Annotated in this window: 51 protein-coding genes (2 of these 51 cut by a window edge); 35 read left to right on the top strand and 16 right to left on the bottom strand. The window is 63.8% G+C overall.

The features are described from left to right. A protein-coding gene (gene aroC, locus RRF64_RS06085) for a chorismate synthase (RefSeq protein ID WP_323844932.1) crosses the window boundary here: on the top strand, positions 1-496 show its 3' end. It extends 596 nt beyond the left edge of the window; 496 of the gene's 1,092 nt are visible here — the last part of the coding sequence; the start codon falls outside the window, past its left edge; the stop codon is at positions 494-496. 58 nt (positions 497-554) lie between these two features. Here aroC and RRF64_RS06080 read toward each other — a convergent pair whose 3' ends face one another. After that, entirely contained in the window at positions 555-1,292 is a 738-nt protein-coding gene (locus tag RRF64_RS06080; protein WP_323844931.1) for a TIGR04219 family outer membrane beta-barrel protein, read from the bottom strand. A gap of 95 nt (positions 1,293-1,387) precedes the next feature. Continuing rightward, positions 1,388-2,281 (bottom strand): LysR family transcriptional regulator, encoded by an 894-nt coding sequence (locus RRF64_RS06075; RefSeq protein WP_323844930.1) that lies wholly within the window; start codon positions 2,279-2,281, stop codon positions 1,388-1,390. Between the two features lie 323 nt (positions 2,282-2,604). Between RRF64_RS06075 and leuC the strand changes: the two genes are divergently transcribed. The 24 genes from leuC (at position 2,605) to RRF64_RS05955 (ending at position 34,301) form a co-directional block, all read left to right on the top strand. Beyond that, positions 2,605-4,044, top strand: coding sequence for a 3-isopropylmalate dehydratase large subunit (gene leuC / locus RRF64_RS06070; protein WP_323844929.1), 1,440 nt, complete (start codon positions 2,605-2,607; stop codon positions 4,042-4,044). After that, entirely contained in the window at positions 4,045-4,692 is a 648-nt protein-coding gene (gene leuD / locus RRF64_RS06065; protein WP_323844928.1) for a 3-isopropylmalate dehydratase small subunit, read from the top strand. A gap of 93 nt (positions 4,693-4,785) precedes the next feature. After that, positions 4,786-5,859: a 3-isopropylmalate dehydrogenase gene (gene leuB, locus RRF64_RS06060; protein ID WP_323844927.1), complete on the top strand. Its 1,074-nt coding sequence runs from the start codon at positions 4,786-4,788 to the stop codon at positions 5,857-5,859. A gap of 79 nt (positions 5,860-5,938) precedes the next feature. Next, entirely contained in the window at positions 5,939-7,054 is a 1,116-nt protein-coding gene (gene asd, locus RRF64_RS06055) for an aspartate-semialdehyde dehydrogenase (RefSeq protein ID WP_323844926.1), read from the top strand. Positions 7,055-7,273: 219 nt separating this feature from the next. Further along, a complete protein-coding gene (locus RRF64_RS06050; protein ID WP_323844925.1) occupies positions 7,274-8,269 on the top strand; it encodes an Asd/ArgC dimerization domain-containing protein in 996 nt (331 codons plus the stop codon). A gap of 213 nt (positions 8,270-8,482) precedes the next feature. Beyond that, complete coding sequence (locus tag RRF64_RS06045) at positions 8,483-11,530, top strand: FimV/HubP family polar landmark protein (RefSeq protein ID WP_323844924.1); 3,048 nt, start codon at positions 8,483-8,485, stop codon at positions 11,528-11,530. Between the two features lie 194 nt (positions 11,531-11,724). Next, positions 11,725-12,603: a tRNA pseudouridine(38-40) synthase TruA gene (gene truA, locus RRF64_RS06040; protein ID WP_323844923.1), complete on the top strand. Its 879-nt coding sequence runs from the start codon at positions 11,725-11,727 to the stop codon at positions 12,601-12,603. A gap of 204 nt (positions 12,604-12,807) precedes the next feature. Further along, positions 12,808-13,419: a phosphoribosylanthranilate isomerase gene (locus RRF64_RS06035; protein WP_323844922.1), complete on the top strand. Its 612-nt coding sequence runs from the start codon at positions 12,808-12,810 to the stop codon at positions 13,417-13,419. A gap of 43 nt (positions 13,420-13,462) precedes the next feature. Next, positions 13,463-14,704, top strand: a complete 1,242-nt coding sequence (trpB, locus tag RRF64_RS06030; RefSeq protein ID WP_323844921.1) for a tryptophan synthase subunit beta — start codon at positions 13,463-13,465, stop codon at positions 14,702-14,704. Between the two features lie 90 nt (positions 14,705-14,794). Further along, the gene (gene trpA, locus RRF64_RS06025; RefSeq protein ID WP_323844920.1) at positions 14,795-15,616 is read left to right on the top strand and encodes a tryptophan synthase subunit alpha; all 822 of its coding nucleotides are present in this window, start codon (positions 14,795-14,797) and stop codon (positions 15,614-15,616) included. 226 nt (positions 15,617-15,842) lie between these two features. After that, complete coding sequence (accD, locus tag RRF64_RS06020; RefSeq protein WP_323844919.1) at positions 15,843-16,697, top strand: acetyl-CoA carboxylase, carboxyltransferase subunit beta; 855 nt, start codon at positions 15,843-15,845, stop codon at positions 16,695-16,697. A 114-nt stretch (positions 16,698-16,811) separates the two neighbouring features. Continuing rightward, positions 16,812-18,083, top strand: coding sequence for a bifunctional tetrahydrofolate synthase/dihydrofolate synthase (gene folC, locus RRF64_RS06015; RefSeq protein WP_323844918.1), 1,272 nt, complete (start codon positions 16,812-16,814; stop codon positions 18,081-18,083). Then, positions 18,064-18,702 (top strand): SPOR domain-containing protein, encoded by a 639-nt coding sequence (locus RRF64_RS06010; protein WP_323844917.1) that lies wholly within the window; start codon positions 18,064-18,066, stop codon positions 18,700-18,702. Before folC ends, RRF64_RS06010 begins: the two co-directional genes overlap by 20 nt. A 146-nt stretch (positions 18,703-18,848) precedes the next feature. Further along, complete coding sequence (locus RRF64_RS06005) at positions 18,849-19,343, top strand: CvpA family protein (RefSeq protein WP_323844916.1); 495 nt, start codon at positions 18,849-18,851, stop codon at positions 19,341-19,343. Positions 19,344-19,386: 43 nt separating this feature from the next. Beyond that, entirely contained in the window at positions 19,387-20,874 is a 1,488-nt protein-coding gene (gene purF, locus RRF64_RS06000) for an amidophosphoribosyltransferase (RefSeq protein WP_323844915.1), read from the top strand. Positions 20,875-20,979: 105 nt separating this feature from the next. Beyond that, a complete protein-coding gene (locus tag RRF64_RS05995; RefSeq protein ID WP_323844914.1) occupies positions 20,980-22,161 on the top strand; it encodes an O-succinylhomoserine sulfhydrylase in 1,182 nt (393 codons plus the stop codon). A gap of 287 nt (positions 22,162-22,448) precedes the next feature. After that, positions 22,449-23,360, top strand: coding sequence for an AAA family ATPase (locus tag RRF64_RS05990; RefSeq protein ID WP_422732609.1), 912 nt, complete (start codon positions 22,449-22,451; stop codon positions 23,358-23,360). A 3-nt stretch (positions 23,361-23,363) separates the two neighbouring features. Beyond that, the gene (locus RRF64_RS05985; protein WP_323844913.1) at positions 23,364-24,383 is read left to right on the top strand and encodes a DUF58 domain-containing protein; all 1,020 of its coding nucleotides are present in this window, start codon (positions 23,364-23,366) and stop codon (positions 24,381-24,383) included. Then, complete coding sequence (locus RRF64_RS05980) at positions 24,380-26,431, top strand: transglutaminase TgpA family protein (protein WP_323844912.1); 2,052 nt, start codon at positions 24,380-24,382, stop codon at positions 26,429-26,431. The genes RRF64_RS05985 and RRF64_RS05980 overlap by 4 nt, the downstream gene beginning before the upstream one ends. 16 nt (positions 26,432-26,447) lie before the next feature. After that, on the top strand, positions 26,448-27,677 hold the full coding sequence (locus tag RRF64_RS05975; protein WP_323844911.1) for an MFS transporter: 1,230 nt from the start codon (positions 26,448-26,450) through the stop codon (positions 27,675-27,677). A gap of 348 nt (positions 27,678-28,025) precedes the next feature. Continuing rightward, complete coding sequence (locus tag RRF64_RS05970; protein WP_323844910.1) at positions 28,026-29,234, top strand: MFS transporter; 1,209 nt, start codon at positions 28,026-28,028, stop codon at positions 29,232-29,234. A gap of 346 nt (positions 29,235-29,580) precedes the next feature. After that, entirely contained in the window at positions 29,581-31,341 is a 1,761-nt protein-coding gene (locus RRF64_RS05965) for a sensor domain-containing diguanylate cyclase (RefSeq protein ID WP_323844908.1), read from the top strand. Positions 31,342-31,456: 115 nt separating this feature from the next. Then, positions 31,457-33,298, top strand: coding sequence for a diguanylate cyclase (locus RRF64_RS05960; protein ID WP_323844907.1), 1,842 nt, complete (start codon positions 31,457-31,459; stop codon positions 33,296-33,298). 34 nt (positions 33,299-33,332) lie between these two features. After that, positions 33,333-34,301, top strand: coding sequence for an HPP family protein (locus tag RRF64_RS05955; protein WP_323844906.1), 969 nt, complete (start codon positions 33,333-33,335; stop codon positions 34,299-34,301). Between the two features lie 57 nt (positions 34,302-34,358). On the opposite strand, the gene RRF64_RS05950 is transcribed toward RRF64_RS05955, so the two are convergent. The 3 genes from RRF64_RS05950 to RRF64_RS05940 form a co-directional block, all read right to left on the bottom strand. Further along, the gene (locus RRF64_RS05950) at positions 34,359-36,128 is read right to left on the bottom strand and encodes an alpha-amylase family glycosyl hydrolase (RefSeq protein ID WP_323844905.1); all 1,770 of its coding nucleotides are present in this window, start codon (positions 36,126-36,128) and stop codon (positions 34,359-34,361) included. Positions 36,129-36,133: 5 nt separating this feature from the next. Beyond that, positions 36,134-37,357: a glycosyltransferase family protein gene (locus RRF64_RS05945; protein WP_323844904.1), complete on the bottom strand. Its 1,224-nt coding sequence runs from the start codon at positions 37,355-37,357 to the stop codon at positions 36,134-36,136. Between the two features lie 146 nt (positions 37,358-37,503). Beyond that, positions 37,504-38,340, bottom strand: coding sequence for an HAD-IIB family hydrolase (locus RRF64_RS05940; RefSeq protein ID WP_323844903.1), 837 nt, complete (start codon positions 38,338-38,340; stop codon positions 37,504-37,506). A 294-nt stretch (positions 38,341-38,634) separates the two neighbouring features. Here RRF64_RS05940 and RRF64_RS05935 point away from each other — a divergent pair, with 294 nt between their 5' ends. After that, entirely contained in the window at positions 38,635-38,928 is a 294-nt protein-coding gene (locus RRF64_RS05935) for a DUF3175 domain-containing protein (protein ID WP_323844902.1), read from the top strand. 29 nt (positions 38,929-38,957) lie between these two features. Here the strand turns inward: RRF64_RS05935 and sppA are convergent, their stop codons facing one another. The 4 genes from sppA to arsC form a co-directional block, all read right to left on the bottom strand. Beyond that, positions 38,958-40,835 carry a signal peptide peptidase SppA gene (gene sppA, locus RRF64_RS05930; RefSeq protein ID WP_323844901.1) on the bottom strand — a complete coding sequence of 626 codons (1,878 nt, stop codon included), beginning with the start codon at positions 40,833-40,835 and terminating at the stop codon, positions 38,958-38,960. 84 nt (positions 40,836-40,919) lie between these two features. After that, the gene (locus RRF64_RS05925; RefSeq protein WP_323844900.1) at positions 40,920-41,267 is read right to left on the bottom strand and encodes a DUF2069 domain-containing protein; all 348 of its coding nucleotides are present in this window, start codon (positions 41,265-41,267) and stop codon (positions 40,920-40,922) included. Then, positions 41,264-41,884: an NAD(P)H:quinone oxidoreductase gene (gene wrbA, locus RRF64_RS05920; protein WP_323844899.1), complete on the bottom strand. Its 621-nt coding sequence runs from the start codon at positions 41,882-41,884 to the stop codon at positions 41,264-41,266. Before wrbA ends, RRF64_RS05925 begins: the two co-directional genes overlap by 4 nt. Next, positions 41,884-42,228 carry an arsenate reductase (glutaredoxin) gene (arsC, locus tag RRF64_RS05915; protein WP_323844898.1) on the bottom strand — a complete coding sequence of 115 codons (345 nt, stop codon included), beginning with the start codon at positions 42,226-42,228 and terminating at the stop codon, positions 41,884-41,886. The genes wrbA and arsC overlap by 1 nt, the downstream gene beginning before the upstream one ends. A 334-nt stretch (positions 42,229-42,562) precedes the next feature. Between arsC and RRF64_RS05910 the strand changes: the two genes are divergently transcribed. The 7 genes from RRF64_RS05910 to RRF64_RS05880 all read left to right on the top strand — a co-directional run bounded on the left by RRF64_RS05910 (position 42,563) and on the right by RRF64_RS05880 (position 49,080). Then, positions 42,563-43,963, top strand: coding sequence for a YihY family inner membrane protein (locus tag RRF64_RS05910; RefSeq protein ID WP_323844897.1), 1,401 nt, complete (start codon positions 42,563-42,565; stop codon positions 43,961-43,963). Continuing rightward, positions 43,911-44,354 (top strand): TlpA family protein disulfide reductase, encoded by a 444-nt coding sequence (locus RRF64_RS05905; protein WP_323844896.1) that lies wholly within the window; start codon positions 43,911-43,913, stop codon positions 44,352-44,354. The genes RRF64_RS05910 and RRF64_RS05905 overlap by 53 nt, the downstream gene beginning before the upstream one ends. 90 nt (positions 44,355-44,444) lie before the next feature. Next, positions 44,445-45,809: an L-cystine transporter gene (locus RRF64_RS05900; protein WP_323844895.1), complete on the top strand. Its 1,365-nt coding sequence runs from the start codon at positions 44,445-44,447 to the stop codon at positions 45,807-45,809. Between the two features lie 191 nt (positions 45,810-46,000). Then, a complete protein-coding gene (locus RRF64_RS05895) occupies positions 46,001-46,573 on the top strand; it encodes a glycine zipper 2TM domain-containing protein (RefSeq protein ID WP_323844894.1) in 573 nt (190 codons plus the stop codon). 66 nt (positions 46,574-46,639) lie between these two features. Beyond that, the gene (locus RRF64_RS05890; protein ID WP_323844892.1) at positions 46,640-46,963 is read left to right on the top strand and encodes a PepSY domain-containing protein; all 324 of its coding nucleotides are present in this window, start codon (positions 46,640-46,642) and stop codon (positions 46,961-46,963) included. A gap of 80 nt (positions 46,964-47,043) precedes the next feature. Then, positions 47,044-47,718 (top strand): response regulator transcription factor, encoded by a 675-nt coding sequence (locus RRF64_RS05885; RefSeq protein ID WP_323844890.1) that lies wholly within the window; start codon positions 47,044-47,046, stop codon positions 47,716-47,718. Positions 47,719-47,730: 12 nt separating this feature from the next. Then, a complete protein-coding gene (locus RRF64_RS05880; RefSeq protein WP_323844889.1) occupies positions 47,731-49,080 on the top strand; it encodes an ATP-binding protein in 1,350 nt (449 codons plus the stop codon). A 104-nt stretch (positions 49,081-49,184) separates the two neighbouring features. Here RRF64_RS05880 and RRF64_RS05875 read toward each other — a convergent pair whose 3' ends face one another. Further along, positions 49,185-50,102, bottom strand: coding sequence for a DMT family transporter (locus RRF64_RS05875; RefSeq protein WP_323844888.1), 918 nt, complete (start codon positions 50,100-50,102; stop codon positions 49,185-49,187). A 172-nt stretch (positions 50,103-50,274) separates the two neighbouring features. On the opposite strand from RRF64_RS05875, the gene RRF64_RS05870 reads away from it, so the two are divergent. After that, positions 50,275-51,156, top strand: coding sequence for an AraC family transcriptional regulator (locus tag RRF64_RS05870; RefSeq protein WP_323844887.1), 882 nt, complete (start codon positions 50,275-50,277; stop codon positions 51,154-51,156). A gap of 65 nt (positions 51,157-51,221) precedes the next feature. Here the strand turns inward: RRF64_RS05870 and RRF64_RS05865 are convergent, their stop codons facing one another. The 6 genes from RRF64_RS05865 to RRF64_RS05840 all read right to left on the bottom strand — a co-directional run bounded on the left by RRF64_RS05865 (position 51,222) and on the right by RRF64_RS05840 (position 56,952). Beyond that, entirely contained in the window at positions 51,222-53,060 is a 1,839-nt protein-coding gene (locus RRF64_RS05865; protein ID WP_323844886.1) for an acyl-CoA dehydrogenase, read from the bottom strand. A 230-nt stretch (positions 53,061-53,290) separates the two neighbouring features. Continuing rightward, positions 53,291-54,382 carry an MJ1255/VC2487 family glycosyltransferase gene (locus RRF64_RS05860; RefSeq protein WP_323844885.1) on the bottom strand — a complete coding sequence of 364 codons (1,092 nt, stop codon included), beginning with the start codon at positions 54,380-54,382 and terminating at the stop codon, positions 53,291-53,293. Next, positions 54,379-54,891 carry a phosphatase PAP2 family protein gene (locus RRF64_RS05855; RefSeq protein WP_323844884.1) on the bottom strand — a complete coding sequence of 171 codons (513 nt, stop codon included), beginning with the start codon at positions 54,889-54,891 and terminating at the stop codon, positions 54,379-54,381. The genes RRF64_RS05860 and RRF64_RS05855 overlap by 4 nt, the downstream gene beginning before the upstream one ends. A 366-nt stretch (positions 54,892-55,257) precedes the next feature. Beyond that, positions 55,258-56,307, bottom strand: coding sequence for a saccharopine dehydrogenase family protein (locus RRF64_RS05850; RefSeq protein ID WP_323844883.1), 1,050 nt, complete (start codon positions 56,305-56,307; stop codon positions 55,258-55,260). 86 nt (positions 56,308-56,393) lie between these two features. Further along, positions 56,394-56,606 (bottom strand): DUF1653 domain-containing protein, encoded by a 213-nt coding sequence (locus RRF64_RS05845; RefSeq protein ID WP_323844882.1) that lies wholly within the window; start codon positions 56,604-56,606, stop codon positions 56,394-56,396. Between the two features lie 25 nt (positions 56,607-56,631). Further along, positions 56,632-56,952 carry a DUF3301 domain-containing protein gene (locus tag RRF64_RS05840; RefSeq protein WP_323844881.1) on the bottom strand — a complete coding sequence of 107 codons (321 nt, stop codon included), beginning with the start codon at positions 56,950-56,952 and terminating at the stop codon, positions 56,632-56,634. Between the two features lie 54 nt (positions 56,953-57,006). Here RRF64_RS05840 and RRF64_RS05835 point away from each other — a divergent pair, with 54 nt between their 5' ends. After that, positions 57,007-57,671: the 5' portion of an SDR family oxidoreductase gene (locus RRF64_RS05835; RefSeq protein ID WP_323844880.1), read on the top strand. Its footprint extends 31 nt past the window's final position; 665 of the gene's 696 nt are visible here — the first part of the coding sequence; its start codon is at positions 57,007-57,009; its stop codon lies off the right edge, out of view.

Genomic DNA, 57,671 nt, shown 5'->3' with positions numbered 1-57,671 from the left:
GGGCAACTCCATCGGCGCGCGCATCTCGGTGCACGCCAGCAATGTGCCGGCGGGCCTCGGCGAGCCGATCTTTGATCGCCTGGACGCGGATCTCGCCCACGCGCTGATGAGCATCAACGCCGTCAAGGGGGTGGAGATCGGGGCCGGCTTCGCCAGTGTCGAGCAGAAAGGCACCGAGCACCGCGACGAGATCACGCCGGAAGGATTTCTGTCCAACAATGCCGGCGGTGTGCTGGGCGGCATTTCCAGCGGCCAGGAGATTATCGCCCATATCGCCCTGAAACCCACTTCCAGCCTGCGTATTCCCGGGCGCAGCATCGATGTGCACGGGAATCCGATCGAAGTGATTACCACCGGGCGCCACGATCCCTGTGTCGGAATCCGCGCGACGCCCATCGCGGAGGCGATGATGGCGCTGGTGCTGATCGATCACGCGCTGCGCCAGCGCGGGCAGAACGGGGATGTCAGTCCCGGCGTCGTGACGGCAGGCAAGTAAACGGTGCAAAAAGAAAGGGCGGCAAATGCCGCCCTTTTTTAATTTCTGCCGATCCCGATTACAGGTGCAGATTCAGACCCAGGTAGGGGCCCTTGATTTCGATATCGGTCTGCAGGTCGTCCAGCTCTTGCACTTCCAGGCTCCATACCCGATAGCCGGCTTCGACGGCGAAGTCCAGGGCCGGGGCGAAGTCCCAGCGCACTTTCGCGGTCAGGTCGGTGTGGGTGTCGCCCTTGTAGCCGGTGCCATTGCCCTGGGCGATTATTGACCAGCCGGTAAACGGCAGGTCAAAACGGGCCATGCCGTAAGCCATCGGCAGATAGCCGTTCAGCTCGATGGTCTCGGACTGGATGGCGCTCGCCACGGACAATTCACCTTTGTACTGGCGCGCGGTCAGGCCGATGTCCAGGTTCACCCAGTTGTCGAGCACTTCGTAATAAAGGGTGGCATCGGTGTGGCTCAGGTCCAGATCCGCGCTTACATCGCTGCCGACCAGGAAAGTTTCGTCACCGAACTGGACGAACTCGCCGAGCTGGGCTGCACCGTCGGTCTGGATGGTGCTGTGGGACACCATGATATTCGGCACCAGCGGGATCGGGTGCTCCAGGGCCGCCTGCAGGAAAGTGATGTTGTCTTCCGCCAGGGAAAACTCATCCATATTGAAGTTGTCGGCACCGATGCCGCCGGTGTAAGTCGGCTGCCAGATGCCGGCGCTGGCGTCAAAGCCGAGAATGGTGTCTGCGCTGGCGGCGCCGCTGGCGAGGGCGGCACACAGGGCGAGTGCTGTTCTTTTCATGGGGTCTCTCCATTTTAATTCTGTGGCGGAGTTTACCTTTTTTTTTCTGACGTACTGATGTCAGCCGCACATTTCCCTGAAATGTGTGATTGTGATCAGGTTTTTTCTGGTGAATTTTTATCCGCCGCGGCAATCAGCAGCTGTTGCAATGCGCTGGCGGCGTTGCTGAGCGTTCTGGCGCGGTGATTGATGACACCCAGGTTGCGCACGATGTGCAGTTTTTCCACCGGCAGTATGGCGAGGCTGTCGTCGACCAGTGTGCGCGGCAGCACGCTCCAGCCGAGCCCGACGCCCGCCATCATCTTGATGGTTTCGAGAAAGTTGGTGGCCAGCTTGGCGGTGAGCTTCAGCCCCCGGGCATCGAACTCGCGCTTGATCAGGCGGCCGGTGTAGGTGTTCAAATCCGGCAGTATGGCCGGATAGCGCGCGAGGTCGTCGAGATCCAGCGTCGGCATCTGCGCCAGCGGGTGGTCGGGTGCGGCGACCACCACGCAGGGGTCGGGCCAGATCACGCGGGCATCCAGGCTCGGGTATTCCTTCAGCGCCAGGGTGACCACTGCCAGTTCGTACTCTCCGGCCATCAGTGCCTCGTAGGCCTGTTCCGAGTCGACAAAATCGATATCCAGTGCCACGTCGGGGTAGCGGGTACTGAACTCTTTCAGTACCGGCGGCAAGTGGTGCAGACCCACGTGGTGGCTGGTGGCGATGCGCAGGCTGCCGGTCACTTCGCCGCCCAGTGAGCGCAGTTCGCGCTCGGCATCGCTGACCTCGTTGAGGATATGTCGCGCCCGCGGCAGCAGAACCCGGCCGGCGTCGGTCAGCTGCAGGCGCCGGCCGATGCGGTCGAACAGCGGTGTGCCCAGCTGCTGTTCCAGCGCCGCCAGGCGCTTACTGACCGCCGGCTGGGTCAGGTGCAGATGCTCGGCTGCCTCGGATACCGAGCCCTGCTCTGCGGTGGCGAGGAAGGCCTTGAGCCATTGGAGTTCCACTGTTCTCTGCTCCGTAGTGGGTTGGGTGGCGGCGCCGCTGCCGGGAGCCACTTGTTCAACAGCCTCATCGGCAAATGTTTCTCAAGCGGCTCCCGGCATCGACGTCTTCTCTTTTAGGTCCGGTATTCTTTCGGGCTCGAGCCGTAGGGTGCGCCGTGCGCACCATTGGTCGCGCCATATGCTGCGAGTCCCGATACTTTCAAATTCCTATTTGGAATGTTTCTTATAATAAATATAATTTGATGTTATTCAATGCCCGGCATTAGACTTGCCCTCAATTTCCGCATTCCGCATTCATCATTCCGCATTTAGAGGACACGGCCATGGCCGGGCAGACGCTCTACGACAAACTCTGGCAGGACCACCTGGTAAAGAGCCGCGAAGACGGCACAGCACTCATCTATATCGACCGCCACCTGATCCACGAGGTGACTTCCCCGCAGGCGTTTGAAGGTCTGCGACTGGCCGGTCGCAAACCCTGGCGCAAGGACTCACTGGTCGCAACGCCGGACCATAACGTTCCGTCCGAGGCCGCCGAGCGCGCCGCCGGCGTCGCAGGCATCCGCGACGAGGTGTCGCGGATCCAGGTGCAGACCCTGGACGAGAACTGTCGCGATTTCGATGTGGTGCAGTTCGGTATCAACGAGCCGGGGCAGGGCATCGTGCATGTGATCGGCCCGGAGACGGGTGCGACCCTGCCGGGCATGACCGTGGTCTGCGGTGACTCCCACACCTCCACCCACGGCGCCCTGGGTGCCCTGGCGCACGGCATCGGCACCTCCGAGGTCGAGCACGTGATGGCGACCCAGTGCCTGATCCAGAAGAAGATGAAGAACATGCTGGTGCGCGTGGACGGCGAGCTGGGTCCGGGCGTGACGGCGAAGGACGTGGTGCTGGCGATTATCGGCAAGATCGGCACCGCCGGCGGCACCGGCTTCGCGATCGAGTTCGGCGGCGAAGTGATGCGCAGCATGTCGATGGAAGGTCGCATGACCGTGTGCAACATGGCCATCGAGGCGGGCGCGCGCGCCGGCATGGTGGCGGTGGACCAGATCACCCTGGATTACGTGAAGGACAAGCCCTATGCGCCGAAAGGCGAGCACTGGGACAGGGCCGTAGCGGCCTGGAGCCAGCTGCACTCCGACGACGATGCCGTGTTCGATGCGGTGGTGGAGTTGCGCGGCGAGGAGATAGAGCCGCAGGTGAGCTGGGGCACTTCCCCGGAAATGGTGGTACCGGTGAGCGCGCTGGTGCCGGATCCGGCCGCGGAGACCGATGCGACCAAGCGCGCCGGTATCGCCCGGGCGCTGGAATATATGGGCCTGCAGGCCGGCCAGAAGATTACCGATATCAAGCTGGACCGGGTGTTTATCGGCTCCTGCACCAATTCCCGTATCGAGGACCTGCGCGCGGCCGCGGCGGTGGCCAAGGGCCAGAAGAAGGCCGACAGCGTCAAGCAGGTACTGATCGTGCCGGGCTCGCAGGCGGTGAAGGCGCAGGCGGAAAAAGAGGGGCTGCACCATATCTTTATCGACGCCGGCTTCGAGTGGCGCGAGCCGTCCTGCTCCATGTGTCTGGCGATGAATGCGGACAAGCTGGGCGCCGGCGAGCACTGCGCCTCCACGTCCAACCGCAACTTCGAGGGGCGCCAGGGCTACGGCGGCCGCACCCATCTGGTGAGCCCGAGCATGGCGGCGGCGGCGGCGATTGCCGGCCGTTTTGTCGATGTGCGTGAATTCGAATCTCAATTGGAGACTGCGTAAATGAAGGCTTTTACCGTGCATAAAGGTCTGGCCGCGCCGATGGATCGCGCCAATGTGGATACCGACCTGATTATTCCGAAGCAGTTTCTGAAATCCATCAAGCGCACCGGTTTCGGTCCCAACCTGTTCGACGAGCTGCGCTACCTCGACGAGGGCCAGCCGGGTCAGGACTGTTCCCGGCGTCCGCTGAACCCGGAGTTTGCACTGAATTACCCGCGCTACCAGGGTGCTTCGGTGCTGCTGGCGCGCGAGAACTTCGGCTGTGGTTCCAGCCGCGAACACGCGCCCTGGGCGCTGGATGATTACGGCTTTCGCGCGGTAATCGCGCCGAGTTTTGCCGATATCTTCTTCAACAACTGCTTCAAGAACGGCCTGCTGCCGATCGTGCTGGAAGAGGCGGTAGTGAACGAGCTGTTCGACGAGATGTACGCGCAGGAAGGCTACGAGCTGACCATTGATCTGGACAAGCAGCAGATTGTGAAGCCGGACGGCGACACCATCGCCTTCGAGGTGGATGAGTTCCGCAAGCACTGCCTGCTGAACGGCCTCGACGATATCGGCCTGACCCTGGAGGACGCGGACGATATCCGCGTTTACGAAGCCAAGCGCCGCCAGCAGGCCCCCTGGCTGTTCGACGCGGTTAAGTAATCTGCTGACGTAGGGTGCGCCGTGCGCACCTTCGGCCTTGAATGGTGCGCACGGCGCACCCTGCGAAGTGATAAATAATTTAAGGGAAGATTTGTGAGCAAAAAAATCATGATCCTGCCGGGCGACGGTATCGGCCCGGAAATCGTCGAGCAGGCGGTGGCGGTACTGGAAGCCGTGGACAAGAAATTCAATCTGGGCCTCTCCTTCGAGCAGGGCCTGATCGGTGGTGCGTCCATCGACGCCCACGGCGAGCCGCTCACCGACGCGACGCTGGAAGCGGCGGGCAAGTGCGATGCGGTGCTGCTCGGCGCTGTCGGCGGTCCCAAGTGGGACACGCTTCCGCGGGAAATCCGCCCGGAAAAGGGCCTGCTGAAGATCCGCAGCAAACTCGGTCTCTACGCCAACCTGCGCCCGGCGATCCTGTACCCGCAGCTGGCCGAGGCGTCCTCGCTGAAGCCGGAGGTGGTTGCCGGCCTGGATATCCTGATCGTGCGCGAGCTCACCGGCGGTATCTATTTCGGCGAGCCGCGCGGCATCCGCACGCTGGAAAACGGCGAGAAGCAGGGCTTCAACACCTACGTCTACAGCGAGTCGGAAATCGAGCGCATCGCGCGCACGGCCTTCGAGGCGGCGCAGAAGCGCGGTGGCAAGCTGTGCTCGGTGGACAAGGCCAATGTGCTGGAAGTGACCGTGCTGTGGCGCGAGGTGCTGGACCGCCTGGCACCGGAATACCCGGACGTGCAGCTGTCGCATATGTACGTGGACAACGCGGCCATGCAGCTGGTGCGCGCACCCAAGCAGTTCGATGTCATGGTCACCGGCAATATGTTCGGCGATATTCTCTCCGATGCCGCGGCCATGCTGACCGGCTCCATCGGCATGCTGCCGTCTGCCTCGCTGAACGAAACCGGCTTCGGTCTCTATGAGCCGTGCCACGGTTCGGCGCCGGACATCGCCGGCCAGGGTATCGCCAACCCGCTGGCGACCATTCTGTCTGCCGCGATGATGCTGCGCTACTCTCTGGATATGGGGGACGCCGCCGATGCGATCGAGGCAGCTGTGAGCGAGGTTCTGGATCGGGGACTGCGCACCGCGGACATCTATACCGAAGGCTGTAAAAAGGTATCCACCGCGGAAATGGGCGCAGCAGTGGTGGCCGCTTTCTAGTGATTTAAATCCGTACTCGAACTCGTCATTCCGGCGCAGGCCGGAATCCATACACCACGGAATTTAAAGGTCATTTGCAATGAACAAAGTAGGTTTTATCGGCTGGCGCGGCATGGTCGGCTCGGTATTGATGGAGCGCATGTTGGCGGAGAACGACTTCGCCCATATCGCCGAGCCGGTTTTCTTTTCTACATCCAACGCCGGTGGCAAGGCGCCGGATATCGGTCGTAAAGTGGCCCCTCTCGGCGACGCCTACGACATGGATGCGTTGGCTCAGCTGGATGCAATCGTCAGCTGCCAGGGCGGTGACTACACGAAAGAAGTGTTTCCCAAGCTGCGCGAGCGTGGCTGGCAGGGCTACTGGATCGACGCCGCCTCCAGCCTGCGCATGCAGGACGATGCCATCATCGTGCTGGATCCGGTCAACCGCGATGTGATTGACAGAGGCATTGCCGCCGGCACCAAGAACTTTATCGGCGGCAACTGCACTGTGAGCCTGATGCTGATGGCGCTCGGCGGGCTGTTCAAGGCCGGCCTGGTGGATTGGGTTTCCGTAATGAGCTATCAGGCCGCCAGCGGCGCCGGTGCGAAAAACATGCGCGAGCTGATTTCCCAGATGGGCGCCATCCGCGACGGCGTTGCCGGCGAACTGGCGGATCCGGCCAGTGCGATTCTGGATATCGACCGCAAGGTGGTCGCCGATATGCGCTCCGCGGATTTCCCCAGCGCAGAATTCGGTGCACCGCTGGCGGGCAGCCTGCTGCCGTGGATCGACACCCAACTGGAAACCGGCCAGAGCCGCGAGGAGTGGAAGGCGCAGGTGGAGGCCAACAAGATCCTGGCTACCGATATCACCGTGCCGGTGGATGGCACCTGCGTGCGGATCGGCGCCATGCGCTGTCACAGCCAGGCGTTCACCGTGAAGCTGAAGAAGAACCTGCCGCTGGCGGACATCGAGCAGCTGATCGGCACCGCCAACGACTGGGTTCGCGTAGTGCCCAATGAGCGCGAGGCCACCCTGCGGCAGCTGACACCGACGGCGGTGACCGGCAAGCTGGATATCCCGGTCGGGCGCCTGCGCAAACTGAGCATCGGGCCGGAGTACCTGAATGCGTTCACGGTAGGCGACCAGCTGCTCTGGGGCGCGGCGGAACCGCTGCGCCGGGTGTTGCTGATCCTGCTGGGTAAGCTGTAAGCGCCGCACCGGTTGGCACCCGTTTCGCCAGCCTGTGATGCTTTTCGCAACAAAAGCCGCTGCGGGGCCCCGCAGCGGCTTTTTTGTGCAGTACATCCCTGTACGTCCCCCTTCGGGCCAGCTAAAGCTGGCCAAAAGCGCTCCCGGCGCTTTTTTGATATCTCACCGCGGGTATAATCGCCCCTCGTTTTTTCCCGCCCCAACCTGAAGTGAACTGCCATGTCCGAACCTGCCCGCGAACTGGTTATTATCGGTGTCGATAGCGCCGCCTTTGCCCCGCTGCTGGAAATCCTCGAGGAGCGCGAAACCATCGCTGCCGGTCAGCTGCGCCTGCTGGAGATCGAGGACAGCGAGGTGGAGCCGCAGGTGTTCGGCAATCGCAATATCCCGGTGCGGGAACTGGAAAAATTCGCCTTCACCCCGGATCAGGTCGTCGTGGTGCTGAAGAGTGGCGCGGCGGCGGAGGCGGCCATCGGCGCAGCCGAGGCCGCCGGCGCCTGGGTGCTGGATGCAGGAGGCAATACCCGCGGCGATGAGACTGTCACGGTCGTACACCCTCTGTTGAACAGTGCGGATATCGCCACGGCGGAACGCCGTGTGCTGGCGCTGCCGAGTGCCGGCGCGGCGATGGTGGCCGAGGCGCTGGCACCGCTGGCCGAGAGCCTGCAGGCGGTGGAAGTGCAGCTGAATCAGCCGGTATCGGCGCTGGGCAAGGCGGCGATAGATTCCATGGCCGCACAGACGGCGCGCATGTTCAGCGGTCAGGACGCGGAAGTCGACCCGGCCATCGGCCACCGCCTCGCCTTCAATCAGCTGAGTGCCAGCGAGGCGTTGCTGGCCAGCGGCCACACCATGAGCGAGCTGGCACTGGTGCACGACCTGCGCCGCCTGCTCGGCGAGGGGGTCGCGATGGACGTCTGTATCAACACCGTTTCGGTATTCCACGGCCAGCTGGCCAATCTGCGTGTCGCACTGAACGAAGACGCGGACCTGGAAAAGGTGCGCGCGCTGCTCGGCAACGGCGCCCGTCTGCAGCTGGCCGAACAGCCGTCGGCGGAAGATGCGGTGGGCAGTGATGTGACACTGATCGGCCGCCTGCGGCAGAGCCTGCTAAGTCGTCATCAGGTTAATTTTTGCGCAGTGTCGGACAATTTGCGCAAAGATCTGGCAATGAACTGTGTACAGATTGTGCACTTGTTGCTAAAAAACCACTGATATTTAATACTTAGCCGCCATAGTGAAGGTGTATTCTTAACTTCCGTTCAGCCTGGGGGTGGCGATAATTTCGCCAGAGTTGAAAAAGCTGCCATTGCGGTAGTCGCTCGGCTGAACGTTTACTGTACAGTGATGGGGGTTTCGTCCGTGCGTTTTGCGGCAAGACGCGCTCGGCGGAAAGCCCGATGATTCTAACAATAAAGGGAATCGGATATGCGTGTGCGAAAGCTGGCACTTGCGGTTGGTCTGGTCAGCGCACTGGGTGGCAACGCGGCTCTGGCGCTCGGGCTGGGTGAGATCAAACTGAACTCCACGCTCAATCAGCCTCTCAATGCAGAAATCGATCTGCTGCAAACTCGCGGCCTCGGCGACAACGAGATCAAGATACGTCTCGCGAGCCCAGAGGATTTTGAGCGGGCCGGCGTCGAAAGGTCCTATCTGCTCAGCGAGTTGCGCTTCGATGTGGACTACTCCGGCGGCCAGCCGGTGATCCGCGTATCCAGCCGCGAACCGATTCGCGAACCCTTCCTGAATTTCCTGGTGGAAACCCGCTGGCCCAGTGGCCGTCTGCTGCGGGAATACACCCTGCTGATGGATCTGCCCGCCTTCTCGACCAGCACGGCACAGCAGCCGGTGCGCGCCGCCGAGCGCGAGCGCCAGCAGGTGCGTCGGGATGCTCCGGTGCAGAGGCCGGTCCAGCGGCCGGCAGTCCGCCCGGCGGAGCCGGCACCGGTTTCCGAACCGCAACAGCCCGAAGTGCGTGAGCAGCCCTCTGCGCAGCGACAATCCGCGCCAGAACCCGTGGAACCGCAAGCCGCGGATACGCAGATGCCGGCGGGCGAGGGCAGCCGTGTTTACGGCCCCGTTTCCGCCAATCAGACCCTGTGGGAAATCGCGCTGGAAAACCGCGCCAGCCGCGAATTCTCCGTGCAGCAGACCATGCTGGCCATTCAGCGCCTCAATCCGGAGGCGTTTATCAATAACAACATCAATCTGCTGAAGCGGGGGGCCGTATTGCGCCTGCCCAATGCCGATGATGTGCGCGCAGTCACCCAGACCCAGGCCATTTCCGAAGTGGCCACGCAGAACGAATCCTGGCGCGAGCGTGTCGGCGGCGACGCGGCCACCGGTGCGCCGCTGGATGCCCGTGCGGTTACCGAAGATTCCACTGTCGGCGAGACCGTCGAGGGTCGCGTGAGCCTGGCGGCGCCGGGCGACAACGAAGCCGTGCTGTCCGGGTCCGGCAGCGGCGCCGAAGACAGCGAGGCGCTGGCCGGCGATCTGACTGTTGCCGAGGAGGAACTGGACAAGTCGCGCCTGGAAAACGAAGAGCTGCAGGAACGTATCTCCGAGCTGGACGAGCAGATCGATACCATGGAGCGCCTGGTAGAGGTCTCCAATGAAGAGATGGCTGCCGTGCAAGCGGCGGCGGAACAGACCGAGCCGTCGGTGAACCCGACCGAAGCGGCGGAAGCCGCGTCGGAAACTGCGGACGAGCCCGCCGATGCCGGCGCTACCGAGCCGGCTGCGGCGGCAGAAAGCGAAGCGGCACAGGACGAGAGCCGCAACCGCGTCGTGGCAGTGCAGACCAAGTCCGAGCCGACCCTCGTGGAGCGGCTGATGGAAAACATGCAGCTGATCGGCGTGGGTGCGGGCGTGCTGCTGGTAGGTCTGTTCGGATTCTTCACCTGGCGCCGCCGCAAGGAAGAAGAGGAGGCCATGCTGCAGGTCGAGCGCGAGATGCTCGCCGAACGCGAGCTGGCGGAAGCGCCGGAGCTCGGTGAGCAGGGCGAAGACCTGGCCGCGCTGGACGCCATGCCGGGCGATGACAGCTTCGACCTGGGTGAGCTGGACGATGTAGGCACCGACGACCCGGTGTCCGAAGCGGAGATTCACCTTTCCCTCGGCCAGTACAACGAGGCGGAAAGCAAGCTGTTGCAGGGCCTGGCGGCGGACGGCCAGAACGTCGACGCGCGCCTGATGCTGCTGGAGGTGTACGCGCACCAGCAGAATCTCGCCAAGTTCGATGAGCATTACCGCCTGTTGCTCAGTATCAGCGACGGCCCCGCCGCTGACCGCGCCGCGCGCCTGCGCGAGAGCATTGCCGGTGCCGGATCCTTCGAGGCGCCGGCGATGGATTTCTCCAGCGAGTCGCTGGAAGCCGCGCAGCTCGACGATATCAGCGCGTCGTTTGAGGACGATTTTGCTGGCGGCAATTTCGACAGCGACAGTTCCGAAAGCGCCAGTTTCGAGGGTGACAGTTTCGGCGGTGACAGTTTCGAGAGCGACACTGGTTTCGGCGCTACTACAGGCGCCGACTTCGGCGATGAGCTGGAGAGTGACACCTCTCTGCTGGACGACCTGACCATGGACCTGTCCGGCGACAGCGGCAGTGCCGGCGCGAAATCCGAAGAGGACGAGTTTTCGCTGGATCTGGATCTCGATACCGACTTTGGCGGTGAGGCAACCGCAGAACAGCCGGGTAGCGGGGAGGAATTCAGTCTCGACGACCTGGATCTGGGCGATCTGGAGCTGGGTTCGGAAAGCGGCTTCGACGACGGCGAAGGTGCGCGGGAACTGGGCCCGATAGAATACGAAACTCCGGTGCCCGAGCGCGCCGGGCTCGACAGTGCAGATTCCGGCGGTGCCACTGCCGAGCTGGACGGTCTGGACAGTCTGGATAGTTCTGAGGATCTCGGCGGTCTCGACTTCGACCTGGACCTGTCGCCGATGGAGGACGATGGTGAGCTGCAGTTCGAGGCGCAAGAGACTGTGGTGGGCGCTGGCACCGACGCCCCGGCAGTTGCGGCCGAATCTGCCGAGCTGTCGCTGGATGAGATTGCCGACGACGATCTGGATGCGATCGGCGATGAGCTGGATGGCGGCCTGGACCTCGATTCCATCGATCTCGACGATATCGCCGGTGATTTGTCTGTCGGGGAAGCATTGTCGCTGGATGGTGACATCACCGCTGCCGGTGAGCCCGAGCGCCAAGTGGTTGAGGCGGCGCAGCCGTCGTCCGCAGCGGACGACAGTGAGGCGGACTTCGGCGACCTGAGCTTCAATCTGGAGAGTGATCTGGATTCCGAGCTGAACCTGCTGGACGGCAGCGACGAAATCAGCACCAAGCTGGAACTGGCGCAGGCCTACCTGGACATGGGTGACCGGGACGGCGCCAGGGATATTCTCAACGAGGTGGTGCAAGAGGGCACCGGCGAGCACAAGGCGCGCGCCGTGGAAATGCTGGAGCGCATCGCGTAAAAGCCCGCTCCGCGCCCGAAAAAACCTCGCACTGGCTGCGGGGTTTTTTTATGTCGGGGCCCGGGGCCGCGGAGCCATCAAGCCAGAGCGCCGACGGCTCCAGCTCCGCCAGGCGGCGCAGCCGCCCCCGGGAACGCCGAGCTCCAGCTCGGCATCGCGGGCCGCAGGCCCGCCACTGATGCTAAATAATTGCCATGCAACGCGAATATATCTACAAACCCAACGGCGAAGTTCCCCCCGGCGAGCAGCTGCCCGAGGGCCTGCGCCGTATCGCACTGGGTATCGAGTACTGCGGTGCGCGCCTGCACGGTTTCCAGAAACAGAAGTCGGCCGCACAGACGGTGCAGGCCTATCTGGAGCAGGCCCTGTCCAGTATCGCTGCCGAACCGCTGTCGCTGGTGTGCGCCGGTCGCACCGACGCCGGCGTGCACGCCACCAATCAGGTGATCCACTTCGATACCGGCGCCGTGCGGCCGCTGCGCGCCTGGGTGCAGGGCGTCAATACCCAGTTGCCCGACGAAGTGCGCGTGCGCTGGGCGCGGGAGGTGCCGGCGCAGTTCCACGCGCGCTTTTCCGCGCGCGCGCGCAGCTACCGCTACCTGATCCACAGCGCGCCCACCCGTTCGGCGCAGGCCGCCGCAGAGGTGACCTGGACCCAGCACCCGCTGGCGCTGGAGGCCATGCGCGAGGGTGCCCGGCACCTGCTCGGCCGCCACGACTTCACCAGCTTCCGCGCCACTCAGTGCCAGGCCAAGAGCCCGGTGCGGGAAATCACCCGGCTGGAAATCGCCCGGGTCGGGCAGCTGATTGTGCTGGAGGTGAGTGCCAATGCCTTCCTGCACCACATGGTGCGCAATATCACCGGCGTACTGATGGCCGTGGGCCGCGGTGAGCGACCGCCGCAGTGGGTCCGGCAGGTGCTGGAAAGCCGCGATCGCAGCGCCGGCGGTGTCACGGCGCCGCCCTACGGGCTCTATCTGGTGGATGTGCAGTACCCGGAGGAGTTTCAATTGCCGCAGCCGGAGCCGGGCCCGTTACTGGTGCCGCTGCCGCTGGGCGGCCTCGCCGGCTGACCAAATCGCTTTGTAGGAGCGGCGGGGCGGCCATCCGCCCATGGTCGCGATGAGTGCGGCGAAACTTCCACAGATCGATCGCGGCCAACGGCCGCTCCTGCGAGGGCTTTCGCCCGCAGCGCATTTCGCGCCCAGCGCCGATCTGCTAGTATCGCGGACTCCCTCATTTTTGAACCGCCGGTCGGGCTGTAAACAGAAAGCGCGATGCAAGTAAAAATCTGCGGCATCACCACTATCGAAGACGCAACAGCCGCGGTCGCCGCCGGTGCCGATGCGCTGGGTCTGGTGTTCTACGCGGCCAGTCCGCGCTTTGTCGATGCAGCGCGCGCAGCCGCCATCGCCGCGGCAGTGCCGCCCTTCGTCACCCTGACCGGTCTGTTTGTCAACGCCGCCGCGGAAGCAGTGCGGGAGATACTCGCGCGAGTGCCCCTGAACCTGCTGCAGTTTCACGGCGACGAGGATGCCGACTACTGCGAGCAGTTCCGGCGCCCCTATATCAGGGCGCTGCGGATGAAAGACGGCCTGGATGTGCTCGGGGCCATGGCAGGGCACCCGCGCGCGCGGGGTTTTCTGCTGGACGCATACCGCCCCGGTGTGCCCGGCGGTACCGGCGAGACCTTCGACTGGCAGCGGGTGCCGCAGCACAGCGGCCGCTCGATCGTGCTGGCCGGAGGCCTGACGCCGGACAATGTGGCCCGGGCGATTGCCGCCGCGCGTCCTCAGGCGGTCGATGTCAGCGGCGGTGTCGAACTGTCGCCGGGCAAGAAGGATCCGCAAAAGATTGTCGACTTTATTCGCGCGGCGAAAGGCCCATAAAAGGTGCCGGTAAATCTGTTTCTGTAATCGATGGAGTGTGCAAGTGAGTGATCAGAGTGCGCGAGACGGTGCGCAAGAGAGCGCGATAGATTTTTCCGCCTACCCGGATGCCAGCGGACACTTCGGCCCCTACGGCGGCCGCTTTGTGTCGGAGACGCTGATCAGCGCGCTGGACGAGTTGCAGGCGATGTATGCGCGCCTGAAAGACGATCCCGAGTTCCTCGCCGCCTTCGATTACGACCTGGCGCACTACGTGGGCCGCCCTTCGCCGCTGTACCTGGCCGAGCGGCTGACCGCGCAGGCCGGCGGCGCACGCATCTGGCTGAAGCGCGAGGACCTGAACCACACGGGCGCGCACAAGGTGAACAACACCGTCGGACAGGCGCTGCTGGCGAAGCACAGCGGCAAGAGCCGCGTGATCGCCGAGACCGGCGCCGGCCAGCACGGTGTCGCCACCGCCACTGTCGCCGCGCGCCTGGGGCTGAAGTGCGCCGTGTACATGGGGGCCGAAGACGTCAAGCGCCAGTCGCCGAACGTCTACCGCATGAAGCTGCTCGGCGCCGAGGTGATCCCGGTGGAGTCCGGCTCCAAGACCTTAAAAGACGCGATGAACGAAGCCATGCGCGACTGGGTCACCAACGTCGACGACACCTTCTACATCATCGGCACCGTCGCCGGGCCGCATCCCTATCCGCAGCTGGTGCGCGACTTCAATTCGGTGATCGGCCGCGAGGCCAAGCGCCAGAGCCTCGAGGAGTTCGGCCAGTTGCCGGACGCACTGGTGGCCTGTGTCGGCGGCGGCTCCAACGCGATCGGCCTGTTTCACCCGTTCCTGAACGACAGTGGCGTCAAGATGTACGGCGTCGAGGCCGGCGGTGAGGGTCTGGCGACTGGCCGGCACGCGGCGCCGCTGAACGACGGCGTGCCGGGCATACTGCACGGCAACCGCACCTACCTGATGGAGGACGAGGACGGCCAGATCATCGAGACCCATTCCGTCTCCGCCGGCCTCGACTACCCGGGCGTCGGCCCGGAACACGCCTGGCTGAAGGATATCGGCCGCGTCGAATACGTCACTGCGGACGACGAGGAGGCACTGAACGCCTTCCGCACCCTGACCCGCAGCGAGGGCATAATTCCGGCACTGGAGTCCAGCCACGCGGTGGCCTTTGCCCTTAAGCTGGCTGCCACCATGAAGCCTGAGCAGAACATCGTCGTGAACCTGTCCGGACGCGGCGACAAGGATATTTTCACCGTGGCCGCCATCGACGGCATCAAGGTTTAGACCTGTGGGAGCCTGCCCTGCAGGCGATCAACCTCGGCCGGGTATTCGCCTGCAGGGCAGGCTCCCACAATGGATTTAGGGATTGAGCGAGTGACACTTAATCAAGAACAACAAAACAGAATCGACCGCCGCTTCGCCAGACTGCGCGGCGAGGGCCGCAAGGCCCTGGTGACCTATATCGTTGCCGGCGATGGCGGCCTGGAAAACACCGTGCCGCTGATGCACCAGCTGGTGGCCAGCGGGGCCGACCTGATCGAACTGGGTGTGCCTTTTTCCGATCCGATGGCCGAGGGGCCAGTCATCCAGAAGGGCCACGAGCGGGCACTGGCCAACCGGGCCTCACTGCGCAAGTGCCTGGCGCTGGTACAGGAATTCCGCCAGCGGGATGCGGAAACGCCGGTGATCCTGATGGGCTACGCCAATCCGATCGAGAAGATGGGGGCGGAGCAGTTTGCCGACGCCGCGCGCGAAGCCGGCGTCGACGGCGCGCTGACTGTGGACCTGCCGGCGGAGGAGGCCGGGCCGCTGAACCAGCTGCTCGCGGAGCGCGATCTGCGCAATATCTTCCTGCTGACGCCCACCACCAGCGAGGAGCGCATTGCCGCGATCACGCGCCTGGCCAGCGGCTTTGTCTATTATGTGTCCCTGAAAGGGGTCACCGGCGCTGGCCACCTGGACCTGGCGTCGGTGCGTGACAATCTGGCGCGCATCCGCCGTTATACCGATCTGCCGCTGTGCGTCGGCTTCGGCATCAAGGACGGCACCTCCGCCCGCGCGGTCAGCGAGCACGGCGACGGCGCCGTGGTGGGCAGCGTGCTGGTGTCCGCCATCGGCGAGGCGCCGGACGCGGCGGCGGCCAGGGAGCGCGTCGCAGCGCTGGTCGGTGAAATCCGCTCGGCGCTGGACCGGTAGGGTGCGCCTTGCGCACCGATGTTGTCCGGAATTGGAATTCGGTGCGCGTGGCGCACCCTGCGCCGAGCTGGCCAGAAAGCCGAAATTAGCGGCTGATCTGGCCGGGTCTGTTGTTTTGCTAAGTGTTTTAATTCGCAGCCTAATACTTGTCGGTCAGTACAATGTACTGGTCGATAAATAGCATCGGGGCCCCGCCCCCTGTAAAGCATCGGGATTTGGAAACGAGATGAGCTGGTTAGAAAAAATTGTTCCCGCGGTCATCCGCACCGAGCGCCGCGCCGGCGTCAGCAAGGTTCCCGAAGGCGTCTGGAAGAAGTGCGTCAAGTGCGACGCCATGCTGTACCGCCCGGAACTGGAGCGCAACCTGGATGTGTGCCCGAAGTGCGACCACCACTTGCGCATAGGCGCGCGCCGCCGCCTCGACATTTTCCTCGACGAGGACGGCCGGGAGGAGCTGGGCACCGACGTGGAACCGGTGGACCGCCTGAAGTTCAAGGACGTGAAAAAATACAAGGACCGCCTGACCCAGGCGCAGAAGGCGACCGGCGAGAAAGATGCGCTGATCGCGATGCAGGGCACCCTGGAGGGCAGGCCGCTGGTCGCGGTCGCCTTCGAGTTCGCCTTCCACGGCGGTTCCATGGGTTATGTGGTGGGCGAGCGCTTCACCCGCGCCGCCCAGCGCGCACTGGAAGAGCGGATTCCGCTGGTGTGCTTCTCCGCCACCGGCGGCGCGCGCATGCAGGAGGCCCTGATCTCGCTGATGCAGATGGCTAAGACGTCGGCGGTGCTGGAAAAAATGAAGATGGCGGGAGTGCCCTACATCTCCATCATGACCGACCCGGTCTACGGCGGCGTGTCCGCATCGCTGGCGCTGCTCGGCGATATCAACGCGGCCGAGCCGGGCGCCCGCGCCGGTTTCGCCGGACCGAACATCATCGAGCAGACCATTCGCCAGAAGCTGCCCAAGGGCTTCCAGCGCAGTGAGTTCCTGCTGGAGCACGGCGCCATCGATATGATCATCCCGCGCGCCGAGATGCGCTCGACGGTTTCCCGCCTGCTGGGCAAGCTGGGCGGCGGCTGACCCGGGCAAATTCCTTTGTAGGAGCGGCCGTTGGCCGCGATCGATGTCTATTGATCCGGATATATTGATCGCGGCCAACGGCCGCTCCTACATGTGGATGTGACAATTCAAACTATGACCTCACTGCAAACCTGGCTCACCCGCCTGGAAAAACTGCACCCCACCGAAATCGAACTGGGCCTCAAGCGCGTGGCCGAAGTCGCGCGCGCGCTGGGCGTGGAAAAGCCTGCGCCCAGGGTCATCAGCGTGGCCGGTACCAACGGCAAGGGATCCTGCGTTGCCACCATGGAAGCGCTCCTCTGCGCCGGCGGCCACTCTGTGGGCGCCTACAGCTCGCCGCACCTGCTGCGCTTCAACGAGCGGGTGCGCATCGACGGCGCCGAGGTGGCCGATGCGGACCTGATCCGGGCTTTCGAAGCCGTCGAAGCGGTGCGCGGCCAGACCAGCCTGACCTATTTTGAATTCACCACGCTGGCGGCCCTGTGGCTGTTCCGGGAGGCCGGTGTCGAATACGCACTGCTGGAGGTGGGCCTGGGCGGGCGCCTGGACGCGGTCAACCTGGTGGATGCGGACCTGGCGGTCATCACCAGCGTGGCCATCGATCACGAAGCCTGGCTGGGCCGGGACCGCGAGGTGATCGGCCGCGAGAAGGCCGGCATACTGCGCCCGGGCAGCCCCTTCGTTTGTGCCGATCCGGAGCCGCCGCTGTCCGTGGTGTCGGCGGCCACCGGTCTCGGCGGTCCCAGTTACTATATCGGCCGCGATTTTTCCGTGGCGCGCAGCGCCGGCGGCGACCGCTACCGCTTCGGCGAGCTCGAAGTGGCGATACCGCCAATCAGCCTGCCGCGCCCGAGTATTGCCGCCGCCATTACTGCCCTGGCGGTGCTGGAGGCGCTGCCGGCGCAGGGCCTGGATGAGGCGCTGGCCGGCATCAGGCTGGCGGGGCGCTGCCAGCAGATCCGCTGGCGCGACCGCGACCTGCTGCTGGACGTCGGGCACAACCCGGCGGCGGCGGACTACCTGGCGCGCTGGCTGGGCGCCAATCCGGTGTCCGGCCGGACCTTGGCGCTGGTGGCGGCCATGGCGGACAAGGACCTGCCGGGGCTGTTCGCGCCGCTGCGCCAGCGGGTGGATTCCTGGCGCCCGGCGCTGCTGCCCGGCAACCCGCGCGCGGCCGGTTGCGAGGCGCTGCTGGCCGGCCTCAGGGCGGCGGGGGTGCCGGATGCGCGGGTCGAAAGCCGCTGCCCGGCTGTCGTCGACGGCCTGGAGCAGCTGTTGCTGACCAGCGGACCGCAAGACAGGTTGCTTGTCTTCGGATCCTTCTTTACTGTTGCGGAAGTTTTACAGCGAATTCGAGAAGAGAGTGATGGCGAGTCGCGATCATAAACCGCCTCGCGGCGGGCGACTGAATGACGGCTTCAAGCAGCGCATCGTCGGTGCGCTGGTGCTGGTCGCGCTCGCAGTCATTTTCCTGCCGACCCTGTTCGATCGCGAAGGGGCGCGCTATATCGATGTGACCAGTCAGATCCCGCCCGCGCCGGATATCCAGCCGATCGAGATAGCGGCGCCGGAGCCTGTCGCCGGGGTGGCGCCGGCACCCGCGCCGGATGAGGCCTTCCAGCCCGAGGTGGTGGAACAGGCTTCCAATGCCAATGCGGAAAAACCTGATGTCGCTGTGAATTCCGCGGCCGAGCAGTCCGATAGCGCTGCTAAAGGGCAAACTCCGGAAAAAGATTCTGCCCCGGTTCTCGACGCCCAGGGCCTGCCGGTTGCCTGGGTGGTGCAGGTGGCCTCCTACCGCGAGGAGTCGCATGCGGAAAAGCTGCGCAACCGCCTGATGGACGAGGGCTACAAGGCGTACACCCGCTCTGTCACCACCGGCAAGGGGCGCTTCGTGCGCGTCTTCGTCGGGCCCAAGACCAGCAAGGCGGATGCCCTGGCGGTCAAGCAGGAGCTGGATCAGCTGCTCAAGGCCCAGACCCTGGTGTTGCAATTCAAGGCCTGAGGCCGATCTTCGCAGCCCGGCAACCGGTCATTTCGAACATTCCGCTTCCTAATTTCGAACGGATTTGCGTACAGCTTCACGCGCTGGAGCGGTTCAGTTAGAATGCGCGCTCTTCGCGGCGGCAGCCGCCACGCAGGTAGGGTTGAATGAACTGGGCTGACTGGACCATTCTGGCAATCGTGGCCATTTCCACGCTGATCGGTCTCAGTCGCGGCTTCGTGCGCGAAACCCTGTCCCTGCTCACCTGGGTCGCCGCCTTCGTGATCGCGATGATGTTCCGCGACCAGCTGGCCCCGCTGCTTTCCAGCCTGGTGGATACCCCGTCGCTGCAGGCCATTGCCGCCTTCGCCATCCTGTTTCTCTTCACGCTGCTGGCCGGCGCCGGCCTGAACATGACCCTGTCTGCCTTCGTCGAAGCGACCGGCCTCTCCGGTACCGACCGGGTATTGGGCATGGTGTTCGGCCTGCTGCGCGGTGCGATTGTCGTGATGGCGCTATTGATACTGGCGCCGGCGCTGGTGCCGGTGGAAGAGGACAGCTGGTGGCAGGAGTCGGCACTGATTCCGCATTTCCTCACATTCGAGGACAGTGCGCGGGACCTGGCCGCGGCCATCAAGGGCTTTTTTGTAGAATTGTTTTAACGGGCGGCGGCGTCGCCCCCCATCGACCAGTAGGGCCAAGACTATGTGTGGTATTGTCGGTATCGTCGGTAAGAGTGACGTCAATCTGCAGTTGTACGACGCGCTCACCCTGTTGCAGCACCGCGGACAGGACGCCGCCGGGATCGTCACCTGTGACGATGACCGCCTGAACCAGCAGAAGGCCAATGGTTTGGTGCGCGATGTGTTCCGCGCGCGCCACATGGAGCGCCTCAAGGGTAACTTCGGCATCGGCCACGTGCGCTATCCGACCGCCGGCAGCTCCGGCCCGGCGCTGGCCCAGCCCTTCTATGTCAACTCGCCCTACGGCATCGCCATGGCCCACAATGGCAACCTGACCAATGTGCAGGAAGTGGCGGAAGAGATCTTCCAGCAGGACCTGCGCCACATCAATACCGACTCCGATTCCGAAGTGCTGCTGAACGTCTTCGCCCACGAATTGCACAAGCAGCACAAGCTGCAGCCGAAGGCCGAGGACATCTTCACCGCCATGCGCGCGGTGCACCAGCGCGTGCGCGGCGGCTATGCGTGTGTGGCGCTGATCGTCGGCTACGGCGTCGTCGCCTTCCGCGATCCCCACGGCATCCGCCCGCTGGTCTACGGCAAGCGCGAAACCGACAAGGGCACCGAGTATATGGTGGCGTCCGAGTCGGTGGCGCTGGATGTGCTGGGCTACACCCTGGTGCGCGACGTGGCACCGGGGGAGGCGATCTATATCGAACTGGACGGCACCGTGCACGCGGAGCAGTGTGCGGAAAACCCGTCGCTGAATCCCTGTATCTTCGAGCATGTCTATTTCGCGCGCCCCGACTCCATCATGGACGGTGTCTCCGTACACAAGGCGCGCCTGCGCCAGGGCGAACACCTGGCGGACAAGATTCTGCGCGAGCGCCCGGATCACGACATCGATGTGGTGATTCCGATCCCGGATTCCGCCCGCACCGCCGGCCAGACAGTGGCCTACCGCCTGGGCGTGAAATTCCGTGAAGGTATGGTGAAGAACCGCTATATCGGCCGCACTTTCATCATGCCCGGCCAGAAGCAGCGCAAGAAATCCGTGCGCCAGAAGCTGAACGCCATCGAGCTGGAATTCCGCGGCAAGAATGTGCTGCTGGTGGACGACTCCATCGTGCGCGGCACCACCTGCAAGCAGATCATCCAGATGGCCCGCGAAGCCGGCGCGGCGAAAGTGTATTTCGCCTCGGCGGCGCCGGCGGTGAAATTCCCGAATGTCTACGGTATCGATATGCCGTCCGCCACCGAGCTGGTGGCCCACGATCGCACCACCGAGGAAGTGTGCAGGGAGATCGGCGCCGACTGGTTGATCTACCAGGACCTGGAAGACCTGGTGGCCAGCTCCGCCGAGGGCAACGAAGCCATCAAGCAGTTCGACTGCTCGGTGTTCGACGGTAACTACGTCACCGGCGACGTGGATGAACAGTATCTGGAAGAGCTGCACGCCGCGCGCAACGATGCGGCCAAACAGGGCAAGGGCAACCAGGGTTCCCTGTAAGCCACCAGGCTTGCGGCGCCCCCTCCGCCAGCGGAAGAGGGCGCCACAACCCGCCATTTCGGTTAACATAGCCGGCTCCGCAACAACAGAAACCCGGGACGGTTTATGTTCGAAGACGACGGCTATTCACTGGACACCCTCGCCGTGCGCGCAGGGCAGAGTCGTTCACCGGAAGGCGAACACTCCGAGGCGCTGTTCCTCACGTCCAGCTACGTATTCCCCTCCGCCGCCGAAGCCGCGGCGCGCTTTTCCGGCGAGAGCCAGGGCAACGTCTATTCCCGCTATACCAACCCGACCGTGCGCATGTTCGAGCAGCGCATCGCGGCGCTCGAGGGCGGCGAAGCGGCGGTGGCCACCGCCAGCGGCATGGCCGCGATCCTCAGCCTGTGCATGGCGCTGCTGAAAAGCGGCGACCGCGTCATCTGCTCGCGCAGCGTGTTCGGCACCACTACCGCACTGTTCGGCCGCTATATGGAAAAATTCGGCGTGCGGGTGAGCTACGTGGATCTCACCGATATGGACGCCTGGAAGGGTGCCGTCGACGGATCCACCAAATTGCTGTTCATGGAGACGCCGTCCAACCCGCTGTGTGAAGTGGCCGACATCGCCGCACTCGCGGAGCTGGCCCACAGCGCCGGCGCGCTGCTGGTAGTCGACAACTGTTTCTGCACCCCGGCGCTGCAGCGCCCGCTGGCACTGGGCGCCGACATAGTCGTGCACTCCGCCACCAAATATCTCGACGGTCAGGGGCGCTGTGTCGGCGGCGTTGCCGTCGGCAAGAAGGAAATCATGGACGAGCTGGTGGTGTTCCTGCGCACCGCCGGTCCCAGCATGAGTCCGTTCAACGCCTGGGTCTTCCTCAAGGGACTGGAGACCCTGAACCTGCGCATGCAGGCCCACTGCCGCAATGCCCTGGCACTGGCCTGGTGGCTGGACGAACAGGACGCGGTGGAGAAGGTCAACTACACCGGCCTGCCCAAGCACCCCGGTCACCTGCTGGCGGCCAAGCAGCAGACGATGTTCGGCGGCGTACTCAGCTTTAGTGTGCGCGGCGGTCGCGAAGCGGCGTGGAAGGTGATCGACAGCTGCAGAATCCTGTCCTGCACCGCCAACCTCGGCGACGCCAAGAGCACCATAGTGCACCCGGCCACCACCACCCACGGCCGCCTCAGCGAGGAGGACAAGGCCCGCGCCGGCATCAGCGAAAACCTGATTCGTATCTCGGTGGGGCTGGAGAGTGTGGAGGATCTGCAAAGAGATCTGCTGCGGGGCCTGTCGCAGTTGTGAGTGGCGTTGTTTGTGACGGCGGGGGCAGAGCTTGTTGACCAAACACCTATGATTAATGATTAACTATTGGCACTGTCGTTTCGATGACGACTGCGCCCTGTAGGAGCGGCCGTTGGCCGCGATCGGATTATCTGTTTCTATTGAACATCGATCGCGGCCACCGGCGGATGGCCGCCCCGCCGCTCCTACAACGACAATTCGATGCGAAGGCCCCCCGGGGCCGCCGCGGAAATATCTGTTGAATTGATGTTTCCACATCAGAAAAACCGAGCAGTAATGGATTCGCCGTGCAAAAAATGATTTCCGCCATCGTCGCCGATATCGGCAAGGTTTTGTTGGGCAAGGATCACCAGGTCAAGCTGGCGCTGTCCTGCCTGCTGGCCCGCGGGCACCTGCTGATCGAGGACCTGCCCGGCATGGGCAAGACCACCCTGGCCCACGCGCTGGCACAGGTGCTCGGCCTGTCCTACAAGCGGGTGCAGTTCACCAGCGATATGCTGCCGGCGGATATCCTCGGCGTGTCCATCTTCGAGCGCGACTCCGGCCAGTTCCGCTTCCACGAAGGGCCCGTGTTCAGCCAGCTGCTGCTGGCGGACGAGATCAACCGCTCCTCGCCCAAGACACAGAGCGCGCTGCTTGAGGCGATGGAAGAGCGCCAGGTGAGCGTGGACGGCGAAACCCGGCCACTGCCGGAGCCTTTCTTTGTCATCGCCACCCAGAACCCGCTGCAGCAGTCCGGCACCTTCGCGCTGCCGGAGTCCCAGCTGGACCGCTTCCTGATGCGGATCAGCCTCGGCTACCCGACCCGCGAGGCAGAGCGGGCGCTGTTTCTCGGCGCAGATCCGCGGGCGCAGCTGCAGCAGCTGAAGCCGCGTATCGACGTGGCCACACTGAAAAAAATGCAAAACCTGGTCGGACAGGTAAAGGCCTCCGAGAGCCTGCTCGACTATCTCGAGCGGCTGGTGCTGCACACCCGCCAGAGCCCCGAGTGCGCCATCGGCCTGTCGCCCCGCGGCGCCCTGGCACTGCTGCACGCGGCCCGCGCCTGGGCCCTGATCCACGGCCGCGGTCACCTGCTGCCGGAAGATATCCAGGCCGTGCTTCCTTCAGTAGCCGGGCACCGGCTGCAGAGCGAGGGCGGCGACGGCAGCCAGCTGGTGGAGCGGTTGATGCGCCAGGTCGACATCATCGCGGCCTGATTCATGCGCTTCGCGAGCAGTCTTGTCCGACCTGTCAGCGACCGCTGGCGCGAACTGGTGCAGCGCTGGCTGCAGCGCCGCGCGCCGCCGTCGCGCAGCGTCACCCTGGATCACGGCAAGCTTTTCATACTGCCGTCGCGCGCCGGCATGGCCTTCCTGCTGGTCGTCGTACTGCTGTGGCTGCTCGGCACCAACTACGAAAACAACCTGGTCTTCGCCCTGACTTTTCTGCTCGTCAGTCTGTTCGCAGTGCTGCCGGTGCACACCTTCGCCAACCTCTCCGGTCTGCAGTTGCGGCTGCTCGCGGTGCGCCCCGCCTTTGCCGGCGACTACGCAGAGGCCGAGATATACGTCAGCCGCAGCGGCAGCCGCGCGCGCGAGTGGCTGCAGGTCGGCTGGACCGGGGACGCGGGCGGGGATGGAGAGCCAGGCGTTTTCCTGGAACTGGTCGAGCGCGACAGCGCCGAAATCTGTGTCGCGCTGCCGGTGGTCCGGCGCGGCCGGGTGCGGGCGCCGCGGCTGACGGTCGAGAGCCGCTTTCCGCTGGGACTCTTCCGCTGCTGGAGCCTGGTGGACCTGGACATCGAGTTCCTGGTCTACCCGCGCCCTGTCGCCGCCGGTCCCCTGCCGACAGGCGCCGCCCTGGGCGAAGGGGATTCAGGGGAGACTCGCCGGGGCGGCGATGACTTCGCCGGCCTCAGGGCGTATCAGCCGGGCGATTCATTGCGCCACCTGGCCTGGAAGCAGTACGCCGCCGGCCGCGACCTCAACAGCAAGGACTACGAGAGCCAGGCCGATGCGCGCCTGTGGCTGGAGTGGGACCTGCTCGCCGGGCGCGATGTGGAAACCCGCCTCGGCAACCTGTGTCACTGGGCGCTGCAGGCGGAGCGGGCCAACACCGCCTACGGCCTGCGCATACCCGGCACGACGCTGACGCCGGCGCAGGGGCCCGATCACCTGCAGCGGGTACTGACTGCGCTGGCCCTTTTTCCGGTCAGCGTTCCGGCAAAGGGGGCGCGATGACCCAGCCGAGGGAAATGCTGCCCCGCGAGAGCCTGCTGTGGATCTTCGCCGCCCAGTTCGCCGCGCTCTTGCCCCAGTTCGCGCAGTTGCCGCTGTGGATCGTCTGCGCCTGGGCATTCGCCGTCTACTGGCGCCTCGAGGTCTACCGCGGGCGCCGCGACCTGCCCGGGCGCGCGGTCAAGCTGCTGGCGGTAGCCCTCGCGGTCGCCGGTCTCGCGCTCTCCTACCGGCGCTGGTTTGCACTGGAGCCGATGGTGGCGCTGCTGGCCGTGTCCTTCACGCTCAAGAACCTGGAGCTGGTCAGCCGTCGCGACGCTTTCCTCAGCCTGCTGCTGGCCTATTTCGTCGCCGCCACCCTGTTCGTGTACGAACAGACGATTCCCTATGCCCTGTACGGCATCGTCTGTGTCGTGGTCATCACTGCCGCACTGGCGGCGCAGCTGGGCAGTTTCAGCGCGCGCCCGGGCCGGGCCCTGGGGCTGTCGCTGAAACTGCTGGCGCAGGCGGTGCCGCTGATGCTGTTGCTGTTTATCGTGATGCCGCGCCTGGGGCCACTGTGGGCAGTGCCGCAGAACACGTCCGGCGCCAGTACCGGCATCAGCGATTCGATGAGTCCGGGGGATTTCACCCGCCTGTCCAAGTCCGACAAGCCGGCCCTGCGCATTTCCTTCGACGGCCCGGTGCCGCCACCGGAGCAGCGCTACTGGCGCGGGCTGGTCTATTCCAGTTTTGACGGTCGCCGCTGGAGCCAGGGATTTGGCGTGGATCCGCTCGAGGGCGGTGTCGTGCACTGGAACGGCCGCGAGCAGACACTGCCGGAAGTCGGTCCGCGCTACCGCTACCGGGTGATTCAGGAGGCCACCAACAATTCCTGGCTGTTCGCCCTGGCGCGGCCCGTTTCCGACACCCGCGGCGTCGGCGAGACCGCGGACGACCGCCTGGTGAATAAGAGCCCGGTGTACGCCCGCTTCGCCTACGAAGTGCGCTCCTGGCCGCGGGAGACCCTGACCGAAGTGCGCGAACTCAGCGAGTTCGAGCGCCGCCGCAATCTGCAGCTGCCGCGCGACGGCAACCCGCGCGCGCGCGCCTGGGCGGAAGAGTTGCGCGAGTCCGGACTCGATGCCGAGGAAATCTCGCGGCGACTGCTGGCGTTCTACCAGCGCAGTTTTACCTACACCCTGCAGCCGCCGGCGCTGGCAGAGGACTCGGTGGACGAATTTCTGTTCGATAGCCAGCAGGGCTTCTGCGAGCACTTTGCCGGCAGTTATGTATTCGCGATGCGCGCCGCCGGCGTGCCGGCGCGGGTGGTGGCCGGCTATCAGGGCGGCGAGTGGGTGCAGCGGGAGGAATACCTGCTGGTGCGCCAGTATGACGCCCACGCCTGGGCGGAAATCTGGCTCGACGGGCGCGGCTGGCAGCGGGTGGATCCCACCGCCGCCGTATCACCGGAGCGCATCCGCGATGGCCTGCAGAGCGCCGCCGCCGACGAATTCATGCGGGACGCCCTGTTGCCGCTGCACCGCATCTCGGTGCTCAATCGGCTGCGCCTGCAGTGGGACATGATCAATTACCGCTGGTACCAGGCAGTGATCAGTTTCGACAGCGACAAGCAGCAGAATCTGTTGCAGCGGATCCTCGGTGAAGTTTCCCCCCTGCGCCTGGCGGCGTTGATCGCGGCACCGGTGCTGTTGGCGCTCGCGGGTATATTGCTGTGGCTCTGGGTCGGCGGGCGCGGTCGGCGACTGCCACCGGCGAGCCGCCTGTATCAGAGATTCTGCCGGCGCATGGCCCGCGCCGGTATCGAGCGCCGCCCCGGCGAGGCGCCCGGGGATTTCGCCCGCCGCGTGCGCGGGGAGAGACCCGAGCTGGCACCGATGGCCGAGCGCATTACCGCCGCTTTCGAGAAGGCGGCCTACGGTGAGGACCCGGCCGCCGTGAGACAGCTGCGCCGGCTGCTGCGTCAGTGGTCCTTTGCGCGTGGTCAGTGGTCGGGGAGCGCTGGCGGGAAAGTCTCCAGCGACCACGCATCACCAACCGCCAAACATTAACCACCAATCGCTCAATATGCCCCCGCGACTGCAAAAATTTCTGCTCGGCTACAGTGGCACTTCGCTGGCCACCGGCCTCCAGGTGATTCTGCTGCCCTGGATCGCGGTGGCGGTGGTGGGTCTGCCGGCCCTGCACCTGGGTTGGGTGCAGGCCGCGGTGCTCTTGCCGAATCTGCTGTTCCTGCTGCTGGGCGGCGCGCTGGCGGACCGGCGCGACTCCGCCGTGGTGTCGGCGCTGGCCTGTCTCGGCCTGGCGCTCTGCCACGGCGGCTTGCTGCTGTACTTTTCCTACCGCATCCCCAATCTGGCCGTGCTGTTGCTCTACGGTATCTGCCTCGGCGTCTGTACCGCATTTCTGCAGCCGGCGCGGGACAATCTGGTGCAACGCAGTGCCCGCGACAGAGAGGGCCACACCACCGAGAGCCGCGTGCAGAAGACGGTAACCTGGATGATGCTGGCCCAGTACGGCGGCCAGGCGATCGGCATGCTGCTCGCTAGCCGCTTCGACCAGTGGGGGCCGCAACTGCTGCTCGGCATACAGGCGGCGGTACTGTTGCTCGCGGCCGTGATTCTGCTCGCGCTGCGCGAGAAAAAACCGAGTGTGCCGGAGGAGGGGAAAAGGCCTCACGCGCTTATTCTCGACGGGCTGGCGCAGACCTGGCGCCGGCCGGCGCTGCGCGAGCTGATCGCACTGATGGCATTCAACGGCTTCGTGCACATCGGTGTGTTCCTCGTGGTGCTGCCGCTGCTGGCGGCGCAATTCAGTGGCACGGACGGACGCGGCGCCAGCTACTATGCGACCCTGCAGCTCGCCTTCATTGCCGGTACCGTCGGGGCCACCGTCACCATGCTGCGTCGCGGCCAGGGCCGCGCGCCGGGGCGGGGGATTCTGATGTGCCTGCTGTACAGCGCGGCGCTGCTGCTGGCGATCAGCTTCGGTCCCACACCCCTGGGGCTGATACTGTTGTGCATCTGCTGGGGCGGCGTTGCCGCCGCATCTGCGGCGCTGGGGCGCGGCATAGTGCAGCTGTTCGCACCGGCGGAATACCGCAGCCGTATCATTTCCATCTACCAGCTGGCCCTGTTCGGCTCCGCGGCCCTGGGCGCGCTGGCCGCCGGCGTATTGAGTGAGTACGCGGCGCCGCTGACCACCTTGATGTGGGCCGGAATTCTCAGTCTGGTTGCGTTTGTGCTGGTGGCGTTTTCCGGTGCGCTGCGCGGGGTGGAAGTCAACGGCGGCGAGTAACCTAAACCGGGTTCACCGGCAGTGCAAAGTACAGAACCACCGCATTGGCAGCGTGTGGGATGCAGCAAAAAGCCCCGTGGAGGGAGCGGTTGCGGCGTCTTCCGGCAAGGCTGCTGCGCGATACGGCGCGCGTGCTGGACCTGGAGGGCCGGTCGCAGCTTAAATAATTGCAGGCTGTGAGCGCTCAATGCTGTCGCGCCGGCCTTATGTCTGCCGGCAGATTCCGCAGTCGTGCATCTTTCCGCGCTAGAATGTCGCGCCTCGACGGGAACCGGCTGCAGTCCCCGCTGCGAAGTAGCGCGAGCGAGCCCCCGGCGGCCATACCTGCCATTCCGATAGAAGTTATTCATGAACAGACTGCACAACTGGCGTCGCGCCGAAATCATGCTGCTGTTTCTGGCCACCGCCATGCCGTTGTCTTTCGGTGTGTGGCAGGCGCTGCTGAACAATTTTGTCATCGAGCGCGCTGGCTTTACCGGTGCGGATATCGGCCTGCTGCAGAGCGTGCGCGAGATTCCCGGCTTTCTCGCCTTTACCGTGATCTTCGTGCTGTTGCTGATCCGCGAGCAGCGGCTGGCGTTTCTGGCTCTGATCGCCACCGGCATCGGGGTTGCGCTCACCGGCTGGTTCCCGAGCACTGCCGGCCTGCTGCTGACCACGCTGGTGATGTCCACCGGCTTTCACTATTACGAGTCGCTGCAGACCTCGCTGGCGTTGCAGTGGCTGCCAAAGAAGACCTCGGCGATCTGGTTCGGGCGCATGCTGGCGGCCGGCTCGCTGGCATCGCTGGCGGCCTACGGACTGGTGTGGCTGACCTCCGACTGGCTGGGGCTGGAATACCGCTGGATCTATATGCTCGGCGGCGGTATCACCATTGCGATAGTGATACTGCTCTGGCTGCTGTTTCCGAGCTTCCCCCAGGCGCACAGCCAGCACAAGAAACTGATCCTGCGCAAACGCTACTGGCTCTACTATGCGCTGACCTTTATGAGCGGTGCGCGCCGGCAGATCTTTGTGGTATTCGCCGGCTTCCTGATGGTGGAAAAATTCGGTTACGGCGTCGGCGATATCGCGCTGCTGTTCGCACTCAACCACCTGCTGAACCTGTTTGTCGCGCCGCACATTGGCAAATTTATCGTTCGCTTCGGCGAGCGCCGCGCGCTGACGGTGGAGTATATCGGCCTGGTACTGGTGTTCGGCGGCTATGCACTGGCCGAGAGCGCCACGGCGGCCGCCGCGCTGTACATTGTCGATCACCTGTTCTTCTCGATGACCATCGCGATCAAGTCCTATTTCCAGAAGATTGTCGACGAGCGGGATATCGCCGCTTCCGCCGCGGTGAGTTTTACCATCAACCATATCGCCGCGGTGGTGATCCCGGTGCTGTTCGGGCTTCTGTGGCTGGCATCGCCGGCAGCGGTCTTCTGGTGCGGGGCGGCCATGGCCGCCGTCTCGCTGTTGCTGGCGCAGAATATTCCAGCCCTGCCCGGACAGGGCAACGAGGTGCGGATCGGGCGCCATGCCGGCGCCGCGCAGAAAATAGCCGACGCGACCTAGCGTTTCGCGCGCCGCGGTATCTCCCTCCTGTGCTGGCCGGCTGCGGTATCGGTTGGATAAATTCCCAGCTGTTGACGGGGCTTGTTCCGTGGTAGGTTGAATTTCGCGCCCGTTTCCTACCCGGCACCGTCACTGGGGCTTACACTCTTTCGGCCCGGGTATTGGTCGATCGGCATCGGGCACGGAGATGCCGGCCGCGGTCATCAACACCAACAATAAATTCTGAGTCACCGACGCTTCACGGCGGCGGACATCAGGTCCGGTGCACTGCACCGACCTGGACAAGAGGCCCACCGACTTGCAAACGCCCCTAGCGAGTGACAATCGCCGAGGTGTCCCGGCCCCCATGGCGATGGGGGCGCGCCGCTGTCTGGCGCGCGCGGTGATGCCTGTGTGGGCGCTGCTGCTCCTGTACCTTGCCGGGGCCGCGGTGGCGGCGCCGCCCGCCCCCAAGGGTGAGCGCGAGGGTGTCGTCGTCAGCGGAGCCAGCAGTGGCCCGCTCGGCAATCGCGCCCGCTATCTGCCGGAGCGGGGCTCGCCACTGGAACTCGATGGCGCGCAGCGGGCCCTGCAGCGCGGCAGTTTTCGTACCCAGGACCGCACTACGGCCGGCTTCGGCATCGCCGCCCCCCCCGTGTGGATGCATCTGGTGTTGACCAACGCCAGCGGGCGGCCGCTGAATTATCACCTCCTGCTGGGATTGCCCTGGCTCGACAGCCTGGAGGTTTATCTGCTGCACCGGGATGGCGCGCAGCAGCACTGGCAGGGCGGGGATGCAGGCCCGGGTGCCCGCCATCTGGAACCGGGCATGGGTTATGTGTTCCCTCTCGAGCTGATGCCCGGGCGCAGTGAACTCTTTGTGCGGGCGCATACCGCCGAGTCCTTTCTGCTGCCGGTATCCCTGCTGACGGAGCGGGACTTCGCGGCGGACAGGCAGGCGGTTCGCTACCGCTACGGCGCCTTCTACGGTTTTCTCCTCGCGTTCATCTTCTACAACCTGATGCTGTACGGGGGGCTGCGCGAGCGCAGTCACCTGTACTATGCGCTCTATATGCTGAGTTTCGCGGCCTTGAGTCTGGTCTACACGGGGCACGGCTTCAGCTGGTGGTGGCCGCAGCAGACGGAATTTCAGCGCTACGCGCTGTTCGCGGCCATGACTTTGACTGCCGCTAGCGGGTTCCTGTTTGCGGCACGATTTCTGCACCTCGACGACATGGCTCCCACTGCGAACCGCTGGATAGGGCGAATCTCACTGCTGGCCGCCGCGGTCATGGCGCTGTTCATCGCCGCGAAGGAACTGTACGCGGCGGTCTATCTCGCGTACGGCGCCTTCGCGGTATTTGCGCTCGGCATGGTGTGGCTCGGCGTTTTCGCCCGCAGGCGCGACGCGACCAGCGCGAGCTATTTCCTGCCCGCGGTGACCTGCAGCATGCTGGGGCTGGCGATCGGTTTGCTCACGGCTTTCGGATTCATCGCGGCGAATGTGTGGAGTATCAGCGCGGTCGAAATAGGCCTGGTGCTCGAGGCGGTGCTGCTGTCCCTGGCACTCGGCAGCCAAATGCGTCGACAGAGTCAGGCCAGGCACCGGGCCGAACAGCTGGCCCGCCTCGACAGCCTGACCGGGCTGCTGAACCGGCGGGCATTTATTGACGATGCCGCGCCTCGGTGGAGCACCGCGGTGCGCCACGGTCGGCCGCTGAGTGTGATTCTGCTCGATATCGATTTCTTCAAACACTTCAATGACCGCTTCGGACACGACTTCGGCGATCGCATACTGCAGCAGGTGGCGAGTCTATTGGCGCAGAGCTGTCGGGAGGGGGATATCCTGGCGCGCTGGGGCGGCGAGGAGTTTGTATTGCTGCTACCGGAGACCGACATCGTGCAGGCGGCGGCTTTCGGTGAGCGCATCCGCAGTGATATCGAGCGCAGCAGGATTGCGGTCAATATCCACGGGGCGCCGCTAACGGTCAGCCTCGGCGCAGCGCAGCTGCGGGCAGAGGCCGGCATAAACGACCTGGTGGCCGCTGCCGACGAGCGACTGTACCAGGCCAAGCGCCGCGGCCGAAACCGGATTGTGCCGCCGGTTCTCGAGCCGGTCTCGGCCTAATGTACTGCTTCTCCGAGATCCACCGACAAATGAAATACCAATGTCGATAGGCAAGCGCATCAGCGAAAGCGACACTCCTGCGATCCGGGCGAGCGCCGGGGCTTGCGGGTACGGCTTGGCCAGATTCGCTGCCGCCGCTATCGCCGCGTTGCCCGCTATCGCCGCTTTATCCGCTATCGCCGCTTTATCCGCTATCGCTATGGGGCTCCGCGGCGGCGTCCTGCTCGCGATCCTTATTGCCTCGCTTTGCGCCGGCGCCGCCCGGGCGGAACCGCTGGCACTCGACCGGGAAAGCAGTGCGCCGCTGGGACGCCAGGCCCAGTTTCTCGTGGAAACCGGCGCACCCCTGAGACTCGCCGACGCGGTCCGGGCCTGGCAGCGGGGCGAATTCACTCCTGGAGAATATGCCATCGCCAGTTACGGCATCGGCGCGCCGCCGGTGTGGATGCAGCTCGAAGTGCAGAATGCGGGTGAAGCCTGGGTGCCGAAGCTGCTGACACTGGGCAAGACCTGGATGGATCACCTGCACGTCTACCTGGTGCAGGACGGCCGGCCGCTCCGCTCCTTGCGGGCCGGAGATGCACAGGCCGCCGGTGCGGAACTGGTGCCCGGCATGGGTTACCGGTTGCCGGTGCAGTTTCCACCGGGGCGCAGCCAGCTCTTTATTCGTGTGCAAACGGCAGATCCGTTCGTGCTGTCGGTGCGGCTGCATTCGGCGGACGAGGCGGCCGCGAGTGAGCGCAATGTCCAATACGGCTACAGCCTGCTGTTCGGCTTTCTGCTGGCACTCATCTGTTACAACCTGATGCTGTATCTCGGCTTCCGTTCCCGCAGCTACCTCTACTATGCGCTTTATCTGCTGAGTTTTATCGCCATGTGCAGCGCCTACAGCGGTCACGGTTTCCGCTGGTGGTGGCCGGAGACTGTGGGCTTCCAGCGCTATGTGATCCTCGCGCTGATGGTCGTCTACGGCTGCTGCGGTTTTCTGTTTGCCAGCCGTTTCCTGCAACTGCACGAGCACGCGCCCACCGCCAGGCAGTGGGTGATGGCGCTGTGCCTGGCCGCGCTGATATTGATGACGCGATTTATCTGGACGGACAGCCATGTGGATGCGGCGCTGCTCGCCTTTAATTTCGTCACGCTCTTTTCCGTCGCCATGGTGTGTCTCGGGGTGCTGTCGATCCGGCACGGGCAGCGCGAGGGGCGTTTCTTTCTCGGCGCTGCGCTTTGCAGCATGCTGGGCGTGGCCGCCACGACCCTGTCTGTCAGAGGCGTGATTCCGATGACAGCCGCGACATTTCACGGCGTCGAGATTGGCATGATGCTGGAGGCGACCCTGCTGTCCCTGGCACTCGCCAGCCAGATGCGCTCGCAGGGCGATGCGCTCGAAAGTGCGGAGCGGCTGTCCCGCAGCGATGCGCTGACCGGGCTGCCCAATCGCCGCGGCTTCTATCGGGATGCAGCCGGCATCTGGAGTACCGCATTGCGTCACCGGCGGCCGATCAGCGTCATCATGTTGGACATCGATCACTTCAAGGCAATCAACGACCGCTACGGTCACCAGTTCGGAGATAGCGCCCTGGTGATGGTGGCTGAGTTGCTCGCCAGATGCTGCCGCGAGGGGGACAGGGTGGCGCGCTGGGGCGGAGAGGAGTTCGTGATTCTGCTGCCGGAAACCTCCCTGGCCCAGGCCTGCCTGTTTGCCGAGCGTTTGCGCGGGGCGGTTGGCAGTCACCGATTGGTCGCGGGCGCAGACGTCGTCACCCTGTCGGTCAGCCTCGGCGCGGCCCAGCGCAGTGCCCAGCGATCGCTCGATGAGCTGGTGCGCGAGGCCGATCAGCGGCTCTACGAGGCCAAGCAGCAGGGGCGCAACCGGGTGGTCCCGGCGACAGCCGTTGCGACGGCTGCCAGTGAGATTGAATCCGCAGGATTTGCGCCCCGCGCGGAATATCCATAAGATTCCGGCCCCTCCGCATCCGCGCCGCCAATCTATGGATTTCGAGTCTCTGCGCCAAGAAACCCTGAACTATCTGGGAATCGAGCGAAACAGCACCAGCAATCGGGAAAAGCTGCTATCCGCACTTGGGGCCATGCTGGCCATTGCGGCGGTCATCTGGGTTTCCCATTTCAGTGTCTCGCTGGACCTGATCGCGGTATCGACCAGCTATTTCATTGTCGCCTCCATGGGCGCGAGCGCGGTATTGCTGTTCGCGGTACCCCACGGCGCCCTGTCGCAACCCTGGCCCCTGCTCGGCGGCCACCTGGTTTCCGCCTCTATCGGCGTCTCCTGCCAGCTGTGGCTGTCCGACTCGCTGTGGGTGGCCGGGCTGGCGGTCGGGCTGGCGGTGGGGGCCATGTACTACCTCCGCTGCATCCACCCGCCCGGGGGCGCCACGGCGCTGACGGCGGTGATCGGCGGCACACAGGTGCAGACACTGGGCTACGATTTTGTGCTGATTCCGGTACTGGTCAACGTGCTGGCGATCCTGTTCATTGCCGTCACCTTCAATAATCTCTTCCCGTGGCGGCGCTACCCCGCACACCTGGCGCATCGCCACAAGCCGGCACCCGGCGCGGAGCCGGCGCACAGGGAACACGAGCTGACCCAGGAAGACTTCGCCGCGGCCATTCAGCAACTGGACTCCTATGTCGACATTACCGCAGAGGGGCTGACCGAGCTGCTGGAACTGGCCAAGGTCCACGCGGAAAGAAATATCGTGCATCCCGCGGCGATCGTCCCCGGCCGTTTCTACAGCAATGGCAAACTCGGCAATCGCTGGAGTATCCGCCAGATCATCGACGATGCGTCCACGGCCGACGGCAGGGACGAAGTGATCTACAAGACCGTGGCCGGGAGCGGCGCCTACGATACCGGCCTCTGTCTGCGCAGCGAGTTCAGGCAGTGGGCGAGGTTCGAAGTGCAGTACTCGAACGGGCACTGGGTGAAGGTCGGGGAATAGACATCGCCGGCGCTCCTTTGCTGTGTACGGCAAATCGGCAGCGCTGCCATTGGCCGCTCACCAGCGGTTGGTGAGCCACAGCGTCTGGTAGGGCTCGAGCGTTATCGACCCCAGCATATCCTCAAATAACTGATCGCCGATCAGGTCTTTCCATTTATCCGTGCCGATCAGGTTGATGCTGGACAGGGGCACCGTCTGCGGCTCGTCGGAGATATTGTTCAGGCAGAAGATGCTCTGCCGCCGGTTCATGCTCTGGCGCCAGAAGGCGAATATCTGGTCGCCCAGATGCAGGGTGAACTGGGTGGCGTTGGGGTGGAAGGCGGGCTGTTCGCGCCGCAGTTTGATCAGGTGGCGCAGCTGATAGAAAACCCGATAGTGATGGCTGGCCGGATCCCTGAGCAGCTGGTTGAGCTCGGCCTCCTGCCACTGCCGCCGATTGATTGCGCGACTGTGACCGTGTGCCAGCATACGCTCGTAGTCGTTGGTGGTGCCGACGAGGCTGTGCAGGTAGAAGGCGGGCACCCCTTCCAGCGCCAGCATGATGGCGTGCGCGCAGATAAAGCGCTCAATCTGCCAGCGATCCTCGCCGGCGGTGGTGCCCCTCAGGGCATCGAACAGCGCAATATTGATTTCATAGGGTTTCTTGTTGCTGTCGTCCAGGGCGCGCCAGGAAATCTGCCCGCCGAAATTCTCCATCGTCTGAATCAGGACTTCCTGTTCATCGTCGCTGAGCAGCCCCTCCACCGGCCGCAGACCGATGCCGTCGTGGGAGGCGATGAAGTTGAAATAAGTGGTGCCGTTCTGCGCCGGTGGCATGCTCATCAGCCAGCATTTCAGGTGCCGGCAGTTGCCGCTGACCAGGGTGTTCACCAGCAGTGGCGGCAGGGAAAAGTTGTAAATCCAGTGGGCCTCGTTGGCATTGCCGAAATAGGAGAGATTCTCCCGGTTGGGGATATTGGTTTCGGTGATGATCACCGCGTTCGGGTCCGCGTGTTCGATCAGCGTGCGCAGCAGGCGCACGATTTCATGGGTCTCATCCAGGTTGATGCAGCTGGTGCCGATCTTCTTCCACAGAAAGGCCACGGCATCCAGACGGAATATGCGCACGCCCATATCCAGGTACAGGCGGATGATGTCGACCATTTCCAGCAGCACCTGCGGATTGCGGAAATCCAGGTCTATCTGGTCGTGCCCAAAGGTGCACCAGACGTATTCGCTCGCGCTGCCGCTGGACAGGGCGCGCAGCAGCGGTGTGGTTCTCGGCCGCACCACACCGGCGAGTCCTGCTCTGGTATCTGAGGCGTTCGGATCGACCGTAAAAAAATAGTCGTTGCCCGGCGACTTTCCCTGCTCGAAATTGACGAACCACTGGTGTTGCGCTGAACAGTGATTGATCACCAGGTCCGCCATCAGGTGGAAGTCGGTGCTGATGCGCAGTATGTCGCTCCAGTCGCCGAGCAAAGGGTCCACCTGCTTGTAATCGATCACCGCGAAGCCGTCGTCGCTGGAGTAGGGGAAGAACGGCAGTATATGCACGCTGTTGATCAGCATGGTGAAGTGGGTTTTGAGGAAGTGGTGCAGCGCTTCCAGCGGGTGCTGCTTCTCGCTGAGAATGGTGTTGCCGTAGGTAATCACCACAACGTCGGTTTCGTCCCACAGGTTCTTGTGTGGCAGCGGGCTCTGGCACTCCTCATCCAGACGCATGACGTGCATCAGCTGCCGGGCCAGGTCGGGGCCGTCTCGGTCCGGGTAGATCACCGCCAGGTGATCACAGAGCTTTTTGCGGACGACCTCGCGGGCGCATTCTTGTAGCGGGTTCTGGGCCATGGGACCTAATTCCTGTATTCCTCGAAGTCCGCCTCTACGGCCGCCCGCAGTTCCTGCAGAAAGCCGGGCGCGGCACTGGTGATGCGGCTCCAGCTGGGAATAAACGGTGTTTCCATCGGGTTGTCGAGGAAGGCCTGGCCGGCCTTCATCAGGTTGCGGGCAAACAGCTCCACCGTCTGTTCTTCGCGGTGGATGTCGAAACTAAAGCCGTTGATGATGGCATCGTTGCGATAGGTTTCGACGAAGTCCAGCGCGATGCGGAAATAGGTGGCTTTGATGGAACGGAATATTTCGCTGGAGAAAACGGTGCCCTGGGTGGCCAGTTTGCGGAACAGCGACTTGGCGATATCGATGGACATTTTCGACAGGCCGGCGTGATCGTCGGTGAAGGATACCGCCTGGTGCTTGTGGTCGTAGCAGTGGGCAATATCCACCTGGCACAGGTGGTTGGTGGAATAGTTGCGGTACATCTCCGACAGGACACCGATCTCCAGCCCCCAGTCGCTGGGGATATGCAGATCGTTGATTACATCGCGGCGAAAAGAGAACTCGCCGGCGAGTGCATAGCGGAAGCTGTCCATATAGGTCAGGTAGTCGGTGTGACCGTAAATTTTCTTCAGCGTGCGGATCAGCGGCGTAACCAGCAGGCGGCAGACACGGCCATTGATCTTGCCGTTGGCTACCCGCGAGTAGAAGCCCTTGCAGAATTCATAGCTGAAATTCGGGTTGGCGACCGGGTAGAACAGCCGCGCCAGCAGCATGCGGTCGTAAGTGACTATGTCGCAATCGTGCAGCGCGATCGCCTCGCCCTTGCCGGAGGCGAGGATATAGCCGAGGCAGTACCAGACGTTGCGCCCCTTGCCGGCCTCCACCGGCGCCAGGCCGCGCTCCTGCAGTTTTGCGTCCAGCTCCCGCAGGCGCGGGCCGTCGTTCCACAGCACGCGCACGTGTTGCGGCAGGCGGGTGAATTCCGCCAGCGCGTCCCGGTACTGGGATTCGTCGGCGCGGTCCAGGCCGATCACTATCTCCGACAGGTAGGGGACCTGGGCCAGTTCGTCGAGGATTCTGGGCAGCGCCTCGCCTTCGAGCTCCGAATAGAGTGACGGCAGCAGCAGTGACATGGGGCGCTGGCGGGAGAATTCGAGCAGCTCGCGCTCCATTTCCTCCAGCGGGCGGTTGGAGAGATTGTGCAGCGTGGTGATGGATCCATTCTGGAAAAAGTCGGTCACGGGCGGCTCCTGGTCTATTTATCGGGATTTCTCGTTTTCTCGCGCTGGTTCAACTGCCTTGGCTTTTCTCTACTGTGAATCGCAGGGTGCGCCGTGCGCGCCAATACTGTGGCGCAGCTCCGCAGAAATGGTACGCGCGGCGCACCCTACGAAAACAACCGTCCTATGGTTTCATTCCAGCCGGCGGGGCCTATGGCCTCGCTGACGAACACCCGCTGGTCTGCCTTAGCCTGCAATTCCGGCGGCGGGCGATGTGGGGCGCGGATGAGCACGGCAATATCCGCCACCCGCAGCATATCGAGGTCGTTGGGGCTGTCGCCGGCGGCGATCAGCCGGTAGTCGATATCGCGACAGTGGCGATAGCAATCCAGCAGTCGCAGCGTGGCCGTCCCCTTGTCGGCCGGGCCCAGCAGATGCAGGAAGCGGCCGCCCTGGAGCGTGGAAAGTCCGGCCGCCCGGGCGCGGGTCTCGAACGCCCGCTGTTCCGCTGCGCTGCCGCGCCACAGCAGCGGCTCCGAATAATCGCGGCGCTGTGCCGCCCGTGCCTGTTTCGGCGACAGCCCGGTCGCCTGAACGATCTCTTCGCAGGAGGCGGCGGCAAAGCTCAGGTAGGGGGCGCCGTGTTCCGCGGCATCCGCCCGTAGAAAGGCGAGCAGTTGCGCTCTCTTTACGCCGGTCTCGATGACCCAGAAGTGATTCCGGCGGTGCGCAGCGGGCGGCGCAGCGGGGAAGTAATCTGCGGGAATAAAGATGGCGGAACCATTCTCGACGATAAACGGATGACGATTGTGCAGTTGGCGGCGGAGTTCGAGTATTTCCGGCAAGGTCTTGCTGCTGTTCAGGATCACCGGAACGCCCCGCCGCTCCAGTCGGTTCAGCAGTTCGTCCACCGGGGCGTGGGAGTAGTCGTAGTGGTCCAGCAGCGTGCCGTCCAGGTCGCTGACGATCAGCCAGCGGCCGGAAAGTGAATTATTGCTTGTCATCGCCCCGGTGATTTGCGCCTTCTGATTTCTTATTTGTCTCTGTAGATCCAAAAATAGTGCCAGTTGGGAATTATGGGCCAGAGGTACGCGCCGGCGGCGACAGTTGGCACCGAAAGCAACAACTTCGGCGCCGCGATGGAGAAATAGCGGATCTCAGGATTTGACGATGCATCCATCCGGTTCACCGGTGGGCGACCGGAAAATTTACTGCTCTATTTTGGTGCGATGATTCGTGGCCTGTCGCAAGTCACGATACATTTTCGGAATGACGGGTAATTCAGCTGAGGACGCAGTGTGAGTCAGGCCAAAACGAAGCGCTGGTCGCAGCGTGTCGCGGAGACCAGTGACGCGCTGGATCTGGAGCCGGGGGTCTTTACCCTGCGCGACCCGCGGGCCATAGCCCGCTCACTGAAGCGCTCGGCGGAGCGCAGCGAGCGGCGCAAGTCTGATCCCTTTCGCTCCGCGATGTCGATGCTGACCTTCTACATCAACCGCGCCGGGCGCAATCTGCCGGAAGATCAGCGCCGGCGACTGGAAGCCGCCAAGGAGGAGTTGCGCGCCCTCTACGGGCGCCCCCGCCGGCGCTGAGCCGGCGAGGGTGGCAAGCAAAATTTCCGTCAGGGGGCCAGACAGGCCAGGCAGCGCACGTAGAGGGCGCGGGGATCGCGGTAGCTCTGCAGTTCGGCGATGGGGGCCAGCGCCGGCTGCAGGCTGGTCAGCCAGGCGCCCAGGGGCAGGTTGGCCTCGAGGCTGTTGGTGAAGGCGGCGGCTATGGTGGCATCGACATTGTCGGCCAGCGCGCGCAGCAGCCGTTCTCCCGGGGTCAATTCGCGCTGGATCTCCACGACGTGGTAGCGCTCCAGATCCGCCCGCTGGGCGGCATCGGCGATGGCGTCATTGAGATTGCCGAGTTCGTCCACCAGGCCCAGTTGCTGCGCGGCGCGCCCGGTCCACACCTGGCCCTGGGCGATCTTGTGCACTTCCTTCGGCGTGCTGCCGCGGGCCTCGGCGACGATCTGCAGGAAGCGCGCATAGGTGTTCTCCACCCCCTGCTGCAGCACGCTGGCGGCGGCTTCCGGCAGGGCGCGGTCGAGGCGCATGGTGCCGGCCAGTTCCGAAGTGCCGATGCCGTCGTTGAAGATGCCCAGGCTTTCCAGTGACTCCTCGAAGGTGGGAAAGGCGCCGAACACGCCGATGGAACCGGTGATGGTCGATGGCGACGCCCAGATGCGGTCGCCGCCGGTGGCGATCCAGTAGCCGCCGGAAGCGGCGACACTGCCCATGGAGATGGTGACCGGAATGCCCGCCTCCCGGGTAGCGAGCAGTTCCTGGCGAATGGCTTCGGAGGCGAAGGCGGAGCCGCCGCCGCTGTCGATGCGCAGCACCAGGGCGTTGACCTTCTTCTCGCGCGCGTCGGCGATCAGCTTGCCGAGGGTCTCGCTGCCGATCTGTCCCGCCGGCGCCTCGCCGTCGACGATGGCGCCGCTGGCGGAGATCAGGCCGATCTTGCCGGCCTCGGCGCCGGGGGTGGGGATCTGGGTAAGTTTCTGGTGGCGCAGGTAGGCGAGCGCGTCGATCGACTTGTAGCCCTGCTTCTTGTCTTCCGCGCCGATGGTTTCCCGGAGTTCGTTGATCGCCACGCGGCGGCTGACCAGCTGGTCCACCAGTTTGTTGGCCAGTGCGGCCTCGGCCCAGCTGCCTTCGTGCTGCTGCAGGTTCTGCGGCAGTTCATCGATAAAGGCGTCGATGCTGTCCGGCGGGAGGTTGCGCAGGCCGGTGACCTGTTCCGTGTATTCGCTCCAGAGTTCGTGCAGCCAGCGCTGGTTGTTCTCCCGCGAAGCGGGGGACATGTCATCGCGGGTATAGGGCTCGATAAAGTCCTTGTAATCGCCGACCCGGAACACGTGGAAGTTGACCTTTAACTTGTCCAGCGCGCTCCTGTAGTAGTTGCGGTAGACACCGAAACCCGTGAGCAGCACCGAACCCATGGGGTTCAGGTAGATCTTGTCGGCGTGGCTGGCGAGGAAATACTGGGACTGGGTGTAATTGTCGCCGACGGCATAGATGGGTTTGTCGGTCGCCTTGAAGCGCTGCAGTGCGGCGCCCACTTCCTCCAGCTTGCTCAGGCTGCCGCCCACCAGGTAGTCGAGTTCCAGCACCAGTGAGGAGATGCGGCTGTCCTTGGCGGCGCTGTCGATGGCGTCTACCAGATCCTTGACGCGCACTTCTACCGGGCCGGGGGGGCCGCCGAGAAAGCCCGGCAGGGTGGTCGGCTGGGAGACTTCGTCCACCAGAAAGCCGCTGGGCGCGACTTTCAGGGCGGCGCCCTGGGGAATCGTCAGCCGCTCTTCCTTGCCGAAAATGGCGATGCCGATAAACAACAGCAGCAGCAGGAACAGCAGGTTGGTAAAGACGCGGCGCAGCCAGGTGATGGCGCCGCCGATGGCGCCGAAAAAGCGGCGGATAAATCCTTTCTCGTGGTAAGAGTCTGTCAAACCTCATTACTCCTTAGCGCATTGGCGAGCGGCCAAAATTTGCGCAGATTGCATTCGAAACCCATGGCGGAGGCCCTGTGGGGCTTACTGCATACGCTGCCAGCGGCTGGTCATCATCGCAGAGAAGAACAGGGTAAGGCTTAACACTAATAATACGCCATGCTGCCAGCCGCGGCCGGGCATCATTACGTCGACAATGCTGGCGGTGATATAGAGCAGCAGGATAAAACAGAGCCAAAGATAGCTGCGGTAGTGGCCTTTCAACAGCCCGGGCAGGACCAGCAGCAGCGGTACCGTCTGCAGTAGCCACCACTTGATGGAACCGCCCGGCAGCACCAGGTTCCAGGCCGCGAACAGCAGCATCAAGCCGACATAGCAGATCCAGTTCAGGCGCAGGGCAATCTGCAGTTTGCGCGCGTTGGACAGGCTCACGGCGTTTCCTCCAGGTTGCGGTCAAGGGCCAGTGCCAGCTTGCCGATGCGCTTGCCGAGGGCGCGGCACAGGGTCACTTCGTCCTCGCTCAGTTCGCCATCGTTGCCGCCGGACCAGTGGGAGGCACCGTAGGGAGTGCCGCCGCTCTTGGTATGGGTCAGCGCCGGTTCGGAGTAGGGGATACCGGCGATCACCATGCCGTGGTGCAGCAGCGGCAACATCATCGAGATCAGCGTGCTCTCCTGGCCGCCGTGCAGGCTGCCAGTGGCAGTGAAGACGGCGGCCGGCTTGCCCGCCAGGCTGCCCTCCAGCCAGATATCGCTGGTCTGGTCGAGAAAGTAGCGCAGCGGCGAGGCCATATTGCCAAAGCGGGTGGGGCTGCCGAGCAGCAGTCCGGCGCAATGGCGCAGGTCGTCACTGGTGCAATAGGGCGCCCCCTCGACAGGCACCGGTGGCAGGCTGGCCTCGGTGTCGGGGGAAACGCTGGGCACGGTGCGCAAACGTGTGGCGATACCGGCCGTCTCGACGCCCCGCGCCAGCTCCGCGGCCATCCTCGCGGTGGCGCCACTGCGGCTGTAATAGAGGATCAGCACATAGGCTTCAGCGTCCTGCGCCATCAAAGCAGCTCCAGCACATTTTCCGGTGGCCGGCCCAGCACCGCCTGATTACCCTTCACCACGATCGGGCGCTGGATCAGAATCGGGTGCCGCGCCATGGCGTCGAGCAGCTGCTCTTCGCTCAGGCCCTGGTCTTTCAGTTGCAGGTCCTTGTAGACGTCCTCTCCGGTGCGCAGCAGTTCGCGGGCGCCGATACCGAGCTTTTTCAGCAGTTCGGCGAGGGTATCTTTACCGGGCGGCGTCTCGAGGTAGAGAACCACTTCCGGTTCTATGCCATTGTCCTGCAGCAGCTGCAGGGTTTGACGGGATTTTGAACAGCGGGGATTGTGGTAAATCGTCCACATTGCGGCGGTATCCTGTTAAGGTTTGGCGTATTCTAACCGAATAAGGTTTGGGAGTTCATTTCCCTTCGGGCTTACTTTCGGGCTTAGCTGTGTGGCGCTTTGTAGCAGTTCCTGCGCGGCCCTGCTGCCGGTGGCTTTTGGTGGGACACGCTGTGAATACATCCCTGTACGCTCTCCGCGGTCATTCCTGGCCGCGAAAGGTCCCACAAAAAGCCCCCGGCCTCAGGGCCTTCGCATCTGGCTTATGATTCATAAATGCCTTTTGCCAGAATTTGTTGATGAGCAGGAACCTGACCGAAAGCCAAAACCGAGACAACAATAAACGGAACCTCAAATGACGGAAATGGTGCATCGCTGGCGTCGCTTTTTCACTTCGCTGTGGACGCTGTTCAACGAAAAAAACTGTCGGCAGAGCGCCGCCGCGCTCACCTATATGACCCTGTTTGCCATAGTGCCGCTGGTGACGGTCAGTTACGCCATGCTGTCGCTGTTTCCGGATTTTGCCGGCCTGGAGAGCCGGCTGCAGGAACAGATCTTCTCCCATTTCGTGCCGGAGAGCGGGCGCGAGGTACAGGAATATATCAGCAACTTTTCCGCCCAGGCCCAGCGCCTTACCGGTGTCGGTATCGCCATACTGCTGGTCACGGCGGGGATAATGCTGCGCAATATCGAAGATACCTTTAACTCTATCTGGGATATTCCCCGCGGTCGCAGTGGTGTATCCAGCTTTCTGCTGTACTGGGCAATTCTGAGCCTGGGGCCGATCCTGCTCGGCGCCGGTCTGGCCGCGACAACCTATCTGATCTCGCAGAAAATGTTTTTACCGGAAGGCGACACTCTGGGGGTGCTGCCCATAGTGTTGCGGGTGCTGCCACTGGTCTTTACCGCCATCGCCTTCACGCTGCTGTTTATCGCCGTACCTAACTGTCGCGTGCCAATGCGATACGGCCTGGTCGGTGGCGTTATCACCGCCTTCGCGTTCGAATTGGCCAAAAACCTGTTCGGGGTGATGGTTGCGCGCAGTTCGGTACAGGCCATTTACGGTGCCTTCGCCTTCGTGCCGCTGTTCCTGATCTGGATCTATCTGACCTGGATCATCGTGCTGGCGGGCTGTGTGCTGGTGCGCACCCTGTCCGTGTACCACGCGGCGACCCAGGGCCGGAAGTACTCGGACGTGGTGGCGACGCTGGTGTTGCTGTGGGAATTTTTCAAGAAGTACCAGAGCGGCCAGCCTGTGCGCGATCAGGATATTTCCCGTGCAGGTATCAAGCCCGCGCAGTGGCGGCGCATTCGGCAGGTGTTACAGGACCACAAGGTGATCACCCAGACCGAACGCAACGACTACGTTTTGCAGCGTGACCTGGATTCAATCTCGCTGATGGACTTGACCAACTGGTTGAATCCGGCCCCGATACCCGCCCACAGCCATCGCGAGCTACAGGGCCAGCCCTGGTATGCGGAAGTGGAACAGCGCTTCGCGGATACCCAGCACTTCGCCAGCGAGCAGCTGGATCTGGATCTCGGTGAAGTGTTTCGCCGGGCGATGGAGGCGGAAGCTGCGGCAAAAGATGTGCAGAGTACTCCGGATAAGGGCGGTGAAGAGACGGGCGGGGACGAGAAGAAAAGCAGTAAACGTGGAGGTGGCAGGAGTGGCTCACGCAGTAGCAAGGTCAAAGACGAAAGTGATTCGGCGGGCAGCCTGGCTGTGGTTTCTCGCCGCAATAAGCGCCTGTAGTGGAGGCGGCGATACGCTCGCGACCGTCGACGGCAGGGCCATCGAAACCTCGGATAAAATACTGCTCGTCAACTATTGGGCCGAGTGGTGCAAACCCTGCCGGGAAGAGATTCCCGAACTGAATCACTTCGCCCGCGATGGTGACAATGTTCAGGTCATTGGCATTAATTACGATCGGCTGCCCGCGCAAACCATTCGCGCGCAGGCGGAAAAGCTGGGTATCGAGTTTCCGGTGTTGGCGGCAGAGCCCGCGGGGCGCTGGGGGCAGTCGCTGCCGACGGTGCTCCCCACCACCTTTGTCATCGGCGCCGACGGGCAGTGGCGCCGCTCGCTGGTAGGGCCGCAAACGGTGGAAAGCCTCCGCGCGGCGGTGGAACAGAGTCGCTTATAAAACTATAACAAACGCATCTATAGGGGATTGGCGCGCCGCTGATAGCATGCCGTCATTTCTCTGTATTGCCGGGAGCGGGATCCCCAAGTCATGCAAATCAGTTCGCTATTTCTACTGTTCATTTTCGTTTTTCTGCTCTGGCCCCTGAATCGCTGGCACCGGAGCCGGGAATCACTGGCCCCGGCGGTATTCGCCGGTCTGCTGCTGGGCTTGCTGTTCGGCGGATTGTTGCAACTGGCACGCGGCTGGGGGGCGGTACCTGCGGAAGTCCTGCCGTGGGTAGACATGCTCGGCGATGGCTACGTCAATCTGCTGCACCTGCTGGTGATGCCGCTGGTGCTGATATCCATCCTGGCCGCGGTGGTCAAGGTGAGCCACACCCAGTCGCTGGGAAAAATCAGTATTTCAGTGCTGGCAGTTTTGCTGGGGACTACGGCGATCGCGGCGCTGGTCGGGGTGATGATGGCGAAGTTGTTCGGTCTCTCCGCCGCCGGGCTGGTCGAGGGCGCGCGCGAAGCCGCGCGCGTGGAGGTACTGAACGAGCGCATTGTGCGGGTGAGCGAGCTCAGCATCCCGGAATTGATCAGCTCCTTTATCCCGAAGAATATTTTTTATGATCTGGCTGGCAGCCGCGACACCTCGGTGATTGCCGTGGTGATCTTTGCCGTGCTGCTGGGGCTGGCGGCACTGGCGGTACGCCGGGAATTTCCCGAAGAGGGGGCACAGATCGAGCGCTTTGTCCACGTGGCCCAGGTTTGGGTCATGAAGCTGGTGCGACTGATCATGGCCTTCACCCCCTACGGCGTCATGGCACTGGTGGCCAGCCTGATCGCGAATTCCAGCTGGGCGGACATCGTCAACCTGTTCAACTTCGTACTGGCTTCCTTCGCCGCCATTGCACTGATGTTCCTGGTGCACGGTCTGTTGCTGCTGCTGAATGGCGTCAGCCCGCTGCACTATTTCGCCAAGGTCTGGCCAGTGCTGGTCTTTGCCTTCAGTTCCCGCTCCAGCGCCGCCACCATCCCGCTGAACGTGGAAACCCAGGTCGATGAGCTGCGCAACTCGCCGGCCATCGCCAATTTCTCCGCTTCCTTTGGTGCCACTATCGGCCAGAACGGCTGTGCCGGTATCTATCCGGCGATGCTGGCGGTGATGGTGGCGGTGCCCATGGGAATCGATGTGCTGGATCCGGTGTGGCTGGCCACGCTGCTGGCGGTGGTGGTCATCAGCTCCTTCGGTATCGCCGGTGTCGGTGGCGGCGCCACCTTCGCCGCGCTGGTGGTGCTGCCGGCCATGGGGCTGCCGGTGACCATTGCCGCACTGCTGATCTCGGTGGAACCGCTGATCGACATGGCGCGCACCGCGCTCAACGTCAACGGAGCCATGACGGCGGGCACCCTGACCCAGCGCTGGCTGGGCGATGAGGTCCCGGGGGCGGAAATTATCGAGGGCTAGCAGCCTGCCGGGCGGAAAAATCTTGCTTCCGCGGTCAACCGATACCGCCCGGCGGCGTTATGGAGCAGTGACAACGTAAATCCGGCGCGGCAGCGCCGCAGCGGGCCATATCCAGGCCGGGCCATGGTTCAGCTTCGATTCAGTCCCACTCGCTTACTCTGCTCCCGTCGATGATCAACGGGAGACCGATCATGCAACTTTACAAACAGCTGCTCGCGGGCGCGGTGGTGGCCGCACTGGTGGGTTTCAGCGCCTGCGCCGGCGCCGGGGACAGTGGTTACTACCCCTATCCTGGCGCGGACGAAGGTTACGATTATGCCAATGTCACCGAGGTGACGCCGGTGTACACCGATGTGCAGGTGCGCACGCCCCGCACCCAGTGCTGGGATGAGCAGGTGGCCTATCAGCAGCCCGCCTCGCCCGCCGGCGCGGTGATCGGCGGCCTGATCGGCGCCGCCATTGGCAACAATCTCGGCAAGGGCGGCCACCACCGTCGCCACTATTACCGCCACCACCGCGGTGCTTCTACCGTGGCGGGCGCTGCCGTCGGCGCGCTGGTGGGCAACCAGATCAGCCGCGCCAATGCGCCGACCCAGTTCGTTACCGAGCAGCGCTGCCAGGTGGTGGACGAATTCACTACCCGCCGCGAGCTGATCGGATACGACGTCCGCTACCGTTATAATGGTCGTCACTATCTGACTCGCACAGACCAGCATCCGGGCGATAAAATCAGGGTCCGCGTCGACGTCTCGCCGGCCTTTTGATCAGTCGGCCAACAGAGAAAATCGACCCCGAAGGATCGACTATCGGGTACCCACAGGAGCTGCACCGTGAATTTCAATTGCGCCGTCTTCCGGCCGACCCAGGTATTACTTGTTTTGCTGCTCGGCATTTTCGCCCTGCCATTGCAGGCGGCCGTCGCCTACGAACGGGAGGGTTTCCGAGCCGAAGCGGAGTATTTCCGGGTTCAGCAGCAGGAGATCTCGCGCGATCAGGCGGCGGCCATCGTGAAGCGGCGCTACGGTGGCAAGATTCTGGCGATCTCCGAAGTGCAGAAGGGCGGCCGCACCGTGTACCGGGTCAAGGGCCTGTCGGATAAAAGCCAGGTGTATGTGGTCTATGTGGACAAGCAGAGCGGGCGCATTTCGCAATAGCGGAATCCGCTGAGTCAGGTGCGCAGGCGACCTACACTGCAAGGCGCCGTAGCTGAGATTCGGTAATCCAGGGGGAAAAGATGCGGGCACTGTTGGTAGAAGATGAGGTGCTGCTGCGGCGGCAACTGGCGGAATCCCTGCGCGGCGCCGGCTATACCGTCGACGAGGCGCCGGACGGTGAAGAGGCGCTCTACCTCGGCCGCGAGTATCCCTACGATATCGCCGTGATGGATCTGGGGCTGCCGAAAATGGACGGCATCCAGGTGATTCAGGCACTGCGCAGCGAGGACAAGCATTTCCCGATCCTGATTCTCACCGCGCGCGGCCACTGGCAGGAGCGGGTCGCCGGGCTCGAAGCCGGCGGCGACGACTACCTGGTGAAGCCCTTCCACACCGAGGAGCTGCTGGCGCGACTCAATGCGCTGGTGCGCCGCTCCGCCGGCTTCTCGTCTCCCACGATCAAGGCCGGCCCGATAGTGCTGGACACCAGTTCACAGCGGGTCAGCGTCGGCGACGCCGAGCTGGAGCTGACCTCGTTTGAGTACAAGGTGCTGGAATACCTGATGCTGCATCCGGACGAGGTGGTATCCAAGACCACCCTCACCGAACATATCTACGAGCAGGACTGCGACCGCGACAGCAACGTGATCGAGGTGTTTATCGGCCGCCTGCGCAAGAAATTCGAAGCCGCGGCGCAGCTGAAACCCATAGAGACACTGCGCGGCCGCGGCTACCGCTTCGTCGCGCCGCAGTAAGCGCGGACCCCCATGCCCGCCACTCACTGGCTGAACTCCCTCAAGGGCCGCCTGTCGCTGGTCACCAGCCTGGTGCTGGTCGGCTTCCTGCTGATGATTTCCGGCGTGCTGGAGCACGCCTACCGGACGTCCCTGAACGAGGCCAAGCAGCGCGAACTGCAGCTGTACATCTACACGCTGCTGGCCGTGGCCGAGCCGGACGGCGACCGCCTGAGATTCCCGCCGACCCTGCCGGAGCAGCGCTTCAACCAGCCGGATTCCGGTCTTATCGGCGCCGTTACGGACCAGCGCGGTCGGGTCATCTGGCGTTCCGCCTCGGCGCTGGCGATGCCGCAGTTGCCGTCCCACCCGCTGCCCCAGGGGCGCCAGGCCTTCGGTCAGGTGACCCTGCCCGGCGATGCCGGGCGCTATACCAGCTTCCGCCAGGGGGTCGCCTGGGGGCTGGAGAACGAAAACCAGTTCACCTTTGTCGTCCTGGAGGATGCCGCACCACTGCGGGCCCAGGTAGAACAGTTCCGCTCCATTCTCTGGCGCTGGCTGGGACTCGGCGCGCTGCTGCTGGTGCTGGCCCAGTGGCTGGTGTTGCGCTGGGGCCTGGCGCCGCTGCGTTCCGTGGCACGCGCGCTGCAGGAGATGCAGCGCGGCGGCAGCGACAGGCTGGAGGGCAAGTTCCCGCGGGAGTTGCGGCCGCTTACCGACAACCTCAACCTGCTGATAGAAAACGAGCGCCGCCAGCGGGAAAAGACCCGGCACACACTGGCGGACCTGGCCCACAGCCTGAAGACGCCGCTGGCCGTATTGAAGGGGCTCAACTTTTCCGGTGACCCGCGCAGCGCCTACACGACATTAATGGAACAGGTGCAGCGCATGGACAGCATCATCTGTTACCAGCTGCAGCGCGCCGTCACCGGTTCGCCCAAGTCGATCCTGCGCGGTGTGCCGGTGGCGCCGCTGGTGCACAAGATTCTCGACGCGCTGGAAAAGGTCTACCGGGACAAGCCTGCGGATGTGCGATTGTCTTGCGAGGACGACACCCTGTTTTACGGCGACGAGGGCGACCTGATGGAGCTGCTCGGCAACCTGCTGGACAACGGCTACAAGTACGGTGCCGGCGAGCTGACGGTGGAGATTCACGGTGCCGGCGACGGGCGCAAGCTGCATATCCGCGTGGTCGACAACGGCCCCGGCCTCGACGAGGAACAGTGGCGGGCCGTCACCCAGCGCGGTGTGCGCGCGGACCAGCAGCAGCCGGGGCAGGGCATCGGCCTGGCGGTGGTCACGGATATCGTCGAGAGCTACGAGGGCCAGATTTCCGCGGTGCGACTACCGCAAGGCGGCACCGAAATCACCGTCACCCTGTAACGCCGCCAGCGGTCTCACCCGGTAGGAGCGGCGGGGCGGCCATCCGCCCTTGGCCGCGATCGATTTCACTACCTGCTAAGTGCGATCGCGGCCATGGGCCGCTCCTACTGAACCATTCTTTCCCGAACAGATCCCGGCCTCCAGCGCCTGACCATTTCCAGTCCACCCAGCGACACCGTGTTCCCCAGCAGTACCAGCAACAGGCCGGCAAAGCTCATCACCGTCCAGCGATAGCCCTCGAACCAGGTGGACAGCGTCAGTGCCACCAGCGGGAACAGCACCGTCGCATAGGCGGCGCGGTTGGCACCGATACGGCCCACCAGGGTCAGGTAGGCGGTGAAGCCCAGAATGGAACCGGGAATGGCCAGGTACAGCAGGCTGCCGACATAGATCGGGCGAGTATCCATTTTCCATTCCGTATCGGTAGCAATTACGCAGGCGAGCAGAATCAGCGCGCCGTAGATCATCGCATAGGCGTTGCTGGTCCAGGGCTTGAGGCCCCGCCTGGAGTGGCGCACGGAAATCATGTTGCCGAGCGAAAAGAAATAGGTTCCCAGCAGCGCCAGTCCCAGTCCGAGTGCGGCGCCGCGGTCGAAGTGACCGCCGGCGATACTGTCCCAGAACAGCAGCACCAGGCCGGCGATACCGAGTGTGGCGGCGATGTAGATAGCGGGCTCGGCGCGCTCGCGCCACAGCAGGCGGTTATTCACGGCGTTAAACAGTATGGCCGCGGAAAACACCACCGAGATCAGACCGCTGACGATGTACTGGCTGGCGGTGTAGAAGCAGACAAAATTAAACGAGAACAGGCAGCAGCCCTGCAGCAGGAAGAAGCCGTGATCGCGCAGCGAGGTCCGCTGCACGCGCCGCAGCAACGCCAGCGCCGGCAGGAACAGCATGCCGGCAATCGCAAAGCGGTAGAACGCGGAAACCAGCACCGGCACTTCGCCGAGCTGGAAGTGGATCGCAATCCAGGTGGTGCCCCATAGCAATACGGTGCTCGCATACAGAAACAGGGTCATGGGTTACTCCGATACGCTGATACTGGAGCGACAGGGTAGAGCGGGGCTGCTGAGCGGTCGCGCACAAAGTTGCGCCCTTTAGCAGATTCTTGCGGTTATTGTGTAGGCGCAATTGTTCCCAATGGAATTTGCGATTATTTTTGCTGGCATAGGGTTATCGGGAGGTGTGGCTATGGCAAAGCCGGCCGCGGCAACAGTTCAGCAGGTTCTCGACGGCGCCGGAGCGCGCCGCCTGAATCACTGTCACCTCAACCAGGATTTGTCTCTGGCGCTGTGGGGCAACCGCGGTGTGCGCGTGCACTACCACCAGGTCGCGCACCACACACTTAGCCTGTACCTGCGCGGCGGCTACCGCACCCGGCGGCTGGACGGCCGCCATTCCGATCGCAGTTTTGCTTTTGGCGCGCCGAACAAGCTGTGCCTGATGCCCGCCACGCACGACTCGGAATGGGAAGTGGGCGACTACCAGGAATTTGTGCACCTGTATATTTCCGACGCCGCGCTCCGGCACTTCGCGCTGGAGTCCTTTGACTGCGACCCGCGCCGGGTGGAGCTGCCGGATCTGACCTTTTTCGAGCATCCCCAGATCAGTGCCGCCTGCCGGGCGCTGCTGCGGACGCCCTGGGCAGACGGGGGCGAGCGGCTGCAGCTGCAGCAGGGCGCCTACGAGTTGATGGGGCAGCTGATTGCCAGCTATGTAAAACCCAGCGGCGCCGCCGGGCCGCTCAGGGGCGGCTTGAGCCGGCGTCAGTGCAACCGGGTGCGGGAACTGATTCGGGCACAGTTCGGCGAGCCGCTGAACCTGGATTTCCTCGCCGAGGCCGCAGGCCTCAGCCGTTTCCATTTTGCGCGCATGTTCAAGGTCAGCACCGGCCTGACGCCGCACCAGTATGTGAACAAGGTGCGGGTAGAGCGCGGGCGCGAGATGCTGGGGCTGGGTCTGTCCCAGGCGGAGGTCTCAGCGAACTGCGGTTTTGCGCACCAGAGCCATTTCGCGGCCCACTTCAAACGGCACTTCGGCGTGACGCCCGGGCAGTATTTACGCAGTCTCTGAAGCACGGTTTTGCCCGGGTTCTTGTCCGCTCAAGGTGCCCGTCATACCGGCGCAGGCCGGTTTTCCTAGAACCAGTCCTCATCCATCTCGAAGGGCAGGCTGTTGCCGTTCGCCAGCAGCGCGATCTGCGCGTCTATCTCCGGCAGCTCCCACTCGATGTAGAAGCGCGCGGCCTGCAGCTTGCCGCGGTAAAAGCTTTCATCCTCTTCCGAAGCCACATTCGCCAGCGCGGCGTCCGCCACCAGCGCCTGGCGCAGCCAGATCCAGGAGACCAGTACGCGGCCGAAGACATCCAGGTACAGGGTCGCATTCGCCAGGCCGCGGTCTATATCCCGCTGCATCTGGCCGAGCAGCGACAGGGTGGTGGTGTCCAGTTTTTCCAGGGCGCTCTCCAGTGATGCGGCCAGCGGTGCCAGCGTATCGCTGTCACGGGCCGCCATCAGCGTGTGGCGGATCTCCTCCTGCAGCAGCCGGTAGCTGGCCATACCGTGCGCGGGCACCTTGCGCCCGAGCAGGTCCAGGCCGTGGATCGCCTCGGTGCCCTCGTGGATCGGGTTCAGACGGTTGTCGCGGTACAGCTGCTCCAGCGGGAACTCGCGGATATAGCCGGAGCCGCCCAATACCTGGATCGCCAGCTCGTTGGCCTTCAGGCAGTATTTGGACGGCCAGGATTTGACGATGGGGGTCAGCAGGTCGAGCAGCGCCGCAGCGCTGTGGCGTTGTGCCTCGGTTTCGGCGGTGCGCTGGTCCTCGAACAGGGATGAGGCGTAGAGACACAGGGCCAGACCGCCCTCGACATAGGCCTTCTGCATCAGCAGCATGCGGCGCACGTCCGCGTGGCGGATAATGGGCACCTGTTTCGTTTGCGGATCCCGGTTCGACGGCAGCCGCCCCTGGGGGCGCTCCCGGGCGTACTGCAGCGAGTGGTTGTAGCCCTGGTAGCCCAACACCGCCGCGCCGGTGCCGACGCCGATACGTGCCTCGTTCATCATCTGGAACATATAACTGAGGCCCTTGTGCGGTTCGCCCACCAGGTAACCGACGGCACCGCCACCTTCGCCGCCGTCTTCACCCCCTTCTTCAACCCCCTCCTCACCAAAGTTCAGCACTGTGGAAGTGGTGTTGCGGTAGCCCATCTTGTGCAGCAGACCGGCGAGTTTTACATCGTTGCGTCTGCCCGGCTCGCCGTTCTCGTCCAGCAGGAATTTCGGCACCAGGAACAGGGAGATGCCCTTGACCCCGGCCGGGGCGCCTTGGATTTTGGCCAGCACCATATGGACGATGTTCTCCGTCAGCGACTGGTCGCCGCCGGAGATAAACATCTTCTGGCCGGTGATGCGGTAGCTGCCGTCCGCGGCGGGCGCGGCGCTGGTGCGGATATCGGCCAGGGATGAGCCCTGGTCCGGCTCCGTCAGTGCCATGGTGCCGGCGAAGCGGCCGTCCATCATCGGCGGCAGGAACTGCGCCTTGAGTTTTTCGTCGGCAAAGGCGTGGATCAGGTTGGCGGCGCCCAGGGTCAGGAAGGGGTAGCCGGCGCTGGCCACATTGGCCGCACTGATATAGGCGAGGCAGGTGCGCAAAATGACTTCCGGCAGTTGCAGACCGCCCTCGTCGAAGTCGTAGTGGGCGGCCAGGAAGCCGGCCTCGGCGAAAGCGTCCCAGGCCCGCTTGGTTTCCTCGATCAGGTGCACCTCGTCGCCGTCGAAACGGGGTTCGTTGGCATCACCCTTGGCGTTGTGGTTGGCGAAGTATTTTTGCGCAACGGTCCGCGCGGTTGCCAGGGTGGCATTGAAGATTTCCCGGGAGTGTTCGCGGTAGCGCGGCCGCTGCAGCAGCGTTTCCGTATCGAGAAACTCGTACAGCAGGAATTCGATATCGCGCTCGTTGAGCAATTGGCCGCTCATGGTCACCCCGTCCTATTTCTGTTACCCATTTCGACTAGTAAACGGGCACGGGGAAACCCGGTCAATGACCTGAAAGGTAATTGCAGTTGGCTCGGACTTCATTCGGCGCGGCTGTCGGTGGCCGCCCGGGAAATTTTTACCGTTCAGGTTTTTTCGCGGGCGGCCACCGGCAGCCGCGCCTTGCACCGTGCAGCCGACTGGCTCGGCGCCGCCCGGGCTGCCAATGATTGTTAGCGGCAGGGCGGAAGTTGGTCGGTGGCGGCCTGCGCGACCCGCGTGCCGCTCGCGCCGCGGCCGGGCACTACCTGATCCCAGAGGCTGTCGGCCAGCTCGGACGGTGTCTGGCTGCGGCCACCGGCGATCCAGCGCGCTATCTGGCCGGCCACATCCGGCCACTGAATGCGCACGCCGGCGGGCTGTTCCTGCAGCCAGGCGTTGATGCTGTTGGCGTCCACCCGCTCGACCACACGCGCCAGCTGCAGTTCGCGCAGCGCCTGGGCATTGGCCTCCTGCTCGAACTGGCCGGACAGCGGGCGGGTCAGGATCGGCTTGCCCATGGTCAGGGTCTCGGCGATCAGTTCGAAACCGCTGTTGCAGATCACCGCTTTGGCACTGGCCAGATCCTGCTGGAAGCCGTCGATGGAGGGCGCCTTCAGCTGGATGTTTTCCGCTGTCGGTAAATCGAGGGGCGCGCCGTAGAGCATAAATTTTTGCGGCACTTTCGCCAGCTCCTGCAGCAGCGGCTGATGGTGTTCAAACGGCAGGTAGACCAGAATATGGTCGCCGCTGCCGGCGTCAGCCTGGCCGTGGGGCTGCGCGATCGGCGGCAGTATCGGGTGGCCGAAGTGGTACCAGTGCATGCCGAGGCTGCTGTGTACCGGGGCGAAGGCGCGCATGATGCCGCGCGCCATCCAGTTGAAGCGCGGCGCGGGAATGCGGAAGTTGAACGCGTACTGGTGGCCGAGGCCGAGGCTCTGTTTGCCGCGGCGTTTTGCCGCCCAGGCGGTGACCGGTTCAAAATCGCTGATCACCAGGTCGAAGTCGCCCACCGGCAGTTCGCGGATATCGCGCAGCAGGCGGCTCAGGTTTAACTGCCTGGTAGTGGCTCCAGCATCTATCTTGCCGTTGCGATGGACGAAGGTCAGGCCCTCGCGCCACCAGTAATCGCCGAACGGCTCCATGCTGAACAGTTTGTCCGGGCTGCGGCCGGAGAACAGCCACTGCACCTTCAATTCCGGGTGCTGCTGCAGCGCCCTGGCCATGGCGCGGGCGCGGGAAATATGGCCGTTGCCGGTTCCCTGCACGCCGTAAAGAATCTTCACAGAAAGGCTCCGCTAATCAACAGGCCGACACTGGTGCCCAGGGCGGCGCCGGCGCAGACATCGGTGGGAAAGTGCACACCCAGCCCCACCCGCGAGGTGCCCACGCCGGCGGCCCAGAAGTAGCCCAGCAGCCACAGGGGGCTCAGAGCCTGGGACAGCAGGGTGACGAACAGGAAGGCGCCGGAGGTGTGACCCGAGGGCAGACTGAAACGGTCGTGGGCGATAATCACCGAGCGCAAGCCTGGTATGGCCTGCGGCGGGCGCAGTCGCTTGGTGGTGTTCTTGATGGTCCAGTAGAGGGAGCGCTCCACCGCGAAGGCGGTGCCGCACAGGTAGAAGAACTGGATCGCGGCGGTGGTGCTGGACAGGGCGAATATTAACGGCGAAATCAGGTACAGCCAGCCGTCGCCACTCTTTGACAGCCACAGGTAGCGCCTGCGCGACGCGGGGCGGGACGCCCGCTCTGCCATGTGCAGCACCAGCGATACATCAACACTTTTCAGGGTCAAAGGTAAGCTTCGCATGCCGCCAAGTTACGAAGCTTATATTGCGCTGACTTGACCGATTTGTGTCAGAACCGTGAAATCTGGCGGGCTTTGCCCGCAGGCGGGAATGTGGGTCTGTGTTGGGGCGGCGGGGCGGCCATTCGCCCATGGCCGCGATTGAACTTCGCCGATCAGCCTCCCACTGGGTGCCCCAATCGGCCCCGCTGCCGTTGGCCGTCCGGCAAAAAACCTGATCGGTAAATATTTGCCGGACGGCCAACGGCGGCGGAGCCTTACATCGTGTTGGCCGATTGACGCCGCAATCCGGTGGGAAAGATCGGGGCCATGGGGCGGATGGCCGCTCCGCCGCTCCTACAGAGAGGGATTTGCTCAGTCGATGCCGATCTTGATCAGACTGGATCCTGGCAATCTCTCCACCAGCTCGAAACCGCACAGCTTCGACGGGGTGAAATAGCCACCGGCGCCCTTGTAGTCGAGCAGGAATTCCATCACCGCCAGGGAGCCGCTGACGGTCACGTCGTAGCCGTTGGCAGTTACCACGCGGCCGATCTTGCGCTCGCCGCGGCGGTCGTTGCGCACTTCGCCCCAGACCCAGGTCTGCTGTTCGGAGCGCTTGTCCGCACTGGGGCCGCGCACCGACTTGTCGACCTTGCCCTTGAGCCAGTTCTGTACCCAGTCCATACGCAATAGCCAGCGGAACCTGTTCAGGCGCCGCAGCTTCTTGGCGCGACGCGGGCTCATCGGGATATAGACCTCGATATTCGGAATTTCGGTCGAGTAATAGGCGGTGGCCACATCGCCCCAGGGGATCGCGACGGCGAACTTCTCGCCGCGGCCGAAGTCGATCTGGCGGGTCAGCTCGCCGTGGCCGATGACTTCGATCCGGCCCTGGCGGCGCACGGCGCCGCCGACGCCGAGGCTCTCGATCGAGGTCTTGGCGGTGCCGGGGCTGAAACTGGAATCTGAGTCGAAACCCAGGGTCAGGTGCGTGGCCGAGGGTATTGCCCGGTGCAATGCCGCCGCCAGGCAGTCGGTGGGAATCACGTCGAAGCCGGTACCCGGGCAGAGCACTATGCCGGCAGCCTTCGCCTCCGCGTGCAGCGCGTGGGCGGCCTGATACACCGCCATCTCGCCGGTGATGTCCTGGTAGTGGGTGCCGGCATTGATACAGGCGCGCATCATCGGTTCGGCGGTGGCGGAGAAGGGACCGGCGCAGTGGATGACCACGTCCATATCGCGCAGGCTGCGCTCCAGGGTTTCTGTCGCGTCGAGGCTGACGGCCATGGCCGGCAGCCCGAGCTCCTCCGCCAGCGGCTGCAGCTTTTTCGCGTTGCGCCCGGCGAGCAGCGGACGGTAGCCGCGGGCCACGGCTTCGCGCGCGATCAGCTCGCCCGTATAGCCGTTGGCACCGTAGATCATTATTCTCTTACTCTTCACCGGGTGGCCTTACTCGTTGGATCGGTTGGAGATTTCGGGTGACGCCACCTTAATGGCGTCGCTGCGGACTAGTCAAACGTTTGTAACAGTTCGAAGCGCGGTGTGGCTGTACCGTCCTTTTCCACCTGTTCGGCAAACATTTCCAGCGGCCGCGCCCAGACGCCGTAGGCGCCGTAAAGGGCGCGGTAGATCACCAGCCGCGCGCCGGACTCGCTGTGGGTGGCAACTTCCAGCACTTCATAGAGATTGCCTTTGTAATGGCGATAGATTCCCCGTTGCATGGTCGTACTCAAGTTAAATGGTGGATCAGGCCAGGTGGTGAGCGGAGAGCTGGATCTGGGTGATGCGCCGGCCGTGCAGCACTGCGATACCCGAGTAGCGGTGCTCACCGGTGGAGGTGAATTCAAATTCGTAGCTGCGCTGCAGGCGCACCTGGCCGCGTCCGTCGCGCTTCAGGCGGGTGCGCGCCAGCGCCACGGTGTCATCCAGCAGCTGCACGCCCAGTTGCCGACAGTGGTCGGTCGCCGCGCGGCGCACCTGCTCCTTGGCCGCCATGCCGGCCCAGAAGTACCAGCCGCCGAGGCCGAGCAGGAATAGCCAGAAGAGGTCACTCAGTGAATAGTACATCGGCTTACAGTTGCTATGATCGGAACGCGAAAGAATACCATTGAAGGAACCATTATGTCCGGCACCATAATGATCACCGGTAGCAACCGCGGCATAGGTCTGGAAATGTGCCGCCAGTTCGCCGCGGACGGCTGGCGGGTGCTCGCCTGCTGCCGCGATCTGCCCAACGCATCGGAGCTGCGCTCACTGCGCGGGCAGTATCCCAACCTGCGCCTGTTCCAGCTGGACGTGACCGACTACGCGCATATGGCGGCGCTGGCCAAGGCGCTGCAGGGCGAGCCCATCGATATACTGCTGAACAATGCCGGCTACTACGGCCCCAAAGGGGTGAGTTTCGGCCATGTGGATCGGGACGAGTGGCGCCGGGTGCTGGAGTCCAACACCATAGCGCCCTATATGATGGCGGAGACCTTCGTCGACAATGTCGCCGCGAGTGCGCGCCGGGTCATCGCGGTGATGAGCAGCAAGGTGGGCAGTATCGCCGACAATTCGTCCGGCGGCGGCTATATCTACCGCTCCTCCAAGACTGCAGTCAATCAGGTGGTGAAGAGCCTGTCCATCGACCTGAGTGAGCGAGGTATCAGTGTGATAGCGCTGCACCCGGGCTGGGTAAAGACCGACATGGGCGGCCCCGGTGCCCTGATCTCCGCCGAGGAGAGTGTCGCCGGACTGAAGCGGGTATTGCTGGATACAGACCTGCCGCGCAGCGGTCATTTCTA

Origin of the sequence: Microbulbifer magnicolonia (assembly GCF_035117725.1) — a bacterium.
Lineage (GTDB): Bacteria > Pseudomonadota > Gammaproteobacteria > Pseudomonadales > Cellvibrionaceae > Microbulbifer > Microbulbifer magnicolonia.
Note: the sequence above shows the minus strand (reverse complement) of the source record. Positions and strands in the feature narration are given on the sequence as shown.

Coding starts and splice junctions, on each gene's coding strand:
- RRF64_RS06080 (WP_323844931.1), bottom strand. CDS start 1,292: ATGAAAAGAACAGCACTCGCCCTGTGTGCCGCCCTCGCCAGCGGCGCC.
- leuC (WP_323844929.1), top strand. CDS start 2,605: ATGGCCGGGCAGACGCTCTACGACAAACTCTGGCAGGACCACCTGGTA.
- leuD (WP_323844928.1), top strand. CDS start 4,045: ATGAAGGCTTTTACCGTGCATAAAGGTCTGGCCGCGCCGATGGATCGC.
- asd (WP_323844926.1), top strand. CDS start 5,939: ATGAACAAAGTAGGTTTTATCGGCTGGCGCGGCATGGTCGGCTCGGTA.
- RRF64_RS06050 (WP_323844925.1), top strand. CDS start 7,274: ATGTCCGAACCTGCCCGCGAACTGGTTATTATCGGTGTCGATAGCGCC.
- RRF64_RS06045 (WP_323844924.1), top strand. CDS start 8,483: ATGCGTGTGCGAAAGCTGGCACTTGCGGTTGGTCTGGTCAGCGCACTG.
- truA (WP_323844923.1), top strand. CDS start 11,725: ATGCAACGCGAATATATCTACAAACCCAACGGCGAAGTTCCCCCCGGC.
- RRF64_RS06035 (WP_323844922.1), top strand. CDS start 12,808: ATGCAAGTAAAAATCTGCGGCATCACCACTATCGAAGACGCAACAGCC.
- accD (WP_323844919.1), top strand. CDS start 15,843: ATGAGCTGGTTAGAAAAAATTGTTCCCGCGGTCATCCGCACCGAGCGC.
- folC (WP_323844918.1), top strand. CDS start 16,812: ATGACCTCACTGCAAACCTGGCTCACCCGCCTGGAAAAACTGCACCCC.
- RRF64_RS06010 (WP_323844917.1), top strand. CDS start 18,064: ATGGCGAGTCGCGATCATAAACCGCCTCGCGGCGGGCGACTGAATGAC.
- RRF64_RS06005 (WP_323844916.1), top strand. CDS start 18,849: ATGAACTGGGCTGACTGGACCATTCTGGCAATCGTGGCCATTTCCACG.
- purF (WP_323844915.1), top strand. CDS start 19,387: ATGTGTGGTATTGTCGGTATCGTCGGTAAGAGTGACGTCAATCTGCAG.
- RRF64_RS05995 (WP_323844914.1), top strand. CDS start 20,980: ATGTTCGAAGACGACGGCTATTCACTGGACACCCTCGCCGTGCGCGCA.
- RRF64_RS05985 (WP_323844913.1), top strand. CDS start 23,364: ATGCGCTTCGCGAGCAGTCTTGTCCGACCTGTCAGCGACCGCTGGCGC.
- RRF64_RS05980 (WP_323844912.1), top strand. CDS start 24,380: ATGACCCAGCCGAGGGAAATGCTGCCCCGCGAGAGCCTGCTGTGGATC.
- RRF64_RS05975 (WP_323844911.1), top strand. CDS start 26,448: ATGCCCCCGCGACTGCAAAAATTTCTGCTCGGCTACAGTGGCACTTCG.
- RRF64_RS05970 (WP_323844910.1), top strand. CDS start 28,026: ATGAACAGACTGCACAACTGGCGTCGCGCCGAAATCATGCTGCTGTTT.
- RRF64_RS05965 (WP_323844908.1), top strand. CDS start 29,581: ATGGCGATGGGGGCGCGCCGCTGTCTGGCGCGCGCGGTGATGCCTGTG.
- RRF64_RS05955 (WP_323844906.1), top strand. CDS start 33,333: ATGGATTTCGAGTCTCTGCGCCAAGAAACCCTGAACTATCTGGGAATC.
- RRF64_RS05950 (WP_323844905.1), bottom strand. CDS start 36,128: ATGGCCCAGAACCCGCTACAAGAATGCGCCCGCGAGGTCGTCCGCAAA.
- RRF64_RS05940 (WP_323844903.1), bottom strand. CDS start 38,340: ATGACAAGCAATAATTCACTTTCCGGCCGCTGGCTGATCGTCAGCGAC.
- wrbA (WP_323844899.1), bottom strand. CDS start 41,884: ATGGCGCAGGACGCTGAAGCCTATGTGCTGATCCTCTATTACAGCCGC.
- arsC (WP_323844898.1), bottom strand. CDS start 42,228: ATGTGGACGATTTACCACAATCCCCGCTGTTCAAAATCCCGTCAAACC.
- RRF64_RS05910 (WP_323844897.1), top strand. CDS start 42,563: ATGACGGAAATGGTGCATCGCTGGCGTCGCTTTTTCACTTCGCTGTGG.
- RRF64_RS05900 (WP_323844895.1), top strand. CDS start 44,445: ATGCAAATCAGTTCGCTATTTCTACTGTTCATTTTCGTTTTTCTGCTC.
- RRF64_RS05895 (WP_323844894.1), top strand. CDS start 46,001: ATGCAACTTTACAAACAGCTGCTCGCGGGCGCGGTGGTGGCCGCACTG.
- RRF64_RS05885 (WP_323844890.1), top strand. CDS start 47,044: ATGCGGGCACTGTTGGTAGAAGATGAGGTGCTGCTGCGGCGGCAACTG.
- RRF64_RS05880 (WP_323844889.1), top strand. CDS start 47,731: ATGCCCGCCACTCACTGGCTGAACTCCCTCAAGGGCCGCCTGTCGCTG.
- RRF64_RS05875 (WP_323844888.1), bottom strand. CDS start 50,102: ATGACCCTGTTTCTGTATGCGAGCACCGTATTGCTATGGGGCACCACC.
- RRF64_RS05870 (WP_323844887.1), top strand. CDS start 50,275: ATGGCAAAGCCGGCCGCGGCAACAGTTCAGCAGGTTCTCGACGGCGCC.
- RRF64_RS05865 (WP_323844886.1), bottom strand. CDS start 53,060: ATGAGCGGCCAATTGCTCAACGAGCGCGATATCGAATTCCTGCTGTAC.
- RRF64_RS05850 (WP_323844883.1), bottom strand. CDS start 56,307: ATGATCTACGGTGCCAACGGCTATACGGGCGAGCTGATCGCGCGCGAA.
- RRF64_RS05845 (WP_323844882.1), bottom strand. CDS start 56,606: ATGCAACGGGGAATCTATCGCCATTACAAAGGCAATCTCTATGAAGTG.
- RRF64_RS05840 (WP_323844881.1), bottom strand. CDS start 56,952: ATGTACTATTCACTGAGTGACCTCTTCTGGCTATTCCTGCTCGGCCTC.